Raw genomic sequence first — 41,231 nt, forward strand, 5'->3', positions numbered from 1 at the left:
CCACGCCCACGACTGCAGCGGGATCAACGCCTTCAACGACGGCATCCGCCGCTACTTCATGGCGCAGAACCCCGACTCGATGGAGGTGCTCGGCTGGCTCCCGCTCGGCAACGACGGCATCGGCGAGGGCATCGGCCCCCGCGCGCTCGCCGTCGCGACCGGCAACGCGAGCGGACAGCGCTACCTGTGGTCCGGCGGTGACTTCACAACGATCAACGGTCGCGCCCAGCAGGGGCTCACCCGGTTCGGGCCGCAGGACACCGGCGCCCCGCCCACGCCTGTCGCCAGCGCACAGGCCACGAGTGACGGCACCATCCAGGTACGCTTCCGCACCGTCGTCGATGCCGATGACAGCCACCTGACCTACAGCGTCTACCGCGGCAACGCGACCGAACCCGTCTGGAGCGGCACGGGCAGGTCGCTGTGGTGGGAACGCCCGCAGGTCACCTTCGTCGACGCCGACGTCACGCCCGGCGCGAGCTACACCTACCGCGTCACCGCCAGCGACGGCACCAACACCTCGGCCCGCTCGGCAGCGGTGAGCGCAACGGCCCGTGCGGCCGGTGCCGACTACCCCGCGGCGGTACGCGCGGACGGGCCCACGAGCCTGTGGTCCGGCTCGACCAACGGCACCTGGGCCCACGACTCGGGTGCGGCGCAGACCCGCACCGACGCCGTCCCCGCCACTCTCATGGACGGGGCGACCGTCTCGGCCGACGGTGCGGTGCCGGCTGCGGGAGGCTCGCTCCGGTTCGACGGTGTCGACGACTACGCCATCACCGACCAGCTGCGCCCGGGTCCGTCGACGTACACCGTCGAGGCGTGGATCAACACGACGACGACAGCGGGCGGCAAGATCGCCGGCTTCGGCAACGGGCGTCCGCGCACCGGCTCCAACATCTCGAACCTCAGCGGCTCGTACGACCGCCACGTGTACATGCAGAACGACGGCCGCATCACCTTCGGCGTCTGGGTCGGCGGCGCGTCGACCGTGACCAGCCCCCAGCCGCTCAACGACGGGCAGTGGCACCACGTCGTCGCCACGCAGGGCGCGAGCGGAATGGCGCTCTACGTCGACGGGCTGCGTGTGGCGTCGAACAGCAACCGCGATCAGCAGTCGTACTGGGGCGTCTGGCGGGTCGGCGGCGACCAGCTGGGAGGCTGGCCGGGGCAGCCCTCCAGCAACTTCTTCGGCGGACTGATCGACGAGGTCGCGATCTACCCGAGCGCTCTCCCTGCCGCGCGCGTGGCCGCCCACTATCAGGCATCCGGTCGGACGCTCGATCTGAACACCGCTCCCGCCGACGCCTACGGCGCCGCCGTCTTCGGAGCCGAGCCCTCCGTGTACTGGCGGTTCGACGACACCGGGGCCACGGCAGCCGACTCGTCGCTGTTCGGCACGAGCCCCGGCGTATACAACGTCGGTGCTCAGACCCAGCCCTCGGGTGCGGTCTCGGGCAGCGGATCGGTCTCGCTCCCGGGCAACGACTCGGGCACCGTGGCGCTCGGCCAGCGGACCGCTCCCTCGCCGACCACCTCGGGAGAGATCTGGTTCCGCACCGACACGACCGCGGGCGGCAAGCTGTTCGGGTTCGAGAACGTGCCGACCGGCAACGGCTCGAGCTACGACAAGCAGCTGTACATGACCAACGACGGCCGACTGATCTGGGGGTCCTACCCGGGCTACGTCGCCACGGTCGAATCGGCGACGTCATACAACGACAACGTCTGGCACCACGCCGTCGCCGTCATCGACGAGACCGGCCGCAAACTCTACGTCGACGGCGAGCTCGTGGCCGCGAACGGCCAGACGGGCGCCGAGACCGGCGACGGGTACTGGCGCATCGGCGGCGGCAACCTCGGCGGCTGGCCCGGCCAGCCCCCGTCGTTCTACTTCGACGGCGAGCTCGACGAGTTCGCGATCTATCCGACGACGCTCGACGCGGCCACGGTGGCGCGCCACCACGCGATCGGCATCGCCGACACCACCCCGCCGGCCGCGCCCACGGCACTGTCTGCGCAGGCATCGGCAGACGGCGTGCATCTCTCATGGGCAGCCGCGACCGACGACCACGCGGTGGTGTCGTACACGGTCTACCGCGGCACGACGGCCGACTTCGCGCCCAGTGAGGACACGCGCCTCGGGACAAGCATCACGACCGGATTCGTCGACACGGCGCAGGTGCCCGGCACGCGGTACTACCGCGTCGTCGCGGTCGACGCCGCCGGCAACGTCGGACCCGCCACGGACGCCGTGCAGGTCGACCTCCTCGACACGACGCCCCCGCAGACGCCGGTCGCCCCGCTCGCGACGGCCGCCTCCGACGGGGTCTCGCTGACGTGGACCGCGGTCGCCGATGATGTCGCGGTCACGGGCTACACCGTCCACCGCGGCACGACGGCCGATTTCACGGCGGATGCCTCGAACGTCGTCGGCACGACGGCGACGACCGGATTCACCGATCCGTCGCCCGCACCCGGCACGTACTACTACCGCGTCACCGCATCCGACGCCGCGGGCAACGTCAGCGCGGCCTCTCCGTCATCGCTCCCGGCGACGGTGACCGCCCCCGACACGACGCCGCCCTCGGCACCGGCCACAGCCACGGCCACGCTGGTCGACGGCACCGTGCAGGTGCGCTGGACCGCGGCCACGGACGACCGAGGGGTCGCCGGATACCGGGTGCACCGCGGCTCCGATGCCTCCTTCACCGCCGACGAGACCAACCGCGTCGCCGAGGTCACCGACCTGGCGTTCGACGACCCCGGCCTCGCGCCCGGCGTGTACCACTACAAGATCACGGCGGTCGATGTCTCCGGCAACATCGGGACCGCGGCATCCGTCGCCGTCACGATCGAGTCGGTCGAGCCGGTCGTGGTCACGGTCCCGGTGGCCGACGACGCGATGGTGGTGCAGGGCGTGCCCGGCACGAACTACGGCGCGAGCACGCAGATCTCCAGTCGCGGCGGCACCAGCCAGATCGAGTCGCTGCTGTCGGCCCCGCTGCCGTCAGCTCCGAACGGCACGGCGCTGACGCGGGTGACCCTGAAGCTCCGGACCTCGACCGACCCGTCCGCGGGCACGGTAGAACCGACCGACTTCGCGATCATCGGAGACGCCTGGAACGAGTCGACGGTCACGTGGAACACCCGTCCCTCGACGCCGGGCGCCGGGGCCGGACGGCTCGGGCAGGCGCCCGCCGTCAACACCGCGTACACCGTCGACCTCTCGGCGGCATCGCTGCGGCCTCTCCTCGGACAGAACGCGACGCTCCGGATGACCGGGACGGGCGCGGACAACCTGCGGCTGTGGTCGTCGGAGGCGGCGAACGGCTCGTACCGTCCCGTGCTCGTGCTCGAGTTCACGCCGCTGTCGGCACCCGACACGGCGGCGCCCACGGCGCCCACGGGTGTGCAGGCGAACGCGGCGGGCACGACGGCCGGTCTCTCGTGGACTGCCGCGACAGATGACCGCGGTGTCGTGCGCTACGACGTCCACCGGAGCACCACGCCCGGCTTCGCGGTGTCGGCCGGCAACCGGGTCGCGCAGACGGCCGGGACGACCGCTCAGGACGGCCCGCTCCAGCCGGGTACCTATGTGTACCGGGTGGTCGCGTTCGACGCCGCAGGCAACGCCGGGCCCGCGTCGGACGAGGTGACGGTGATCGTGACCGCTCCCGACACCACCGCGCCGTCGGCGCCGGGGACACCTGCGGTGGCGGTCACGGGCGGTTCCGCTCAGGTCTCGTGGCCCGCGAGCAGCGACGATGTCGGAGTCGCCGGCTACGACCTCCACCGCGGGACCACAGCCGGCTTCGCCGCCGACGCGGCCTCCCGGATCGCCGCCGTCACGGCAACGACCTACACCGACCCGGGGCTCGCCCCGGGAACCTACTGGTACCGCGTCGTCGCCCGCGATGCCGCGGGGAACGCCAGCGCGGCGTCGGCGGCGGCCTCGGCGACGGTGGTGGCACCGGTGCAGACGGTGACGACGACGATCGCGGTCGACGCGGATGCCGCCGGCTACGCCAACACGCCGACGCAGAATTACGCGACGTCGAACCAGCTCGTCTCGCGGGGTGACGTGGGTCAGCAGAGCTTCCTCAAGCTGACGCTCCCCACCCTCCCGGTGGGCGCGACGCTCGTCTCGGCCACGCTCGGCGTGCGGACCTCCACCGACCCGTCGGCGGGCAGCGCGGGTGCTCATGACGTGCACCTGATGGACGGGGCGTGGGACGAGGCCACGCTGACCTGGAACAACCGCCCGACCACCGTTCGCGGCACGAGCCCGATCGGAACGCTGTCGGGAGCCACGGCCACCAACACGCCGTACAGTGTGGTTCTCGCTGCCGATCAGCTCGCGCCGCTCCTGGGTCAGAGCGTCACGCTCCGTGTCTCGACCACCTCGGCCGACAACCTGCGCGTGTTCTCCCGCGAGGCGACGTCGGCGAGCCAGCGGCCGACCCTGACCCTCACCTACACCCTGCCCTGACCCGGGCGGGGGCGGCGTTCGCGTCGCACACGGCGGCCCGGCCGACGACCCGAATGGTCGGCCGGGCCGCCGACGTTGGCGCTGCAGCCACACCTCTTAACAGCCACACCTCTTAACAGCCACACCTCTTAATAGGGGTGCTGGAAGCGTGCGCCACCTCGCTTATCAGGGGTGGCGGTGGCTCAACGCCGTGACGAGGAGGTGAGAGAGCGCTCGACCCCGTCGATCGCCGCGGACAGCGTCCGGGCGAAGGCCGCGATCGCGGCATCCTCCGTCAGGATGCGTCGCCGGTAGCTCTGCGCCTCAGCGCCGTAACGCGCCGCGCGCTCGGGGGCGGCTGCGAGCTCCTCGGCTGCCGTCACGAGCGCGCCGGGCGCTGCCGGCGGGACGATCGGGCCGGCTCCGGCGGCGTCCATCTCGGCGAAGGTCGTGCTGGTCGTGTCGACGGCGGCCAGCACCGGCTTCCCGACCGCGAAGTACGAGGTGAGCTTGCTCGGCACCGACATCTCCGTCAGACCCGCGCGTTCATGCACGAGCAGCACGTCTGCGGCTGCGAGTACGTCGAGGAACTGCGACTCGGGAAGCGGGTCGACGAACGAGACGGCTTCCGCGCCCGGGCGCTGTTCGAGCGCGGCGCGCTGTCCGCCGTCACCGACGAGCGCGAAGCGTACGCGCGACCCACGCTCTCGAGCGATCACGGCGGCATCGATGACGTTCTCGAGCCCCTGTTTGGCTCCGATCGCGCCGGTGTGCAGCACGATGACCTCGTCATCGCCCCAGCCCATGCGTCGTCGCGTTGCGGCCGTGTCGCTCGCCGCCGGCTCGGGCACGTGCGACCAGTTGCGCACGACATCGACCGGACGCGTGACCCCGAGGCGTTCCTCGAGGGCCGTCCGGAACCGCCGGTGGATGACGACGACCCGCTCCGAGGCCGCGAGCAGGCTCGCCTCTATCGCGGCGATCGCCCCGGCCCCGGACCCCGACCCCGCCTCCTGAACGCCGATCGCGTAGATGTCCTGTACCCAGGTGACGACCGGAATGCGGTGCAGCCGCGCCCGCAGTGCGACCATGCGAGAGGCAAGGAGGGCGGGGGAGACGACGACGATGGCCGCGGGATCTTCCCAGCGGCACGTCAGGGCACGCAGTCCGAACGAGATCTCGAACACGGCGCGCTTGATCGCGCTGGGAGCGCGTGGCACGTAATGACGGAGCCGCCGGATGTCGACGCCCGACACGGCAGAGCGCGCCGGCAGGTCTCGGAACTCCTCGGGCACGCGCCACCAGGGATAGTGCGGGTACGACGTGAGCACACGGACGTCCCACCCTTCGCGCGCGAGGCCTTGGGCCATCCCCGTCGTATACGGACTGATCCCGGTCGGTTCAGGCGCGTAGTTGATGCCCACGAACAGAACGGATGCCGGCACGGGCTGCGGCCTCGGGCTCATCAGTAGGCTCCCACCGGTCGGAGCATCACCTTGACGGTGCGCCACATGATCATGAGGTCGAGGGTCACCGACCAGTTCTCGACGTAGCGGAGATCCAGCGCGACGCTGTCCTCCCACGACAGGTCGCTGCGGCCGCTCACCTGCCACAGACCCGTGATCCCCGGCTTGATGTACAGGCGCCGGAACACGCGCCCTTCATAGTTGCGGACCTCAGACGGCAGCGGCGGGCGCGGCCCGGAGATGCTCATGTCGCCCCGAAGGACATTGAAGAACTGTGGCAGCTCGTCGAGCGAGTACCGGCGCAGGAAGCGGCCCACACGCGTCACGCGCGGGTCGGAGCGCAGTTTGAACAGCGGACCCGCACCGTCGTTGGACGGCAGGAGTTCGGCGAGTTCCTGTTCCGCGGCGTCGGTCATCGAGCGGAACTTCAGCATCGTGAACTCCCGCCCGTCGCGGCCGACCCGCTGCTGGCGGAAGAACACCGGGCCGGGGGAGTCGAGTCTGATGGCCAGGGCGATGACCGGGGTGACAAGGGCGACGACGGCGCACGCGGCGGTGCTCACGACGAGGTCGAGCAGGCGTTTCAGCGTGTGGGCCGCGCCCTCGAATACCGGGATCTTCACGTGGATGAGCGGGAGGCCCTCGATGGGGCTCAGGCTGATGCGGGGGCCGGCGACGTCGGCGAGTCGGCTCGACATGATCAGCTCGGCTGCGGTGCCCTCCAGCTGCCAGGCCAGCGAGCGCGAGAAGTCGGGGTCGTCGTCGGGCACGCTCGCGACGACGAGCGTGTCGGCGCCGACTTCACGTGCCACGCGGGCGATGTCATCGGCGGTTCGCACGGCGAACACGCGGCCGGGATCGCTCGCGACGTCCTCATCGCTCAGCGCCAACGCGATCACCGAGTATCCGTTGTCGGCGAGGGCGAGCTGGCGCATGACGTAGTCGACGTCGCGGCGCTTGCCCGCGATGAGTGTCGCCGACGCGTACTCGCCCAGCCGACGCCGCATCCTCAGCCACGCCCGCCAACGCCAACGAGCCACCAGCAGTGCCAGTACCCCGGCGGGCAGCGCGATGATCATCTGCATCCGCAGACCGTCCCACTGCGCGATCTCGAAGCCGACGGCGAGGAGCCCGAAGGCGACGCCCGTCGCATTCGCGACGCGCTTGTACTCACTCGACCCGGCGCCCATCACGCGGGGTTCGCGTGAACCGAAAAGCGCGAGACCGGCGAGCCACACGACGAGGGTCGCGGTGGTGATCGGAATCACGACCGACGGAGCCTCGCCCAGCCGCGTCGACACAACGCCTGCCGCCGATGCCGCGATGGCGGCGATGAGGGTGTCGGTCACGCGTAGACGACGCGCGTACCGTCTCTCACGCTGCCTCCGCAGTTCGAGAGACGGCAAGCGGCGCGGTGAGACTGCGGGGTCGCGGAACTCTCCCGAGCCCAGGCCCGTGCGGTCTTCGACAGCGGTCATCGGATCGATCCGATGACGCGTTCAGCGACGCGCACGACAGCATGATTGACGCGCATGATGTGCTCCCCCCAAATGGAACATCGCGACGAGGTCGCTCAGATCGGTCGCGAGTTCCCAGGCTCGAGACCGAGTGCGTCGGATTCCTCCGTGGCCGTTCCCACAACGGCCCGCCATCGATTTCTACACCATCGGCGGGCCGCAGGGAAGTCCCCAGGCCGCTGAGCGACACGCCGACTTCCGCAAACGGGTCTGCTCGGTGTACTGTCTCTCGCACCGGCGTCGTGCCGGTATTGGGGAATGCGCTCGGCGGGTGGGACCAATGAGCGGGTCACGAGCGTTTTGGGGGCGCCATGACACAGCGAATCGGGTACGCCGCGGGGGCGTTCGATGTCTTTCACATCGGGCACCTCCAGATTCTTCGGCGTGCCCGTGAGCACTGCGACATCCTCATCGCCGGGGTGGTGAGCGACGAGATGCTCCTGCGCACCAAGGGCATCTCGTCGTTCATCCCCACGGAGGAGCGCGCGGAGATCGTGCGGCACATCGATTTCGTCGACGACGTGCATATCGAGCGTGCTCCCGACAAGCTCGACGCCTGGCGCGAGGTCGGGTTCACGCACTTCTTCAAGGGCGACGACTGGCGCGACACCGACAAGGGGCGTGCGCTCGAGCGTCGTTTCGCCGAGGTCGGGGTCGAGGTCGTCTACTTCCCGTACACGGCGCACACCTCGAGCACGCAGCTGCGCCGTGCGCTATCGGCCGCCGCCGATCGAGCGCGGGCGGCGACCGCCTGACGCTCCCGCCTCGGTGCGGTGCGCGACATCGCGGTTCGCTATGATGTCCGCCAGCGAGGGATCGGCCCGTCGTGTTCGAGGGGGCGACCGTGGGGTGGGGACGAACGTCGCGACGTCGAGCGCGGCTCCGTCCGGGCGTCGCGATCTGGTGGGATGCCATCTCCGGCGGGCGCTTCCTCACCATCTGGAGTGCGCTCGTCGCGCTTCCGACCGCCGCCCTCGTGCTCGCGCCCTACGCGACCGTCGACACGGCCGGGGAGCTCTTCGCCGCGCAGCTCGCCGCGCTGGCGGTCGCCGTCGTGCTCGGTGTGGCGCTCGTGCCGGTCTGGTTCCTGGAGCGGCGCATCGCCTCCCCGACGGTGCGCGGTGTGCTGGTCCTGAGCGCCGTGGTCGTCGCGGCCACGATCCGCCCCTTCCTCAATGATGCGGTGGCCCTCCACCTCTTCGGCCTCGCCGCCGACCCCGCCTGGCTCGCCCGGATCATCACCAACGTCGTCGCCTGGATCAGCGTCCTGTCGCTGGTCGCGATCGCCGAACAGCTCTACGTGAGCTCCGCGATCGCGCGTGTCCGTCTGATCGAGGCTCTTCAGGCCGTGACCGACGAGCAGCGCCGGGCCGTGAGCTACGAGCGGGAGAGTCGCACGTTCCTGGCGACCGAGATCGGCGTCCTCCGTTCTGCGCTGTCGGCCCTGACGGTTTCGGTATTGGATTTCGAGCGCGTCAGGGAATTCTCCGACACCGTCCGCTCGCTCAGTCACAGCGCCCGGGCGCGAGCCGGGCTCGATCTGGCCGAGGTCGCGCCCGATGTCGCAGAAGCGCTGGTCCCGGGTGCCGAGCGGGCCTTTCTCGAGCGTCTCCGCCCGCCCGCCGTCGGCCTCGTCGGGGCGATCTTCGCCGCAGGCAGCGCGCCGTTCGCGCTGCGCACCGGCGGCCCGGCGCTCGTGGTCCTGATCGCGGGCGGCATCGTCGCGCTCTGCCTGGTGGCCGACGTGGTCAGCCGCCGGGTGGCGTATCGCCGTTCAGCACGTGATCGGGGCCTGCTGCTGATCATCGTGTGGGTCGGCGTCGCCGTCGTCATCGCGGGGGCGGCTCCCGTCGTGGGCGTTCACAGCCTCGTTCCACTCATTCCTGTCGTCGCGCTTCCCGGAGTCGCGGTGATCGCGGCCCTGTGCTCCGAGGCCGTCCATCGCGGGCGCGTCGAGTCGAGACGGCTCGGCCGGGCGCTGCAGGCCGTCGTGCGCTCGGCGGCGGACCGGGCGTCGGGCGTACGGCAGGAGCTGGTGCGCGCCTCCGAGGTGCTTCACGGCCGGGTGCAGGGCAGCTGCGTCATCCTCGCTGCCCAGGTCGACGACGACATGGCGACGCGGGCCGACATCCTCGCCTTCGAGAAGGCGGTCGGCGACGGGCTGATGGATGCCGCGGGCGGCGGCGGGGCGGCGCCGTCTCGCCCCGCCGATCTGGCCGAGACGGTCGCGATCTGGGGGCCCGTGCTCTCGGTCTCATCCGACGTGGATGCCGTCGCGACCCGCGCCCTGACCGATGAACTCGTCTCGACCCGAGTCGTTGCGGTCGTGGCCGAGGGACTCGTCAACGCCGTCAAGCACGCGGCCGCGCGGTCGGCCGCGATCGAGGTGCACGGCGACGGCGCCGGATCATCGCTGGCCGTACGCGTCCGCACGCCGGGCCGGTTGCGTGTCGACTCACGCGGGCCCGGACTCGGCGTCGCCGGACTCGGTCCGACCGCTCGGGTCTTCCAGCACGGCCGCGATGTGGTCCTCGAGGTCTCGGTGCCGACCGGCGAACCGGAGCTGGTCGGGGCAGGTCAGGCCGGCGGTGCGCTCCACGACAGCGACTCGATGTAACGCAGCAGCACTCCCTCGCGCAGCGCCCATGGTGAGACCTCGAGCTCGTCGACGTCGAAAGCCCGCATCACCTCGTGCAGCACGACTGCGCCCGCCACGATCTGGACGGTGCGATCGGCCGTGATGCCGGGAAGCTCCTGCCGAGCGGATGCCGGGATGCGGGCGAGTCGGGGGATCCACGAGCCCAGCGCGGCGCGGGGCAGCGTCATCCGCTCGATCCCCGACCATCCCGGCATCGGATAGCCCGCGAGCTTCGCGAGCGACCGGATGGTCTTCGATGACCCCACGACGTGATCGGGGCGGGGGCGGGCGGACATCGTGGCGACCACGGGGGCCAGGGTCTCGCGCGCATGCTCGCGCAGCAGTTCGACGGCGTTCTCGCCCGGCGGATCCGTCGGCAGGAACTGCACTGTCATCCGCCCGGCACCCAGCGGCACCGAGGCTGCCTCGTCGGGCAGCTCGTCGCTGCCGGCGGCGATCTCGAGCGAGCCGCCGCCGATGTCGAACAGGAGGATCTCGCCCGCCGACCAGCCGAACCACCGGCGCACGGCCAGGAAGGTGAATCTGGCCTCCGACTCTCCGCCGAGCACCTGCAGGTCCTGGCCGAGTGCCCGCTCGATGGCCGCGATGACCTGCGGTCCGTTGGTCGCCTCGCGCACGGCGCTCGTGGCGGTGGCGAGAAGCTCCGCGACGTTTTCGGTGCGTGACACCGCGACCGCGTCCGTCACCGCCGTGACGAGTGCGTTCACGCCCTCGTCGCTGATCGACCCGTCGGGCTCGAGGTAGCGCATGAGGCGCAGCACCGTCCGCTTGCTGGTGCGCGCCAGCGGGCGTCCGCCGGGGCGGACATCGGCGACGAGCAGGTGGACCGTGTTCGAACCGATGTCGAGGACTCCCAGACGCACAGGTTCACAGTAGTGGCAGGCCGAGGCGCCGTCGGTGCGGACGGGTGGGGGGTTACGATGAGCGCGATGTCCCCTGAAGATGTGCAGGCGCTGACGCCGCTCGCCCCCGCGCTGTATCGCGAAATCGGCCGTGCCGACTGGGCCCGGCTCGCCGCGGGCGTGACGCAGCCGCTCACCGAGACCGAGATCGTCCAACTCCGCGGGCTCGGCGATCGCATGGACCTCGGCGAGGTGTCGCAGGTCTACCTCCCGCTCAGCCGTCTGCTGTCGCTGTACGCCAGCGCGACTCGGCGTCTCGGGGCCGACACCGACGCTTTCCTCGGCGAGGAGGACAGCACGACCCCTTTCGTCGTCGGGGTCGCCGGCTCGGTCGCCGTCGGCAAGTCGACCGTCGCGCGTCTGCTCCGCGAGTTGATGAGCCGCTGGCCGGGCACGCCCCGCGTCGAGCTCGTCACGACCGACGGGTTCCTCTATCCGAACGCCGAGCTCGAGCGCCGCGGCCTCATGGCGCGCAAGGGCTTCCCGGAGAGCTACGACCGCCGCGCGCTGATCGAGTTCCTGACGGCGGTGAAGTCGGGCGCCCCCGAGGTGCACGCCCCGTTCTACTCGCATATGCGGTACGACATCGTCCCCGACGCACAGATCACCGTCCGTCGACCCGATGTCGTGATCGTGGAGGGACTCAACGTCCTGGCGCCGCCGCCCGCCCCGCACGAGGTGGCCGTCAGCGACATGTTCGACTTCTCGATCTACGTCGACGCGGATGCCGAGCACATCAGCCAGTGGTACGTCGACCGCTTCATGGCGCTCAAGGCGGGAGCGTTCAACAACCCGTCCTCGTACTTCAACACCTTCGCCGATCTCGACGACGACGCCGCGATCGAGATGGCGCGTGGCTTCTGGAACGACATCAACCTCCCGAACCTGGTCGAGAACGTGCTGCCGACGAAGCATCGGGCGACGCTGATCCTGCACAAGGGCGCGTCGCACGCCGTCGAACGGGTGCTCCTGCGCAAGGTGTGACGTCCGCGATCCCGGATGCCGAAAGCGGCGTGCCCGCCGATCCGTGAGGACGACGGGCACGCCTGGGTGTGGACGGCCCCCGCTCAGGGGGAGGGGTGCGACCCGAAACCGCGCGGTCCGATCGGACGAGCCGGCGTGGCCGGGGCCCGGGTCGCGGTGATCGAGCGTGAGCCGCCACATCCAGACGGCGTGTATCGGGCCGCCGGCAACTGCCGGCGGAGCGGAATTCGACCGTTACGGTCGACGCTGTCGCGGTGGCTGCCCCCCAGCAGCCGACCGAGCGCGTGGAATCGCCTCGTCATCTCATCCCCAATGTCTCCACGAGAGCGAACCCAGATCCGTCTCTCATGCCCCAATACCGCCGGGTCCAGCACGCCGGGTCCCATCCCGGCGAGTCTTGTACGCCCTGCGTTTCACCCCGGCTGAGCCGCAGGCTGCGCTCAGTATGGCAGAGCGTCTCCGCCACGGGAAGCGTCAGTATCCGCGGCGTCCTCTGCGCGTCGCACGCACCGTGTGCGTTGTGCAGTGCGCGTGCGCGGCTGCGCACTGCACAACGCCCTCACGGTGCGCAGATCCCCATCGGCACCCTGAGCTTGACGCGCATAGCGACTCCCTCGCCCCCCAAAAGCGGGGACTCTGCACGTCGTGGTTGATCGTACAACTGATGGTGATGTCCGCCAATAGGGGGACAAGATCCGCTTCGCGGATCGGCGTTCCGGGCTCGTGAATCCGGTAGGCTTCATGAGCCTGCGCAGTGCTCGAACCGTTCCCCAAGCGGTGATTCGGTCGACAGCCGTCCCCAACGGCCCGACTGAGAGCGCGTGGGCCTAGCGGGGCCCTCTCGAGTAAATCAGTCCCCAAATGGCTGACTCGAGAGGGCCCTCGTCTTGCTCGGCGGACGACGCCTTCGCATTTCTCGTTACGCACCTGTCATCGCAACCTGCTAGGTATGAATCCATGGAACTGGGGCGGCGCTCGCGCGCGCTCGTGCGCGTCGTGGTACGGGTGCGGCGACGGCGTTCCCGGTGGCGTCCGCTCGTCGCGTTGAGCACGGTGATCGTGCTCGCCGCGACGGCCACGCTCGCCCCCGCAGCGGCCTCCTCGGCATTCGCCCCCGCGGGCACGGGCACGGTGTCCGCGTTCGCCGACCGCGTCGTCCGGTTCGGTCAGGAGGGGGTTCAGGACTCGCGAGCCGTGCTCCTCGTCCACGGCTGGCTCAGCACGGTCCTCCCCGATGCCGACGGCCGGCCGTCGTATGCCCGATCGCCCTTCGCGCGCCCGGTGCAGTGGCGCGACGGTTCAGGCGCGCCGGTAGCCCGTGGCATGACGGCGTCGCTGCAGGAGCGGCTCGAAGCACAGCCCGGCGTCGCGGTGTACGCCTTCGACTACTCCGCGAACTCGGCGAGCTGGGTCGGATCGAACGGTTCGGCCGACAACCTCGCCGCGGCCATCCGCTCCATCGCGGACAGCGTCCACGGTCCCGTCGACATCGTGACGCATTCGATGGGCGGCCTCGCGCTGCGGTACGCGTTGCGCGACGACCCCGGTGTCGCGGCGCTGATCGGCGAGGTGGTCACCGTCGCCGCCCCCTCGGAGGGATCGGATATCGCCAACGTCGCTGTCGACATCGCCGCGGTGATCCGCGCCACGATGTCGACGGTGCCGGTGCTGCAGAATCTCGTGCTGCCCTGGATCGGCGCCGTCTGCAATAACCAGCTGGCCTCCGATGCACGCGGGGGCTGCGACCTCCCGCCGGTCATCCGCACGGGGATCGCCGCTCTGGGGCCGGCCGGCACCGCCCTGCGAGCCGGCTCGACGGACCTCGCTGACCTACCCGACTGGCCGGAAGGGCTGCATGTGCATGCGATCGCCGGGTCCGCGGTCGTGGCGGTCCCGCTGCCGACGGGGAGGACGTGGGAGGCACGCCTCGGCGACGGTCTCGTGGCCGAGGGATCCGCGCTCGCGGGGGCGAGCGAGACCACGGTCGTCAGCTGCCGCACGGATCTGCCGCCCGGTGCCGCCGGGATCGGGATGATCCTCTCGGGCCAGGTGGCCGCGCCGCCTTTCGGTGGGGCCTGCGGGCACGACGCGATCTTCTCCAACCTCGAGGTCGTCGACGCGGTGATGGGCGTGCTGCGAGCCTCCGCGTCCGCCTGATCGCGGACCTCTCGCACGGCCCCGTGGGCCGAGCGCACAGGGGCTCCCGATCTAGGATGGACCCCATGTGCGGAATCATCGGCTACGTGGGCCCCCGTCCCTCGCAGGACATCCTCATCTCAGGTCTCGCCCGCCTGGAGTACCGCGGTTACGACTCCGCCGGCATCGCCGTGATCGACGGCGAGGGCGGCCTCGGCACGCGCAAGCGCGCCGGCAAGCTGCAGGTGCTGCGCGACGATCTCGCCGCTCACCCGCTCGCCGACGGCACGACCGGTATCGGCCACACGCGATGGGCGACCCACGGCGGTCCGACCGATGCCAACGCCCACCCCCACCTCGCCGACGACGACAAGCTCGCCGTCATCCACAACGGCATCATCGAGAACTTCGCCGAGCTGAAGTCCGAGCTCGTCGCAGCGGGCTACACCTTCCGCAGCGAGACCGACACCGAGGTCGCCGCGGTGCTGCTGGGGCGCGAGTATCAGGCATCCGGTGACCTCATCGCGGCGTTCCGCGCGACCGTGTCACGTCTCGAGGGCGCGTTCACGCTCCTGGCCCTGCATCGCGACCAGCCCGGCCTCGTCGTCGGTGCCCGCCGCAACTCGCCGCTCGTGATCGGCCTCGGTGACGGCGAGAACTTCCTCGGCTCCGACGTCGCCGCCTTCGTCGAGCACACCCGCCACGCCCTCGCGATCGGGCAGGACCAGATCGTCGCGATCACGCCGCAGGAGGTCACGGTCACCGACTTCTCGGGTGATGCCGTCGACGTCGAGCCTTTCGAGGTCGTGTGGGATGCCGCCGCGGCCGACAAGGGCGGCTGGTCGTCGTTCATGGCCAAGGAGGTGTCGGAGGAGCCCGAGGCCGTCGCCAACACCATCCGCGGACGCGTCCACGACGGTCTGGTGCAGATCCCCGAGCTCGACGGCCTCGACGAGCTGTTCACGGGCATCGACCGCATCATCGTCATCGCGTGCGGCACCGCCGCCTACGCCGGCATGGTGGGCAAGTACGCCCTCGAGCAGTGGGCTCGTGTGCCCGTCGACGTCGAGCTCGCCCACGAGTTCCGCTACCGCGATCCGGTCATCGGACCCCGCACCCTCGTGGTGTCGATCAGTCAGTCGGGCGAGACGATGGACACCCTGATGGCGGTCAAGTACGCCCGGGAGGCGGGTGCGAAGACCCTGTCGATCTGCAACACGCAGGGGGCCACCATCCCGCGCGAGTCCGACGCGATCGTCTACACGCACGCCGGTCCCGAGGTCGCTGTGGCTTCGACCAAGGCCTTCGTCGCGCAGATCACCGCGCTCTACCTGCTGGCGCTCCACGTCGGTCGCGTGCGCGGCGCGATGGCCGACGAGGCGATCGCCGAGCAGGTGGCCCAGCTCGAGGCCGTTCCCGAGAAGATCTCCCGGGTGCTGGCGAGCGAGCAGGAGCACATCGAGCAGTTCGCGCACTGGATGGCCGACACGCGGTCGGTGATCTTCCTCGGTCGCCACGTCGGCTACCCGATCGCGCTCGAGGGTGCGCTCAAGCTCAAGGAGATCTCCTACATCCACGCCGAGGGCTTCGCCGCGGGCGAGCTCAAGCACGGTCCGATCGCCCTCATCGAGCCCGGCCAGCCCGTGTTCGTCATGGTGCCCTCGCCGACGAGCTCCCCCCTGCTGCACGCCAAGGTCGTCTCCAACATCCAGGAGATCCGCGCCCGTGGCGCCCGCATCATCGCGGTCGCCGAAGAGGGGGATGCCGCCGTGCTCCCGTTCGCCGACGAGGTGCTGCGCATCCCGCTCGCCGAGCCGCTGTTCGAGCCGCTGCTCGCGGTCGTGCCGCTGCACATCTTCGCCATGGGCCTGGCCACCGCCAAGGGCCTCGACGTCGACCAGCCGCGCAACCTGGCCAAGTCGGTCACGGTCGAGTGACCCCGCGCGGGCGCACGGTGACGCCGTGATCGTCGGTATCGGCGTCGACCTGGTCGACGTGCCGCGCTTCGAGCGTTCGCTCGAGCGCACGCCCCGACTGCTCGATCGGCTCTTCTCGCCCGCCGAGCGAATCCTCAAGCCGCGCTCGCTCGCCGCCCGCTACGCCGCCAAGGAGGCGCTCATCAAGGCTCTCGGCGGGTCGGAGGGTGTGCACTGGATCGACATCGAGGTGGCGTCGGAGGCCTCCGGACGGCCGGTGTTCGCGCTGACGGGCGAGACGGCGGCGACTGTCGCCGCGAGGGGAGTGACGACCGTGCACCTGTCGCTCTCGCATGACGCGAACCTCGCGACCGCCTACGTGATCGCGGAGGCGTCGTCGTGACCGCGCGGCCGTTGCGCGAAGCGCTGATCGACGTCGACGCCATCGAGCACAATGTCCGACACCTGCGGCGCCTCGTCCAGACCGAGGTCATCGCCGTCGTCAAGGCCGACGGGTACGGTCACGGCGCGTTGCTGGCAGCCACGGCCGCCCTGGCGGGAGGCGCGACCCGACTCGGGGTGGCCGACGTGTCCGAGGCGCTCGCGCTGCGCGGGGCGGGCATCACGGCCCCGGTGGTGGCGTGGCTGCACGGCTCCGACGCCGACTTCCGCGACGCCGCCGAGCACGGCATCGAGCTCGGGATCTCGAGCCTCGCCCAGCTGCAGGCTGCTGCGGCCGCGGCATCCGCCGAGCAGCCGGTCGGTGTGCACCTGAAGGTCGAGACCGGGCTCGGACGCAACGGCGTCGAGCCGCGCGAGTGGCAGCGCGTCTGCGCGGAGGCGGCCCGTCTCGAGCGCGTCGGACGGCTGCGGGTCGTGGGCGTGTTCAGTCATCTGTCGAACACGAGCATCGACGACGACCGCCGAGCGCTCGCGCGGTTCCACGACGCTCTCGCCGAGGCCGCGGCCGCGGGAGTCCATCCTCCGCTGCGCCACATCGCCGCATCGAACGCCGCGATCGCCCTGCCGGAGGCTCGATTGGACTGCGTGCGCCTGGGACTGGCGATCTACGGCCTGTCTCCGCTCGCCGATCGCTCGTCGGCCGAGCTGGGCCTTCAGCCCGCGATGACCCTGCGCACGTCGGTCGCCGCGGTGCGACGGGTGCCCGCCGGACAGGGCGTCTCCTACGGGTACACGCATCGCACGGCGGCGGAGACGACCCTCGCCCTCGTGCCCCTCGGGTACGCCGACGGCGTCCCCCGGCAGGCCTCCGGGCGCGGTCCCGTGGTCATCGGCGGCCGGCGGTACACCGTGTCGGGGCGGATCGCGATGGATCAGTTCGTCGTCGACGTCGGCGATGCCGACGTGTCGATCGGCGACGAGGTCGTGCTCTTCGGCGACCCGACGCTCGGATACCCCGCCGCAGCCGAATGGGGCGATGCGGCTGACACGATCGACTACGAGATCGTCACGCGGATCGGCCCGCGGGTGCAGCGCACGGCGGTATCGTCCGAGACGACGGGAGGCCGACGATGAGCGGGATCGACGAGTACGTGGGCGAGCGTGAGGTGACCTCGGCCGACGAGATGGAGGCGTGGGGCCGCGAGATCGGGTCTCGGCTGCGCGCCGGTGACCTCGTCGTCCTCACAGGCCCCCTCGGCGCCGGCAAGACGACGCTCACCCGGGGGATCGGCGCCGGTCTCGGCGTGCGCGGTCCCATCCAGAGCCCGACCTTCGTCATCGCCCGCACACACCCGTCCCTCGTCGACGGGCCGCCGCTGATCCACGTCGACGCCTACCGTCTCGGCTCCCCGGCCGAGCTGTCCGACCTCGATCTCGACCTCGACGCCAGCGTCACGATCGTCGAGTGGGGGCACGGCATGGTCGACGGGCTGCGTGAGAGCTGGTGGGAGATCGAGCTCGAACACGGCTGGAGCGGCACCGGCCTCGACAACGCCTGCGGCACGAGCGGCCCCGCGGCCGCCGAGATGGCCGACGCCGCCCCGCGCATCGTCACCGTCACGCGTCGACCCTGAGCGCGTGGCGTCTCACCCCGGGCTACCCTGGGTGACGTGATTCTGGGCATCGACACCTCGATCGGCACCGCCGTCGCGATCGTCGACCCCGCGGGTCGCGTGCGGGCCGAGGCGGTCAGCCCCGACCCCCGCGGGCACGCCGAGGTCATCGGAGATCTGCTCGTGCGCGTCTTCGGCGACGCGGGCGTCGGCCCCGCGGAGATCACTGCCGTCGCGGCCGGCATGGGCCCGGGCCCGTTCACGGGCTTGCGGGTGGGTATCGCCGCCGCGCGCGCGTTCGCGCTCGGGCGCGGCATCCCGCTGATCCCGGTCGCGAGCCACGACGCCGCGGCCCGCGCGCACGTCGATCCCGAGTTCGCGAGCCCGGGCGCAGCCCCGGTCGAGGGAGAGCCGATCGCGATCGTGACCGATGCCCGCCGTCGGGAGCTCGCCGTCTCGGTCTACCGCGTCGAGAACGGGATGCCGGTGCGCATCGTCGATCCGCACCTCGTCCCACGCGCGGCGACCGAGCCCCTCGACCTCTTCGGTGCCCCCGCGGCGGAACTCGCCGAGACGACGTCGATCAGCGCCGCTGCCCTCGCCCGCGTCGCGGCCGAGCGGCTGGCGTCGGGAGCGATCGACATCGCGATCGGCGACGCCGCGGAGCCGCTGTATCTCCGTGCCCCCGATGTGACCGTTCCCGCCGGGCCGAAGAAGGTCGGCACGTGAGCCTGCGCACCGCCACGGACGGTGACCTCGACGCCATCATGGCGCTCGAGGAAGCGTCGTTCCCGACCGACGCGTGGAGCCGCGGGGCCATGTCCGCCGAGATCGCCTCGCCGCACGGCCGGTACCTCGTCGACGTCGAGGACGATCGCGTCGTCGGCTACGGCGGCGTGCGTGCGGTGCACGGTGCGGCCGACGCCGACATCCAGACCCTCGCCCTCGAACCCGCACGGCGGGGCACCGGCCGCGGCCGGAGGCTGCTTCGGGCGCTGATCGCCGAGGCCCGTGACCGGGGAGCGCGCGAGGTCTTCCTCGAGGTGCGCGCCGACAACCCGGTCGCGCAGCGGCTCTACGCCTCCGAGGGCTTCGTCGAGATCGCGCGCCGGCCGCGCTACTACCAACCGGACGACGTCGACGCCATCATCATGCAGCTGAGCCTCCGCGGTGAGGGAGGGACCGAACGATGACCACCGAGCCGACCCGTTCCGAGCCGCTCGTGCTGGGGATCGAGACCAGCTGCGACGAGACCGGCATCGGGATCGTCCGCGGGCGCACCCTGCTGTCGAATACGATCGCGAGCTCGATGGCCGAGCACGCCCGCTACGGCGGCGTCGTGCCGGAGGTCGCCGCCCGCGCGCACCTCGAGGCGCTGCAGCCGGCGATCGAGGCCGCCGTAGCCGAGGCCGGGGTCTCGCTGACGGACCTCGACGCCGTCGCCGTCACGAGCGGGCCGGGGCTCGCGGGCGCCCTCATGGTCGGCGTGGGCGCCGCGAAGGCCCTCGCCGTGTCGCTCGAGAAGCCGCTCTACGCCGTCAACCACCTCGTCGGGCACATCGCCGCCGACATCCTCACCGGCGACGACGTCGAATACCCCACCGTCGCTCTCCTGGTCAGTGGCGGACACACCTCGCTCCTCCTCGTCCGAGACCTCGTCTCCGACGTCGAGATGCTCGGCGAGACGATGGATGACGCCGCCGGCGAGGCATTCGACAAGATCGCGCGCATCCTCGGTCTGCCTTACCCCGGCGGCCCGGAGATCGATCGCGCCGCGGCGGACGGCGACCTCGACGCGATCCGGTTCCCCCGCGGGCTCTCGCGGGCCTCCGACATGGCCGCGCACCGGTACGACTTCTCGTTCTCGGGGCTCAAGACCGCCGTGGCGCGCTGGGTCGAGCAGCGCCAGGCGGCGGGCGAGACCGTGCCGATCGCCGACGTCGCGGCATCGTTCCGCGAAGCCGTCGTCGATGTTCTCGTGACCAAGGCACTCGACGCGTGCGCTCAGCACGGCGTGCCGCGGCTGCTGCTCGGCGGCGGTGTCATCGCCAACCGGCGACTGCGCGAGGTCGCGATCGAACGCGCCGCTGCCGCCGGAGTCGCGGTCCGCATCCCGCCGCTGAGCCTGTGCACCGACAACGGGGCGATGATCGCGGCGCTCGCCGCCGAGCTCATCTCCTCGGGCGCCGAGCCGTCGACGCTCTCGTTCGGCGCTGATTCGACGCTTCCCGTGACCGAGATCCAGGTGCGCTGATGAGCGACGACCGGCTGCGCAGTCGGCGACCCGCGGTGGATGCGCCCTCCGACGACGTTGCTCCGGCCCCGCTGTCCGCGCCGCTGCCCGGAGAGCACCGCGGCGGGTTCCAGCGTGAGTTCACTCAGCCGACGCCGCTGCTGCACATTCCCGAGCCCGATGGCCGGATCGAGCCCGTCGCGCCTGAGCCGCGGGTCCAGTGGGCTCCGGCGGCCGAGGTCCTGCCCCGATCGGGGGCGTGGTCGTTGGCCCTGGCGATCATCGCCCTCGTCCTGTCGCTGTTCGTCGGGTGGGCGTTCCCGCTCGGCCTCGCCGCGATCGTGATGGCCGTGCTCGCCTTCCGTCGGCCGTGGGAGAGCCGCACCGTCGCGGTGTGGGCGCTCGGCCTGGCGGCGCTGTCGATCGTGTACAGCGCCGGGTGGCTCGTCTGGTCGGCGAGTCAGTCCGGGCTGCTGGACTGAGCCCCTTCGGCGGGGTCGGCGTCGACCCGGTCCGCGAGGACGGCGACGCGTCGGTCTCCGATGCGGGTGAGGAAGAGGGTCGCCGACGCGCTCCCCGTCAGTGTGAGCTTCTTGCGGAACTGCGCCGGATCGACGTCGACGCCGCGCTTCTTGATCTCCAGGATGCCGATGCCCGCGCGCTTGACGGCGGCATCGATGTCGCGCGGCTTCAGCGGCAGCACCTCGCGGACCCGGAACGTCGTGGCGAACGGACTGGTGCGCCCGGCGTCGGACGTCATGTACGCCGTCCCGCCGGCGAGCATGCCGGCGTCGAGCGTGCGGGCCACGTCGCCGATCAGGCGAGCGCGGATGACGGCGCCGTCGGGCTCGTGCAGGTAAGCGCCGAGCTCGCGCGGCTCGGCGTCGGCGGCGTCGCCCGGCGCCGTGAGCTCGGCGGCACGGTCGCCGCGGAGAACGAGCGCCGAACGGCGCGCGCCCGCGCGGGCGAGGGAGCCTGACCACACGACCAGCTCGATCGTCGACCCATCGGCGCTGATCCACTGCGCTTCGCCGTCGGTCGGGAGGTCGTCACGGTCGAAGGCGGGCCCGAGCTTGATGCCGGTCGGCAGCCGTTCCGCGAGGCCGAAGGCCCACTCGAGCGAGGGTGTGTAGTCGGATGCCGCGACGCGACGCGTCTCGCCGTGCCCCGAGGTTCGACGTGCCGGATCGAGCCAGACCGCGTCGATGCCGGTGAGATCGGTCTCTTCGGCGCGGCCGTGGCGTACCCGGGCCGATGAGCCGAACGGGGCGAGGTTGTAGGCGGCCAGGGCGGCGGTGATCTCGTCGGCGTCGACGGCGAGGACCTCGAGCCCGATACCGGCGAAGCCGAGCGCGTCGCCGCCGATCCCGCAGCCGAGGTCGGCCACGCGGGCGATGCCGGCATCGCGGAATCGGCCGGCGTGACGCGCGGCGACCGCGAGACGCGTGGCCTGTTCGAGACCGGCTCGGGTGAACAGCATCCGGTCGGCGAACGGACCGAACTTCGCCCGCGCGCGCTCCCGCAGACGGGCCTGGCCGACCACCGCCGACACGAGGTCGGGGGAGAGGCCCTCGCGCCGCAGCCGCGAGACCGCGGTGGCGGCATCCGCCGTCGATGAGATCCGGAGGGTGTCGACCAGACGGAGGCCCTCGGGGGTCAGCAACGCGGAGAGCTCGGCGTGATCCACCACGACAGCCTACGCGGGGGCGGCGGCGGATGCCGCGGTAGGTTGGCACTCGCGTTGCGTGAGTGCCAACGTCCCCCTACACTCGGAGTTGGCACTCTCAGGGTGAGATTGCCAACAAGTCTTGTCGAAGAAAGAGGTAGACCGTGTCGGTTTCCATCAAGCCGCTCGAGGACCGCATCGTCATCAAGCAGGTCGAGGCCGAGCAGACCACTGCGAGTGGTCTGGTCATCCCCGACACCGCCAAGGAGAAGCCCCAGGAGGGCGAGGTCGTGGCGGTGGGCCCCGGCCGCATCGATGACAACGGCAACCGTGTTCCGCTCGACGTCGCCGTCGGCGACCGCGTGATCTACAGCAAGTACGGCGGAACCGAGGTCAAGTTCGGCGCTGACGAGTTCCTCGTGCTCTCGGCGCGCGACGTCCTCGCCGTCGTCGTCCGCTGACGCAGAGCTCTTCCACGAAGGCCCGGGTGCATGGCATCCGGGCCTTCGTCATGGCAGAAGCGCGGCGGCGGATGGCAGTCCGTCACGACCGCGACGTGTCATGACCGTCCTATGCTTGGCTCGTGACACCCGTCGATCCCGCCCGTGAGCGCACCCTGGGTGGGATCTACGCCTTCTCGGCGTACGTCCTGTGGGGGTTCATGCCCCTCTACTTCCTCACGCTCGCCCCGATGGGGCCGTTCGAGGTCGTGTCGTGGCGCATCCTCTTCTCGCTCGTCTTCTGCGCGATCCTCCTCACGGTGCTCCGCGCCTGGGGGAAGCTGATCGCAATCCTGCGCACGCCGCGGCTGGTGCTGTGGACGATCGTCGCCGGCCTGCTCATCTACGTGAACTGGCAGGTCTTCCTCATCAGCACCCTCACCGGCCACGTGATCGAGGGGAGCCTGGGGTATTTCATCAACCCGATCGTCACGGTCCTCCTCGGAGTGCTCGTCCTGAAGGAGCGGCTGCGGGTCGCGCAGTGGGTCGCGATCGGTATCGCGGCGGTCGCGGTCGGCGTCATCGTCGTCGGGTACGGCGCATTCCCCTGGATCGCCCTGACCCTCGCGGCCAGCTTCGGAACCTATGGGCTGGTGAAGAAGCAGATCGGGCCGTCGGTGGATGCCGTCAGCGGGCTGACCCTCGAATCGCTCTGGCTCGCACCCGTCGCCATCGTCCAGGCGATCGTCGTCGCCGTCACCGGCGGGCTGATGTTCGGCTCGGTCAGCCCCGGGCACACCGCCCTGGTGACCCTTGCCGGCGTCGTCACCGCCGTGCCCCTCCTCTTCTTCGCGGCAGGTGCGCGGCGCAGCAGCCTCACGGTGATCGGTCTGCTGCAGTTCGCGGCACCGATCCTGCAGTTCATCACGGGCGCCTGGATCCTCGGCGAGCCGATGCCGCTCGAGCGCTGGATCGGGTTCGGGCTCGTCTGGCTCGCCCTCGTCGTACTCAGCGTCGACTCGCTGCGCGCCGCTCGTCGATCCAAGCGCGCTGACGCGGCATCCGATGTCGCGCCCGTCGTCTGAGACCGTCGCACGGGAGCGGGGAGCCTGACCGCAGCGTCGCATTCCGGCTCGTCTGATCGGCCCGATGAGGGTCGTGGCGCCGGGCTCCGCCGCGGAACGTCGGGGTTCACGCGGCGCCGGAGATAACGATTGGGTCGCGTAACAGACCGTTAACACATCGCAACATCGCCGACGCGAGAGCGCCACTAGGTTTAACCCCAACCTCGCGGGGCTTCGGTGCCGCGTTCCCACTCATCAAGGAGCACAATGGGCGTTCTCACCCGTTCCCGCACCGCGAAGGTCCTCGGCGGTATCGCCGTGATCGGCGCGAGTGCCCTCGTCCTCGCAGGCTGTGCCGGAGACAGCGAACCCGCTGCGTCGGGCGACGCCGGCGGGAACACCTCGGCCGATTTCCCGATCGACTGCGACGCGGCCGCGCCCGCGTCGTACACGCCGGAGTACACCTCGACCTCGACCGGTCCCGGAACCGACCTCACCTACACGATCGGCACGGCTCTGCCCGTGACCGGCAACCTCGCCTTCCTCGGCCCGCCCGAGATCTCGGCGACCGAGTTCGCCGCCTCCGAGATCAACGCCGCGGGCAAGGGCATCACGATCGACCTGAAGCAGGGCGACTCGGGTGACACCGACAACAAGGCCTACGAGACCGAGATCCCCCGACTGCTGGGCGAAGGCGCCACGGCGATCATCGGTGCGGCCTCCTCCGGTACGTCGCTGCAGTTCATCGACCAGGTGATCGCCGCGAACGCCATCCAGTTCTCGCCCGCCAACACCTCCGCGGCCTTCACCGGCTACAAGGACAACGGCCTGTACTGGCGCACCGCTCCCTCCGACGTGCTGCAGGGCGAAGTGCTCGGCAACCTGATCGGCGCCGACGGCAACGAGACGCTCGGCATGATCGTCCTCAACGACGCATACGGCACCGGCCTCGCGTGCTTCACCAAGGCCGCGTTCGAGGCTGCCGGCGGCGAGGTCGTCGCAACCTCGCTCTACAACACCGGTGACACGAACTTCTCGGCCCAGGTCGAGGATGTTCTCGCAGCCGGCCCCGACGCGATCGCGCTGATCACGTTCGAAGAGGTCAAGACCATCATCCCCGAGCTGATCGGCGCCGAGGTGGCCCCCGAGCAGCTCTACCTCGTCGATGGAAACCTGGCGAACTTCGGCGACGACTTCGAAGCCGGCACCATGGCGGGTGCGAAGGGCACCTACCCCGCGGTCGACCCCGCGTCGATCGCGACCTTCCGCGACAACCTGCAGGCGTTCTGGACCGGTGCCGGCAACGCCGAGCTTCAGGACTTCACCTACGGGCCGGAGTCGTATGACGCGGTCGTGCTGCTCGCTCTCGCGGCGCTGCAGGCCGGGTCGACGGCGGGCCCCGACGTGGCCGCGAACCTGCAGGCGGTCTCGGGCGGCTCGGGTGACGGCACGAAGTGCACGAGCTTCGCGGAATGCGCCGACCTGATCATCGCCGGCGAAGCCGCTGACTACGACGGCGTCTCGGGCCCGATCACCTTCAACGAGGTGGGCGACCCGACGGAGGCATCCATCGGTGTCTTCGAGTACGGCGACGACAACAACTACGAGTTCGTCCGCGTCGGCTGATCACCACGACGAGGGCCCCGGTCTCCTGGCCGGGGCCCTCGTCGTGTGCGGTGGGTGCGGGCTGGGCTCGGGGCCGGGGTTCGAGTTGGCAGTTGCTGCCCGCTCTCTTGGCGTGAGCGGGCGCGAGCTGCCAGGTGAGCCCGGGTCTGGACGGGGTCGAGGCTCGAGTTGGCAGTTGGCGCCCCCTCTCGGGGCGTGAGCGGGCGCGAGCTGCCAGGTGAGCCCGGGTCTGGACGGGGTCGAGGCTCGAGTTGGCAGTTTGCGCCCCCTCTCTTGGCGTGAGCGGGCGCGAGCTGCCAAGTGAGCCCCGGTCTGGACGGGGTCGGGGCTTGAGTTGGCAGTCGGCGCCCCCTCTCGTGGCGTGAGTGGGCGCGAGCTGCCAGGCGGAGCGTGGTCAGCGCGGGGGAGACCAGCCGCGCCGTCGCAGGGCACCGCCCACGAGGGCCACTGCCGCGGAGCCGGTGGGTCGGATGTGCGCGGAGGTGAGCCGCACCACCTCGAAGCCGAGAGCGACGTAGGCGGTGTGCTTCTCGATGTCGCGCGCCCATTGGCGTCTCGAGGTGCGGTGGTGGTCGCCCTCGACCTCGGCGATGACGCGGTACTCGGGCCAGACGGCATCCGCGATCCCCGCTAAGCGCCCCGCACGATCCCGGATCTCACGGTCGAGCACAGGCTCCGGCAGCCCCGCCGCGACGACGACGAGCCGGAAGTCGGTCTCCAGCGGCGACATCGCGCCCTCACGAATGAGCGCGAGCGCTTCCGCGAGCTTCGCGGAGCCGACACGTCTCCCCGCGGCGGCGGCGGCAGCCAGCTCCTCGACCGTGCTCAGTCGCTCCTCGGGCAGGCGCCGCCCCCGCTCACCGCGCGGCACCCGCACGAGAGCATCGCCGATGCGGACCAGCTCGCGAACACCGGCATCCCGCCCGAGCATCGCCCACGTCGATGCCGGCGTCGACACCCGCAGGCCTCCGAGAGTGGTCACCTCGACGTGCGTCGGGGCGAGCTGGCGTCCTCGGATGCCGTGCCGGCGCGGTGCGCGCGCGGGCGCGACGACCCCCACCTCGAGCTCGCTCGGGGGACGAGCGCTCGTCCCCCAGAGCACCGCTGCCGTCCGTCCGCAGAAGAAGGCCCGCCCGTCCATGATCTGGGAGTAGGCTCGCGCGCGGTCGAGCACCCGGCGTCGGACCTCCTGATCGTCGTCGAGCAGCCCGCACGCTACGGCATCCTCTGTTCCGCGCCTTCGGCGCACGCCGCGGAAGGGCGTGTCGAGGTCTGCCGCACGCAGCCGCTTGGGCGAGATGCCCGACGCCGATGCCGCGGCGCACGAGAACACCTCGTCGAGGTCTTCGGGCAAAGGCTCCGGACGTCGCGGCATTCCCTCATCCTGCGGGCGGCCGCGGCCCGCGTGTGGGCGGGCGTCCCCGCCTGTGCACATCCCACCCAGCTCTCTCGTGGGGGAGGAGCGCCGCCGTCAAATGCACTTCGCCTGGCAGCTCAGGCCCCTTCCGCGTGTGAGAAGGGGCGAGAACTGCCAGGCGAAGCCAGCCAAACCAGGCGAAGCCAGCCAAACCAGGCGTCAGGTGCCCAGGGTGCCGAGGTACAGGCCGATGACCTTGGGGTCGTTGAGCAGCTCGCGGCCGGTCCCCGTGTAGGCGTCGCGACCCTGGTCGAGGACGTACCCGCGGTCGCAGATCTGCAGGCAGCGCCGGGCGTTCTGCTCGACCATGATCGTCGTCACGCCCGCCTTGTTGATCTCCGACACCCGCAGGAACGCCTCGTCCTGACGCGACGGCGACAGGCCCGCCGACGGCTCGTCGAGCAGCAGGACGTACGGGTCCATCATGAGCGCGCGCCCCATGGCGACCATCTGACGTTCGCCGCCCGACAGCGATCCCGCCCGCTGCTGCAGCCGCTTGGCGAGATCGGGGAAGATGGATGTCACGAAGTCGGTGCGCTCCGCGACGACCTTCGGTCGCTGGTACGCCCCCATCTGCAGGTTCTCGGCGATCGTCAGGCTCGGGAAGACGTTGTTCGTCTGCGGCACGAAGCCGACGCCCTTCGAGACGAGCTTGTTGGCGCGCAGCCCCGTGATCTCCTCGCCGTTCAGCTTCACCGAACCGGAGCGCACCTTCACCTGACCGAAGATCGCCTTGAGCATCGTGGACTTGCCGGCGCCGTTCGGGCCGATGATCCCCACGAGCTCACCGGGGGCGGCGGTGAGGTTCGCGCCGTTGAGGATGTTCACGCCCGGCAGATACCCCGCGTGCACGTCGGACAGCTCGACGACGTTCTCGGTCACTTGCGGTCCCCATCCTTGTCGGCATCCGCGCCATCCGCGGCATCCGGAACACCCGCGGCATCCGTGGTCGGCGCCTCTACGATCGCCTGGTCGAGCTCGTGCACGGTCTCGACGAGTTCCTCCGCCTCGGGCGGCAGCTCGCCGGCGTGGCGGCCCGTCACGACGCCGAGGTCGACGTCCTGATGCGCGCCGAGATACGCGTCGATCACGGCGGGGTTCTGCATCACGGTGTCGGGCGGGCCCTCGGCGACGACGCGTCCTTCGGCCATCACGACCACCCAGTCGGCGATGTGGCGCACCATGTGCATGTCGTGCTCGACGAAGACCACGGTCATGCCGAGATCCTTCAGGTCGAGGATGTGGTCGAGCAACGACTGCGTCAGCGCGGGGTTCACCCCGGCCATCGGCTCGTCGAGCATGACGAGCACGGGATCGCTCATGAGCGCACGAGCCATCTCGAGGAGCTTGCGCTGTCCGCCCGAGAGCGACGCGGCGAAGTCCTTCTCTTTCGTGTCGAGCTTGAACCGCGCGAGCAGGCCCCGCGCCTTCTCCTCGATCTCCGCCTCCTGCTTGCGCCAGAGGAAGGGGAGGATGCCGGCGAAGATCCCCTCGCCGGTCTGCTTCGGGGCACCGAGCTTCATGTTCTCGAGCACCGTGAGCAGACCGAGCGACTTCGTCAGCTGGAACGTGCGCACCTGGCCCATGCGGGCCGCCTTGAAGGCGGGGATGCCGGCCAGGTTGGTCCCGTCGAACGACCACGACCCCGCGTTGGGCTTGTCGAAGCCGGTGAGGAGGTTGAACAGCGTGGTCTTGCCGGCGCCATTCGGTCCGATCAGGGCGGTGATGGCACCGCGCGGAATCTCGAGGTGCTCGACATCGACCGCGGTCAGGCCGCCGAAGACGCGCTTGACGCCGTCGGCGACGATGATGGGGTCGTTCTTCGCGACGCCGGGGCGGACCTCGCCGCTGCCGTCGTCTTTGTGCAGGCCGGTCGCCTTGGGGCGCGGCGTCGGGGGTACGACATCAGCGGACAAAGGTCAGCTCCTTCTTGCTTCCGAGGATGCCCTGCGGGCGGAAGATCACCAGCAGCATGAGCGCGACGCCGACCAGCACGAACACGAGCATCTGGCTCTGCTCGCTGGTCAGGAACGGCAGCCAGCCGATGTTGACGAGGGCCGGCAGCAGGTTCGACAGGAACGCGCGCACCACCCAGAAGAGCACGGCGCCGAGCACCGGGCCGAAGATGGTGGCGGCGCCGCCGAGCAGCAGCGCCGTCCAGACGTAGAACGTCTGCGAGGTGACGTAGACGTTCGGGTTGACGTTGGTCCCCATGGCGGTGACGATGCCGCCCGCCGCGATGATGACGCCGCCGACGATGAGCGCCTGCATCTTGAAGGCGAAGACGTTCTTGCCGAGCGAGCGCACGGCGTCCTCGTCCTCGCGGATGCCGCGGATGACGCGCCCCCACGGGCTGCTCATGAGTAGCCAGACCAGCACGACCACGATCGCGATCGTGATGATCCCGACGATGATGACCCACCACTGGTCCGACTGGTAGGTCCACGGCCCGAAACCCCACCGACCGGGAGGAAGCGGGTTGCTGGCGCGGAATCCGGCCTGGAAGCCCGAGAGACCGTCGGCCGATCCCGTCTGGTTGCGGAACGCCGACGTCAGGAAGAGCAGGCGCAGCACCTCGGCAGCTGCGATCGTCACGATCGCGAGGTAGTCGCCGCGCAGCCGGAGGGTCGGGATGCCCATGACGAGCGCGAAGATCACGGCGGCGATGAGGCCGACGAGCGCTGCCACCGGCCACGCGAGCCCGAAGGTGAGGATCGAGATGGCGAACCCGTAGGCGCCGATCGCCATGAACCCGGCGACACCCATGTTCAGCAGGCCGGCGAAGCCGAAGTGAACCGAGAGGCCGATGGCGGCGAGGATGTATCCGAGGGTCGCCGGGGCGAGGATCTGCGCCGCGGTGTTGCTGAGGATCTGAAGGAAGTTCACGATGCCTATCCGATTCGCTCTCGGCGCCCGAGGAGACCCTGCGGGCGGAACAGCAGGATGACGATCAGCACGACCAGCGCGCCGACGTACTTGAGGTCGGAGGGGATCCACAGCGTCGACACCTCGACGAGGAGCCCCACGATGATGGCGCCCACGAGCGCGCCGAAGGCGGTCCCGAGACCGCCGAGCGTGACGGCGGCGAAGATGAGCAGCAGGATGCTGGTGCCCATGTCCCACTTGATGCCCGGGCGGAAGTAGGCCCACAGCACACCGGACAGGCCGGCGAGGGCTGCGGCGACCACCCAGACGACCCGGACCACCGCGTCGACGTCGATGCCGCTGGCCGCGGCGAGCGAGGGGTTGTCCGAGACGGCCCGGGTCGCGCGGCCGATCCTCGTGCGCATCAGCCACCAGGCGAAGCCGGCGATGACCACGAGTGAGACGCCCATGCTGATCACGTCGGTGAGGGTGAGACGGACGGGGCCGAGTCCGGGGATGACCGAGGTCGAACCGCCGGGGAGCTGCGCCGTCCCGCCGCCGACGAACATCTGGAAGACGTAGCGCAGCGCGAGCGAGAGGCCGATCGAGACGATCATGAGCTGCACGGTGCCGAGGCCGCGGCGTCGCAGCGGTCGCCACAGGCCGGCATCCATCGTCAGCCCGAACAGCGCCGACACGGCGACCGCCAACGGGATCGCGATCCAGATCGGCAGGCTGAAACCGGCTGAGAACAGCAGCGCGGCGAGCGCGCCGAAGGTGACCATCTCGCCGTGGGCGAAGTTCGACAGTCCCGTCGTGCCGAACACGAGCGAGAGGCCGATCGCGGCGAGGGCCAGCATGAGACCGAAGTTCAGCCCGTTGACCGCGCGGGAGAGCAGCTGGTCGACGAAGCTCGTCGTCTGCCGCTCGGCCGCTTCGAGGGTGAAGTTGCGCGTGATCGTGCTGGTCGCGCCGAACTCCACCTCGATGGTGGACTCGAAGCCCTCCGGAACCGACACCCCCGAGGGGAGGCTGTCTTCGACGAGCTCGACGGTGTAGGCGACGTCCTTGGTCGGAACGCCGATCGAGAAGCTGCCTCTCTCGTTCGTCTCGCCTTCGGCTTCGAAGTCGCCGCCGGTCACGACGATGGTGACTCCCTCGACGGGTTCACCGCCGGTGCGGACGTTGCCCGCGATCGTGAACGGCAACGACTCGGCGTCGTCGCCTGCGGCGAGGGCGGGGGAGGCGATGCCCAGGAACGCCACGGCGGCCAGGAGGCCGGCGATCAACGTCGAGAACATGCGCCTCGGGCGACGAGCAGCGCGCGTCATCGAAGTGATCGCCACTGGCACCTCCTGAGATAAGTGGACGAACGCCGAGAGGTACCGGTTCTGCTGGTGGCTTCGGCGACACCTGAACGTATGCGCTGATTGTTGCTTGCGTGTTTCCGGTGCGCAACAACGAATGCGGTGTGTCGTTTCGCGGATCTCGGGCGCGGGAATGCCGCGCGGCGCCGGGCGCTTAGAATCGTTGAGACTTTCAAGGAGTGCGCATGAGCGACTACAACGACCCGTTCGGATTCGTCGGCCTCACCTACGACGACGTCCTGCTCCTGCCGGGGCACACCGACGTCATCCCGTCCGAGGCCGATACGTCGTCGCGCGTGACGCGCCGCATCACCGTGGCGACGCCCCTGCTGTCGGCCGCGATGGACACCGTCACCGAGGCGCGCCTGGCGATCGCGATCGCCCGCGAAGGCGGCATCGGGATCATCCACCGCAACCTCTCCATCGAGGAGCAGGCGGCGATGGTCGACCGGGTCAAGCGCAGCGAGTCGGGCATGATCACCGACCCGATCACCACGACCCCCGACGCCACGATCGAAGAGGTCGACGCGCTCTGCGGGCAGTACCGCATCTCGGGACTGCCGGTCATCGACGACGAGGGGCATCTGCTCGGCATCGTCACGAACCGCGACATGCGCTTCGTCTCGGGCTTCGAGCGTCAGACCACGACGGTGCGCGACGTCATGACGAGCGAGAACCTGGTCACCGGGCGGGTCGGCATCGGTGCGAACGAGGTCATCGCGCTCTTCGCCCACCACCGCGTCGAGAAGCTGCCCCTCCTCGACGACGAGGGCAAGCTCGCGGGGCTCATCACGATCAAGGACTTCGACAAGAGCGAGAAGTACCCCCTCGCCACGAAGGACGACCAGGGACGCCTGCGCGTCGGCGCGGCCATCGGCTTCTTCGGTGACGCGTGGCAGCGGGCCGAGGCCCTCCGCGACGCCGGTGTCGACGTGATCGTGGTCGACACCGCGAACGGCCAGTCCGCGGGCGTCATCGACATGGTCAAGCGGCTCAAGGCCGACGCATCCTTCGAGCACATCGACGTCATCGGCGGCAACGTCGCGACCCGCGAGGGCGCGCAGGCCCTCATCGACGCGGGTGTGGATGCCGTCAAGGTCGGCGTCGGGCCGGGCTCGATCTGCACCACGCGCGTCGTCGCCGGAGTCGGTGTTCCCCAGGTCACCGCGATCTACGAAGCATCGCTGGCCGCGCGCGAAGCCGGCATCCCGATCATCGCCGACGGCGGCCTGCAGTACTCGGGCGATATCGCCAAGGCCCTCGTCGCCGGTGCCGACTCGGTCATGCTCGGGTCGCTGCTCGCCGGAACCGACGAGTCGCCGGGCGAGATCGTCTTCCAGGGCGGCAAGCAGTTCAAGCAGTACCGCGGCATGGGTTCGCTCGGTGCGCTGCAGACCCGCGGCAAGAAGACCTCGTACTCGAAGGACCGCTACTTCCAGGCCGATGTGCCGAGCGACGACAAGCTCATCCCCGAGGGGATCGAGGGCCAGGTGGCCTATCGCGGCCCCGTGTCGGCCGTGGCCTACCAGCTCATCGGGGGACTGCGGCAGTCGATGTTCTATGTCGGCGCCCGCACCGTCGAAGAGCTCAAGGCTCGCGGCAAGTTCGTCCGCATCACCTCGGCCGGGCTCAAGGAGTCCCACCCCCACGATGTTCAGATCGTGGTGGAAGCCCCGAACTACAAGCGCTGATCCCCGGGCCCGAAGCTCGGAGATTCTGACGAAGGTCGGACCGATCCCCGCGGATCGTCCGGCCTTCGTCGCATTCTCCGACGAAGGACGTGCGCGGCGGCTCCTCCCCAGCTCGCCGTGGCGCGCTGTCGTCCCGAGTTCTCGGGTCCGGATGCCGCGCGGCGGCGAAGCGCCGTCACGATGACGGGATGCTGCGCCGTCCTGCTCCCTCCGAAGTGGCCGACTGGGTGGATGCCGCCGGCGGTATCGCGCATCGCAGCGCGGTGCTCGCAGCCGGGTTCCCGGTGCGCGTGCTGCGCGAGGCCGTGGCCGGAGGCGGACTGCGGATGGTGCGCCGCGCGTGGTGCGTCTCCGCCGGGGCTCCGCACGACCTGCTCGCCGCGGCATCCGCCGGCGGCAGGCTCACGTGCGTCTCGCTCGCGCGGCGGCGCGGCTGGTGGGTTCCCGACGGCATTCGCGAACGACACCACGTCCACCTCTTGCCGCGCGCCTCGTCATCGGGCCTCATCGGCGCCGACGTCAGCGCCCACTGGACGCGGGCGCTCTGCCCCGTCGCGCGGTCGGATCTCGAAGCCGGGATCGAGGACGCTCTCGGCCACATCGCCCAATGCCTGTCGCGCGACGAGGCGCTCGTGGTGTGGGAATCGGCATCCCGCGCCGAAGCTCTGGCGCCCGAAGCTCTGCGCGCGGTGCCCTGGACCTCCATCGCCGCGCGTGAGCTCGCCTCCGCTGTGACGGGACTATCCGACTCCGGCCTGGAGACGCTGATCTTCGCCCCCTTACGCGAGCGCGGTGTCGCCGTCGTGCAACAGGCCCGCATCGCCGGCCGATTCGTCGACGGCCTCATCGGCGAGGCGCTGGTCGTTCAGGTCGACGGATTCGCGTTCCACTCCTCGAGCGCGCAGCGCACCGCGGACGTCGCCCACGACGCCGAGCTGCGGCTGCGCGGCTACACGGTGCTGCGCTTCACGTACCGGCAGGTGGTGCACGAGCGTGCCGCCGTCCAGCGCACCCTGCAGCGCGCTCTCGCTCAGCGACTCCACCTGTGGCCGTGAGTCGCGCCGGGCAGGGACCGCCCGCGAACTTCGGAGAATCGCGTCGAACTCGGAGGGATCGAGCCGATCGGTCCGAACTTCGCCGCATCCTCCGAACTTCGCACCGCCCTCGCCCGCGTTCAGGCCGCGGGCAGCCGGAACGGCGCGGCCGCGCGAGCCGCCGCATCGAGGGCGAGGTCGGCGAGAGTCGCCCCGACACCGGGCGCGAACTTGAAGCCGTGGCCCGAGAACCCCGCGCCCACCACGACCGAGCCGACGCGGTCGAGCACGAACGCGCTGTCATCGGTCGAGGTGTAGGTGCACGACAGGTGTACAGCGGAGCCCGGGTCGAGGCCCGGCATCCATTCGCGCACGTAGTCGACGAGCGTGTCGTGGTGCGTCACACGGTGGGGCCGCTCGTCAGGGTCGACGACGTCTCCGACGCGGTGGAATCCGACCTTCACGCCTTCGCCCGGCGTCGGCATGCCGTAGACCGGCGCCGGGTAGCGCGCCGGGTCGAGCCGATGGTTGAACGAGGGCCACGGGCCGGTCGTCGGAGCGAAATGCGCCGGAGTCTCTTCGGTCACCGTCAGGCGCGGCAAGCGGATGCCGCGCAGCAGGCGCTCGGTCCAGGCGCCGACCGTCGCGACGACGACATCCGCCTCGATCTCTCCTCCGTCTGCGAGCTGCACGCGCGCGCCGCGCTCGCCGAGGTCGTCGACCCCCGTCACCGGCGCGCCCCAGCGCACCTCTCCACCGGCGGCGAGCACGCGCCGCTCGAGCTCGAGCATCGCCGCCGACGCCCGCGCGACACCGGCGTCCGACGAGAACAGCACATCCGTCTCGAACCGCATCCCGGGCCAGCGCGCACCCGCCTCCGCCGCCGCGAGCATCTCGACCGGGATGCCGCGTTCGCGCAGGCTCCGGGCGATCGTCTCGAGCCCCGCGTCGCCGTCGGCGGCGCCGCCGAGGTCACTGCCGACCCCGTGGGTCACGAGCCCGTGCCGCCGCAGCAGTGGCTCGCCGCCGACCTCGCCGAGCGCATCCCAGCCCTCGCGCGCTCGCTGCAGCAGGTCGAGGTAGTGGGTGTCGGCGTAGGCGTTGTTGAAGTTGCGTGTCTCGCCGTGCGAGGCCCCGTGCGTGTGTCCGCGCCCGAAGCGCTCGAGCACGATGGGCCGTTCACCGCGCCGGGTCAGTGCCCATGCGGTGGCGAGGCCCATGACGCCGGCGCCGATGATCACGATGCGACTCATGCGGCCAGCATCCCACCCGCCGCCGCGCCGCCGTGCGCGATTACGGCCGACTTCGGAGAATCGCGTCATTCTCGGACGCATTCGGCCCCAGCATCCGAGTCTCGTCCGATTCTCCGAGGTACGCGGGCGCGCGCCGCGATGCGATAGCCTGGTCGGCTCCGCAGTGGAGCGGAAAGGCCCGGTCCACGATGGGATCGCTCGACATCCAAGGTGTCTCGTACACCCTCCCCGACGGCAGGCCGCTGCTCGACGAGGTGACGTTCCGTGTCGGCGCAGGCTCGACGACCGCGCTGATCGGTCAGAACGGCGCGGGAAAGACGACGCTGCTGCGCATCATCCGCGGGGATGCCGCGGCCCACGGCGGCGTCGTCCAGATCGACGGCGGGCTCGGGGTCATGGACCAGTTCGTCGGGCACGGCGTCGCCGGTGAGACCGTCCACGACCTGCTCATCTCGGTCGCGCCCGATCGCGTCCGCCTCGCCGCCCGCGAGCTGGATGACGCCGAGAACGCCGTGATCGCCTCCGACGAGCTCGACACCCAGATGCGCTACGCCGCCGCGATCGCCGACTACGCCGACGCCGGCGGCTACGAGTACGAGACCGTATGGGACACCTGCACGACGGCGGCTCTCGGCGTCCCGTTCGAGCGGGCGCGCTATCGCGAGCTGACGACCCTGTCGGGCGGCGAGCAGAAGCGGCTCGCTCTCGAGGCGCTGCTGCGCGGACCCGATGAGGTGCTCCTGCTCGACGAGCCCGACAACTACCTCGACGTCCCGGGCAAGCGCTGGCTCGAGGAGCGGTTGCGCGAGACGACCAAGACGGTCCTGCTCGTCTCGCACGACCGAGAGCTGCTCGCGCGCGCCGCCGACCGCATCGTGACGCTCGAGGCCGGGGGAGCAGGCAGCACGGCGTGGGTCCACGGCGGGAGCTTCGAGACCTACCACCGCGCCCGCGACGACCGGATGGCCCGCCTCGACGAGCTGCGCCGTAGGTGGGACGAGGAGCACGCGAAACTGAAGAGGTTCGTCGCCGACATGAAGGTGAAGGCGGCCGCGAGCGACGACTTCGCCTCGCGGTACCGGGCGGCCCAGACGCGCCTGCGCCGGTTCGAGGAGGCCGGCCCGCCCGAGGAGCGCCCGGCCGAGCAGAACCTCCAGCTGCGCCTGCGCGGGTCGCGTACTGGCAAGCGCGCGGTCGTCGCCGATGGACTCGAGCTCATCGGCCTCATGCAGCCGTTCGACCTCGAGGTCTGGTTCGGCGATCGCGTGGCCGTGCTCGGCTCCAACGGTTCGGGGAAGTCCCACTTCCTGCGGCTGCTCGCAGCCGGCGGCACAGCGCCCGACGCGCTGCTCGGGCACGTCACCACCGTCGGTGCCGCCCTCGAGCCGGTCGCTCACGCCGGCAGCGTCACGCTCGGGGCGCGAGTCGTCCCGGGCTGGTTCGCCCAGACCCACCGGCATCCGGAGTTCGCCGGCCGCACCCTGCTGGAGATCCTGCATCGGGGCGACGACCGCCGAGTCGGGATGCCACGGGATGCCGCGAGCTCGGCGCTGGACCGCTACGGGCTCGTCCGCCAGGCCGAGCAGAGCTTCGACAGCCTCTCGGGCGGTCAGCAGGCGCGGTTCCAGGTGCTGCTGCTCGAGCTCTCCGGGGCCACGCTGCTGCTGCTCGACGAGCCGACCGACAACCTCGACCTCACGTCGGCCGAGGCCCTCGAGCACGCGCTCGCCGCGTTCGAGGGGACGGTCCTCGCGGTCACGCACGACCGCTGGTTCGCGCGCTCGTTCGATCGGTTCGTCGTCTTCGGTGGAGACGGACGCGTCTACGAGTCGGGCGAGGCGGTCTGGGACGAGCAGCGCGTCGCCCGTGCTCGCTGAGCGGGCGGCCGGTCCGGACGTCGCGTCCGGGCCGGCCGGTAGGCTGGAGGGGTGACCATGGAGATCGAGCTCGGCCGCGCCAAGCGCGCCCGTCGGGCCTACGCGTTCGACGACATCGCGGTGGTGCCCTCGCGGCGCACCCGCAACACCGAGGACGTGTCGACCGCTTGGTCGATCGATGCGTTCCAGTTCTCGATCCCGGTGCTCGGCGCTCCGATGGACTCCGTCACCAGTCCCCGCACGGCGATCATGCTCGGTCAGCTCGGTGGCCTGGGCGTGCTCGACCTCGAGGGGCTCTGGACGCGATACGACGACCCCGAGCCCCTGCTCGCCGAGATCGCGGGACTGCCTGATGCGTCGGCGACCCGACGCATGCAGGAGCTCTACGCCGAACCGATCAAGCCCGGGCTCGTGCGCGACCGCCTGGCCGAGATCCGTGCGGCGGGCGTCACGGTGGCCGGCTCGCTCACCCCGCAGCGCACGCAGGAGCTGTACGAGACGGTCGTCGCCGCGGGCGTCGACCTGTTCGTCATCCGAGGCACGACGGTGTCGGCCGAGCACGTCTCGAGCGTCGACGAGCCCCTGAATCTCAAGAAGTTCATCTACGACCTCGACGTCCCGGTGATCGTCGGCGGCGCGGCGACCTACACCGCTGCCCTGCACCTCATGCGCACGGGGGCGGCCGGTGTGCTCGTCGGCTTCGGCGGCGGCGCCGCCTCGACCACCCGCGCGACCCTGGGCCTGCACGCTCCGATGGCCACGGCTGTGGCCGACGTCGCCGGAGCACGTCGCGACTACCTCGACGAGTCGGGCGGGCGTTACGTCCATGTCATCGCCGATGGCGGCGTCGGCACGTCGGGCGACATCGTCAAGGCGCTCGCGATGGGTGCCGACGCCGTGATGCTGGGCGTCGCCCTGGCGCGCGCGACGGATGCCCCCGGCCAGGGCTTCCACTGGGGGCCCGAGGCCCACCACGCTCAGCTTCCCCGCGGTCGCCGTGTGGCGGTCGAGCAGGTCGGCTCGCTCGAAGAGGTGCTCTACGGCCCGGCGCCGGTCGCCGACGGCACCGCGAACCTCATCGGCGCGCTGAAGAAGTCGATGGCGACGACCGGCTACTCCGACCTCAAGGAGTTCCAGCGCGTGGAGGTCGTGGTGGCGCCGTACAGCGTGCGGTGACATGAGCTCGATCGACTCCGCTCCCTCCGCAGCGCCGGCGGCGGCTTTCGCGCCTACGCTGCGCGAGGTCATGCTGCGCCCGTGGTGGCTGGGCATGCTCGCCTTCGCGCTGCTCGTGGCGGCGGTGTTCGCGTGGCTCGGCCAGTGGCAGCTCTCGCGCGCCGTCGACACCTCGCCGCCCCCGCCGGGTCAGACCGAGCAGGTGCGCCCGCTCGCCGATGTGGCCGAACCCGGCGAATACCTGCCCGAGCCGCTGGTCGGTCAGCGGGTGGAGGTGCGCGGGTCGTTCGTCGCCGACGACTTCGAGGTCGTCTCGTCGCGCTTCGACCGCGGCGAGGAGGGGTACTGGGTGACCGGTCAGTTCCGGGTCGATCCCGAGTCCGCGCGGTCGTCCGATCCGACCTCGCTCGCCGTCGCGGTGGGGTGGACGGCCGACCGAGCCGAGGCGGATGCCGCCGCGGCGGCACTCGACGCCGATCCGCCGCAGGATGTCGCCCTCACGGGGCGCATCATCTCCGACGAAGGCCCCGCGCTTCCCGGTCGTGGCGCCGACGCGCAGGAGATGACGAGGATGTCGCCCGCCGCGCTGCTCAGCCGATGGCACGACACGGCGGGGCTCGACGTCTACCGCGGCTACCTCACGTCCGCGGAGTCGTTCGGGGGCCTGACCGCGATCCACTCGCCGGCGCCGGACGAGCGGTCGAACGTGAACTGGCTCAACATCTTCTACGCCGTCGAGTGGGCGGTGTTCGCGGGCTTCGCCTTCTACATGTGGTACCGCCTGGCCAAGGACGCATGGGAGAAAGAGCTCGAAGACCTCGAGGACGAACGCGAGGACGCTGACGTCCCCGCCGCGGGAAGCGTCCCGCCGGGCCGCGACTAGACTGGACCCCATGCCTCGCGCCCCGAAACTCGCCACGTTCCCGGCGATCCGGAACGCACTGCGCTTCTACCAGATCTGTTCGGTGATCACGGGTGTCGGCCTGCTGCTCCTGCTCGCCGAGATGATCCTGAAGTACACCCCGATCCACACCGAGCTCTTCGCCGGCGGGTCGGGTGGTCTGCTCTGGTTCGCGCCCGTGATCGCCGGTGCCGACTGCGAGTGGTGGTCGCTGTTCCTGCCGCAGACGAACTCGTGCGAGATGCTCTCGACGGGCGACGGCTTCAACATCTCGCTCGCGATCCTCGTCGTGCACGGCTGGTTCTACGTCGTGTATCTGTTCTCCTGCTTCCGCGTATGGAGTCTCATGCGCTGGTCGTTCCCCCGCTTCATCCTGCTCGCACTCGGCGGCGTCGTGCCCGCCCTGTCGTTCTTCATGGAGGCCCGCGTCGCACGCGAGGTGAGGACCTACCTCGCCGAGCGCGAAGCCGCTGAGGCCGCCGCATCCATCCCCGCCACGGAAGGCACCCGGTGACCACCCAGACTGAAACGTCGCAGCGTCCTGTCCTCGTCGTCGACTTCGGCGCGCAGTACGCCCAGCTCATCGCCCGTCGCGTGCGCGAAGCGGGCGTCTACAGCGAACTCGTCCCGCACACCGCGACCGCCGAGGAGATCGCGGCGAAGGAGCCGGTGGGCATCATCCTCTCCGGCGGTCCGTCGTCGGTGTACGAACCCGGCGCCCCGGCGATCGACCCCGGGGTGTTCGATCTCGGCGTCCCGACCCTCGGGATCTGCTACGGATTCCAGGTGATGGCCCAGAGCCTGGGCGGTGAGGTCGCCAACACCGGACTCCGCGAATACGGCGCCACCGACGCGACCATCGTCACGGAGGGCACCCTGCTCGAGGGGCAGCCGGTCGAGCAGAACGTCTGGATGAGTCACGGAGACCAGGTCTCGCGCGCGCCCGAGGGATTCGAGGTGCTCGCTCGCACAGCAGCCACGCCCGTGGCCGCCTTCGCGAACGACACGCGCAAGTTCTACGGCGTGCAGTGGCACCCCGAGGTGAAGCACTCCGACCACGGGCAGAAGGTGCTCGAGAACTTCCTGCACAAGGCGGCGGGGCTCCCGGCCGACTGGAACAGCGGCAACGTCATCGCCGAGCAGGTTGAGCGCATTCGCGAGCAAGTCGGCTCGGGGCGCGTGATCTCCGCGCTTTCGGGCGGTGTCGACTCGGCCGTGTCGACGGCCCTCGTGCACAAGGCGGTCGGTGACAAGCTCACCGCGATCTTCGTCGACCACGGCCTTCTCCGGAAGGGCGAGAGGGAGCAGGTCGAGAACGACTACGTCGCCTCGACGGGTGTCCGGCTGATCACGGTCGATGCCCGCGAACGTTTCCTCGAGGCCCTCGCCGGCGTGAGCGACCCCGAGCAGAAGCGCAAGATCATCGGGCGTGAGTTCATCCGCGCCTTCGAGCAGGCCGAGCGCGACCTGATGGCCGAGGCGGCCGCCGACGGCGAGCCGATCCGGTTCCTCGTGCAGGGGACGCTGTACCCGGATGTCGTCGAGTCCGGCGGTGGCGCCGGCACGGCGAACATCAAGAGCCACCACAACGTGGGCGGCCTGCCCGAAGACCTGCAGTTCGAGCTCATCGAGCCGCTGCGAACGCTCTTCAAGGACGAGGTCCGCGCCATCGGCCGCGAGCTCGGACTTCCCGAGGCCATCGTCGGACGCCAGCCGTTTCCGGGGCCCGGCCTCGGGATCCGCATCGTGGGCGAGGTCACCGCTGACCGTCTCGAGATCCTGCGTGACGCCGACGCGATCGCCCGTGCCGAGCTGACGAAGGCGGGGCTGGATGCCGAGATCTGGCAATGCCCCGTCGTGCTGCTCGCCGATGTGCGATCGGTGGGAGTGCAGGGGGACGGGCGCACCTACGGACATCCGATCGTCCTGCGTCCCGTCTCGAGCGAAGACGCGATGACCGCGGACTGGACGCGCCTGCCCTACGACGTGCTGTCGAAGATCTCCAACCGGATCACGAACGAGGTCCGCGACGTGAACCGCGTGGTGCTCGACGTCACCTCGAAGCCCCCGGGGACCATCGAGTGGGAGTGATCGCGCGAGCGACGCTCGACAGCGAGACGGCGGATGCCGCGGCCGAACCAGCCGCGGCATCCGCCGTTTTCCGCATGATCACGCGGATCGCGGGCCGTCGAGCGGGTTGCGACACGCCCGGGATGTCGCACCGCTTTGCCACGATGCCGGGAGCCGCGTAACTTATTACTTGTTCGCCCCACAGGGAAGAGCGAGAGGGCCGGAAGGCCTACGCCCCCTCAAGCGGAGAACGAATCCCATCCCAAACCTCTTGCGAGAACAAGACGCTTGCGTTTAGGATGGAACCTCCACCCCGAACATCAGTCTTCGACTGGCAAGGAACTTCGTTCCCACGTCAACCGAAGCGTGTCGTCGGTGGGGTATGGTTGTGAAGTTGCCCTCTGGGCTGGCTGTGAGGTCAGTTGGGGGAGCGTCCGATCCTTGAGAACTCAACAGCGTGCACTTGTCAAATGCCAAATAACCTC

The 41,231-nt window shown here is 70.5% G+C and carries 33 protein-coding genes (1 of these 33 cut by a window edge); 23 read left to right on the forward strand and 10 right to left on the reverse strand.

The window, feature by feature from the left end:
- Nucleotides 1–4,492, forward strand: partial view of a LamG-like jellyroll fold domain-containing protein gene (locus ACU6RU_RS15550; RefSeq protein ID WP_446727009.1) — the 3' portion only. Its footprint begins 1,022 nt before the window's first position; the window shows 4,492 of its 5,514 coding nt (coding positions 1,023–5,514); its start codon lies off the left edge, out of view; the stop codon is at nucleotides 4,490–4,492.
- Nucleotides 4,493–4,674: 182 nt separating this feature from the next.
- On the opposite strand, the gene ACU6RU_RS15555 is transcribed toward ACU6RU_RS15550, so the two are convergent.
- Nucleotides 4,675–5,937, reverse strand: a complete 1,263-nt coding sequence (locus ACU6RU_RS15555) for a glycosyltransferase (RefSeq protein WP_120265285.1) — start codon at nucleotides 5,935–5,937, stop codon at nucleotides 4,675–4,677.
- Entirely contained in the window at nucleotides 5,937–7,415 is a 1,479-nt protein-coding gene (locus tag ACU6RU_RS15560) for a sugar transferase (RefSeq protein WP_120265286.1), read from the reverse strand. The genes ACU6RU_RS15555 and ACU6RU_RS15560 overlap by 1 nt, the downstream gene beginning before the upstream one ends.
- Before the next feature lie 350 nt (nucleotides 7,416–7,765).
- Between ACU6RU_RS15560 and ACU6RU_RS15565 the strand changes: the two genes are divergently transcribed.
- Together ACU6RU_RS15565 and ACU6RU_RS15570 are read left to right on the forward strand one after the other, a co-directional pair.
- Entirely contained in the window at nucleotides 7,766–8,209 is a 444-nt protein-coding gene (locus ACU6RU_RS15565) for an adenylyltransferase/cytidyltransferase family protein (protein WP_120265287.1), read from the forward strand.
- An 89-nt stretch (nucleotides 8,210–8,298) separates the two neighbouring features.
- On the forward strand, nucleotides 8,299–10,071 hold the full coding sequence (locus tag ACU6RU_RS15570) for a hypothetical protein (RefSeq protein WP_289330173.1): 1,773 nt from the start codon (nucleotides 8,299–8,301) through the stop codon (nucleotides 10,069–10,071).
- Here ACU6RU_RS15570 and ACU6RU_RS15575 read toward each other — a convergent pair.
- Nucleotides 10,032–10,976 carry a Ppx/GppA phosphatase family protein gene (locus ACU6RU_RS15575; RefSeq protein WP_289330172.1) on the reverse strand — a complete coding sequence of 315 codons (945 nt, stop codon included), beginning with the start codon at nucleotides 10,974–10,976 and terminating at the stop codon, nucleotides 10,032–10,034. The genes ACU6RU_RS15570 and ACU6RU_RS15575 overlap by 40 nt on opposite strands.
- A 66-nt stretch (nucleotides 10,977–11,042) precedes the next feature.
- Here ACU6RU_RS15575 and coaA point away from each other — a divergent pair, with 66 nt between their 5' ends.
- From coaA to ACU6RU_RS15625, 10 genes are all read left to right on the forward strand, one after another.
- The gene (coaA, locus tag ACU6RU_RS15580; protein WP_120265290.1) at nucleotides 11,043–11,999 is read left to right on the forward strand and encodes a type I pantothenate kinase; all 957 of its coding nucleotides are present in this window, start codon (nucleotides 11,043–11,045) and stop codon (nucleotides 11,997–11,999) included.
- A gap of 957 nt (nucleotides 12,000–12,956) precedes the next feature.
- Nucleotides 12,957–14,156, forward strand: coding sequence for an esterase/lipase family protein (locus ACU6RU_RS15585; protein ID WP_289330171.1), 1,200 nt, complete (start codon nucleotides 12,957–12,959; stop codon nucleotides 14,154–14,156).
- 65 nt (nucleotides 14,157–14,221) lie between these two features.
- Nucleotides 14,222–16,072 carry a glutamine--fructose-6-phosphate transaminase (isomerizing) gene (gene glmS / locus ACU6RU_RS15590; RefSeq protein ID WP_120265292.1) on the forward strand — a complete coding sequence of 617 codons (1,851 nt, stop codon included), beginning with the start codon at nucleotides 14,222–14,224 and terminating at the stop codon, nucleotides 16,070–16,072.
- 25 nt (nucleotides 16,073–16,097) lie between these two features.
- Nucleotides 16,098–16,454 (forward strand): holo-ACP synthase, encoded by a 357-nt coding sequence (locus ACU6RU_RS15595; protein ID WP_120265293.1) that lies wholly within the window; start codon nucleotides 16,098–16,100, stop codon nucleotides 16,452–16,454.
- On the forward strand, nucleotides 16,451–17,587 hold the full coding sequence (gene alr / locus ACU6RU_RS15600; RefSeq protein WP_446727010.1) for an alanine racemase: 1,137 nt from the start codon (nucleotides 16,451–16,453) through the stop codon (nucleotides 17,585–17,587). The genes ACU6RU_RS15595 and alr overlap by 4 nt, the downstream gene beginning before the upstream one ends.
- Entirely contained in the window at nucleotides 17,584–18,087 is a 504-nt protein-coding gene (gene tsaE, locus ACU6RU_RS15605) for a tRNA (adenosine(37)-N6)-threonylcarbamoyltransferase complex ATPase subunit type 1 TsaE (RefSeq protein ID WP_446727011.1), read from the forward strand. Before alr ends, tsaE begins: the two co-directional genes overlap by 4 nt.
- 36 nt (nucleotides 18,088–18,123) lie before the next feature.
- Complete coding sequence (tsaB, locus tag ACU6RU_RS15610; RefSeq protein ID WP_120265296.1) at nucleotides 18,124–18,795, forward strand: tRNA (adenosine(37)-N6)-threonylcarbamoyltransferase complex dimerization subunit type 1 TsaB; 672 nt, start codon at nucleotides 18,124–18,126, stop codon at nucleotides 18,793–18,795.
- Nucleotides 18,792–19,259 (forward strand): ribosomal protein S18-alanine N-acetyltransferase, encoded by a 468-nt coding sequence (rimI, locus tag ACU6RU_RS15615; RefSeq protein ID WP_120265297.1) that lies wholly within the window; start codon nucleotides 18,792–18,794, stop codon nucleotides 19,257–19,259. The genes tsaB and rimI overlap by 4 nt, the downstream gene beginning before the upstream one ends.
- Entirely contained in the window at nucleotides 19,256–20,320 is a 1,065-nt protein-coding gene (gene tsaD, locus ACU6RU_RS15620; protein WP_120265298.1) for a tRNA (adenosine(37)-N6)-threonylcarbamoyltransferase complex transferase subunit TsaD, read from the forward strand. The genes rimI and tsaD overlap by 4 nt, the downstream gene beginning before the upstream one ends.
- The gene (locus tag ACU6RU_RS15625; protein WP_289330168.1) at nucleotides 20,320–20,781 is read left to right on the forward strand and encodes a hypothetical protein; all 462 of its coding nucleotides are present in this window, start codon (nucleotides 20,320–20,322) and stop codon (nucleotides 20,779–20,781) included. Before tsaD ends, ACU6RU_RS15625 begins: the two co-directional genes overlap by 1 nt.
- Here the strand turns inward: ACU6RU_RS15625 and ACU6RU_RS15630 are convergent.
- Complete coding sequence (locus tag ACU6RU_RS15630) at nucleotides 20,760–21,986, reverse strand: THUMP-like domain-containing protein (protein ID WP_446727012.1); 1,227 nt, start codon at nucleotides 21,984–21,986, stop codon at nucleotides 20,760–20,762. The two genes, ACU6RU_RS15625 and ACU6RU_RS15630, sit on opposite strands and share 22 nt — an antisense overlap.
- Nucleotides 21,987–22,129: 143 nt before the next feature.
- On the opposite strand from ACU6RU_RS15630, the gene groES reads away from it, so the two are divergent.
- The 3 genes from groES (at nucleotide 22,130) to ACU6RU_RS15645 (ending at nucleotide 25,095) form a co-directional block, all read left to right on the forward strand.
- The gene (groES, locus tag ACU6RU_RS15635; protein WP_023954390.1) at nucleotides 22,130–22,426 is read left to right on the forward strand and encodes a co-chaperone GroES; all 297 of its coding nucleotides are present in this window, start codon (nucleotides 22,130–22,132) and stop codon (nucleotides 22,424–22,426) included.
- A gap of 122 nt (nucleotides 22,427–22,548) precedes the next feature.
- The gene (gene rarD / locus ACU6RU_RS15640; RefSeq protein WP_120265301.1) at nucleotides 22,549–23,490 is read left to right on the forward strand and encodes an EamA family transporter RarD; all 942 of its coding nucleotides are present in this window, start codon (nucleotides 22,549–22,551) and stop codon (nucleotides 23,488–23,490) included.
- A gap of 246 nt (nucleotides 23,491–23,736) precedes the next feature.
- Entirely contained in the window at nucleotides 23,737–25,095 is a 1,359-nt protein-coding gene (locus ACU6RU_RS15645; RefSeq protein ID WP_120265302.1) for an ABC transporter substrate-binding protein, read from the forward strand.
- Nucleotides 25,096–25,489: 394 nt separating this feature from the next.
- On the opposite strand, the gene ACU6RU_RS15650 is transcribed toward ACU6RU_RS15645, so the two are convergent.
- The 5 genes from ACU6RU_RS15650 to ACU6RU_RS15670 all read right to left on the reverse strand — a co-directional run bounded on the left by ACU6RU_RS15650 (nucleotide 25,490) and on the right by ACU6RU_RS15670 (nucleotide 30,678).
- Complete coding sequence (locus ACU6RU_RS15650; RefSeq protein WP_120265303.1) at nucleotides 25,490–26,470, reverse strand: hypothetical protein; 981 nt, start codon at nucleotides 26,468–26,470, stop codon at nucleotides 25,490–25,492.
- A 201-nt stretch (nucleotides 26,471–26,671) separates the two neighbouring features.
- The gene (locus ACU6RU_RS15655) at nucleotides 26,672–27,394 is read right to left on the reverse strand and encodes an ABC transporter ATP-binding protein (protein ID WP_091503903.1); all 723 of its coding nucleotides are present in this window, start codon (nucleotides 27,392–27,394) and stop codon (nucleotides 26,672–26,674) included.
- Nucleotides 27,391–28,428 (reverse strand): ABC transporter ATP-binding protein, encoded by a 1,038-nt coding sequence (locus ACU6RU_RS15660; protein ID WP_446727013.1) that lies wholly within the window; start codon nucleotides 28,426–28,428, stop codon nucleotides 27,391–27,393. The genes ACU6RU_RS15655 and ACU6RU_RS15660 overlap by 4 nt, the downstream gene beginning before the upstream one ends.
- Complete coding sequence (locus tag ACU6RU_RS15665; RefSeq protein ID WP_120265305.1) at nucleotides 28,418–29,398, reverse strand: branched-chain amino acid ABC transporter permease; 981 nt, start codon at nucleotides 29,396–29,398, stop codon at nucleotides 28,418–28,420. The genes ACU6RU_RS15660 and ACU6RU_RS15665 overlap by 11 nt, the downstream gene beginning before the upstream one ends.
- A 5-nt stretch (nucleotides 29,399–29,403) precedes the next feature.
- A complete protein-coding gene (locus tag ACU6RU_RS15670; protein WP_183045446.1) occupies nucleotides 29,404–30,678 on the reverse strand; it encodes a branched-chain amino acid ABC transporter permease in 1,275 nt (424 codons plus the stop codon).
- A 251-nt stretch (nucleotides 30,679–30,929) separates the two neighbouring features.
- On the opposite strand from ACU6RU_RS15670, the gene guaB reads away from it, so the two are divergent.
- Both guaB and ACU6RU_RS15680 read left to right on the forward strand, forming a co-directional pair.
- Nucleotides 30,930–32,435 (forward strand): IMP dehydrogenase, encoded by a 1,506-nt coding sequence (guaB, locus tag ACU6RU_RS15675; RefSeq protein WP_446727014.1) that lies wholly within the window; start codon nucleotides 30,930–30,932, stop codon nucleotides 32,433–32,435.
- A 188-nt stretch (nucleotides 32,436–32,623) separates the two neighbouring features.
- Entirely contained in the window at nucleotides 32,624–33,490 is an 867-nt protein-coding gene (locus ACU6RU_RS15680; RefSeq protein WP_446727015.1) for an endonuclease domain-containing protein, read from the forward strand.
- A gap of 119 nt (nucleotides 33,491–33,609) precedes the next feature.
- Here the strand turns inward: ACU6RU_RS15680 and ACU6RU_RS15685 are convergent, their stop codons facing one another.
- The gene (locus ACU6RU_RS15685; RefSeq protein ID WP_289330161.1) at nucleotides 33,610–34,722 is read right to left on the reverse strand and encodes an FAD-dependent oxidoreductase; all 1,113 of its coding nucleotides are present in this window, start codon (nucleotides 34,720–34,722) and stop codon (nucleotides 33,610–33,612) included.
- A gap of 188 nt (nucleotides 34,723–34,910) precedes the next feature.
- Here ACU6RU_RS15685 and ACU6RU_RS15690 point away from each other — a divergent pair, with 188 nt between their 5' ends.
- From ACU6RU_RS15690 to guaA, 5 genes are read left to right on the forward strand one after another with little or no spacing between them, the layout of a single operon-like run.
- Nucleotides 34,911–36,599 (forward strand): ABC-F family ATP-binding cassette domain-containing protein, encoded by a 1,689-nt coding sequence (locus ACU6RU_RS15690; protein ID WP_446727016.1) that lies wholly within the window; start codon nucleotides 34,911–34,913, stop codon nucleotides 36,597–36,599.
- A gap of 57 nt (nucleotides 36,600–36,656) precedes the next feature.
- The gene (locus ACU6RU_RS15695) at nucleotides 36,657–37,775 is read left to right on the forward strand and encodes a GuaB3 family IMP dehydrogenase-related protein (protein ID WP_120265310.1); all 1,119 of its coding nucleotides are present in this window, start codon (nucleotides 36,657–36,659) and stop codon (nucleotides 37,773–37,775) included.
- Between the two features lies 1 nt (nucleotide 37,776).
- Nucleotides 37,777–38,658, forward strand: a complete 882-nt coding sequence (locus ACU6RU_RS15700) for an SURF1 family protein (protein WP_446727017.1) — start codon at nucleotides 37,777–37,779, stop codon at nucleotides 38,656–38,658.
- 10 nt (nucleotides 38,659–38,668) lie between these two features.
- Nucleotides 38,669–39,190 carry a DUF3817 domain-containing protein gene (locus ACU6RU_RS15705; RefSeq protein ID WP_112617903.1) on the forward strand — a complete coding sequence of 174 codons (522 nt, stop codon included), beginning with the start codon at nucleotides 38,669–38,671 and terminating at the stop codon, nucleotides 39,188–39,190.
- Nucleotides 39,187–40,767 (forward strand): glutamine-hydrolyzing GMP synthase, encoded by a 1,581-nt coding sequence (gene guaA / locus ACU6RU_RS15710; RefSeq protein WP_120265311.1) that lies wholly within the window; start codon nucleotides 39,187–39,189, stop codon nucleotides 40,765–40,767. The genes ACU6RU_RS15705 and guaA overlap by 4 nt, the downstream gene beginning before the upstream one ends.
- Nucleotides 40,768–41,231 lie beyond the last annotated feature (464 nt).

It is taken from the genome of Microbacterium sp. F1-18, assembly GCF_052921305.1.

Coding starts and splice junctions, on each gene's coding strand:
- ACU6RU_RS15555 (WP_120265285.1), bottom strand. CDS start 5,937: ATGAGCCCGAGGCCGCAGCCCGTGCCGGCATCCGTTCTGTTCGTGGGC.
- ACU6RU_RS15560 (WP_120265286.1), bottom strand. CDS start 7,415: ATGACCGCTGTCGAAGACCGCACGGGCCTGGGCTCGGGAGAGTTCCGC.
- ACU6RU_RS15565 (WP_120265287.1), top strand. CDS start 7,766: ATGACACAGCGAATCGGGTACGCCGCGGGGGCGTTCGATGTCTTTCAC.
- coaA (WP_120265290.1), top strand. CDS start 11,043: ATGTCCCCTGAAGATGTGCAGGCGCTGACGCCGCTCGCCCCCGCGCTG.
- ACU6RU_RS15585 (WP_289330171.1), top strand. CDS start 12,957: ATGGAACTGGGGCGGCGCTCGCGCGCGCTCGTGCGCGTCGTGGTACGG.
- glmS (WP_120265292.1), top strand. CDS start 14,222: ATGTGCGGAATCATCGGCTACGTGGGCCCCCGTCCCTCGCAGGACATC.
- tsaE (WP_446727011.1), top strand. CDS start 17,584: ATGAGCGGGATCGACGAGTACGTGGGCGAGCGTGAGGTGACCTCGGCC.
- tsaD (WP_120265298.1), top strand. CDS start 19,256: ATGACCACCGAGCCGACCCGTTCCGAGCCGCTCGTGCTGGGGATCGAG.
- ACU6RU_RS15625 (WP_289330168.1), top strand. CDS start 20,320: ATGAGCGACGACCGGCTGCGCAGTCGGCGACCCGCGGTGGATGCGCCC.
- ACU6RU_RS15645 (WP_120265302.1), top strand. CDS start 23,737: ATGGGCGTTCTCACCCGTTCCCGCACCGCGAAGGTCCTCGGCGGTATC.
- ACU6RU_RS15650 (WP_120265303.1), bottom strand. CDS start 26,470: ATGCCGCGACGTCCGGAGCCTTTGCCCGAAGACCTCGACGAGGTGTTC.
- ACU6RU_RS15670 (WP_183045446.1), bottom strand. CDS start 30,678: ATGTTCTCGACGTTGATCGCCGGCCTCCTGGCCGCCGTGGCGTTCCTG.
- guaB (WP_446727014.1), top strand. CDS start 30,930: ATGAGCGACTACAACGACCCGTTCGGATTCGTCGGCCTCACCTACGAC.
- ACU6RU_RS15680 (WP_446727015.1), top strand. CDS start 32,624: ATGCTGCGCCGTCCTGCTCCCTCCGAAGTGGCCGACTGGGTGGATGCC.
- ACU6RU_RS15685 (WP_289330161.1), bottom strand. CDS start 34,722: ATGAGTCGCATCGTGATCATCGGCGCCGGCGTCATGGGCCTCGCCACC.
- ACU6RU_RS15690 (WP_446727016.1), top strand. CDS start 34,911: ATGGGATCGCTCGACATCCAAGGTGTCTCGTACACCCTCCCCGACGGC.
- ACU6RU_RS15695 (WP_120265310.1), top strand. CDS start 36,657: ATGGAGATCGAGCTCGGCCGCGCCAAGCGCGCCCGTCGGGCCTACGCG.
- ACU6RU_RS15700 (WP_446727017.1), top strand. CDS start 37,777: ATGAGCTCGATCGACTCCGCTCCCTCCGCAGCGCCGGCGGCGGCTTTC.
- ACU6RU_RS15705 (WP_112617903.1), top strand. CDS start 38,669: ATGCCTCGCGCCCCGAAACTCGCCACGTTCCCGGCGATCCGGAACGCA.